Source organism: Streptomyces sp. NPDC020807 (assembly GCF_040641575.1).
Classification (GTDB): domain Bacteria; phylum Actinomycetota; class Actinomycetes; order Streptomycetales; family Streptomycetaceae; genus Streptomyces.
Map to the genome: position 1 here is coordinate 228213 of NZ_JBFADU010000001.1, position 57671 is coordinate 285883.

Annotated in this window: 52 protein-coding genes and 1 tRNA gene (1 of these 53 only partly in view); 31 read left to right on the forward strand and 22 right to left on the reverse strand. The window is 70.1% G+C overall.

Going from position 1 to position 57671, the window contains the following annotated elements:
* Together AB0G79_RS01110 and AB0G79_RS01115 are read right to left on the reverse strand one after the other, a co-directional pair.
* Positions 1–15, reverse strand: the start of a protein-coding gene (locus AB0G79_RS01110; RefSeq protein WP_360798204.1) for a DUF5326 family protein. Its footprint begins 204 nt before the window's first position; 15 of the gene's 219 nt are visible here — the first part of the coding sequence; it begins with the start codon at positions 13–15; its stop codon lies off the left edge, out of view.
* Between the two features lie 156 nt (positions 16–171).
* A complete protein-coding gene (locus tag AB0G79_RS01115) occupies positions 172–489 on the reverse strand; it encodes a cupin domain-containing protein (protein ID WP_360798206.1) in 318 nt (105 codons plus the stop codon).
* 51 nt (positions 490–540) lie between these two features.
* Here AB0G79_RS01115 and AB0G79_RS01120 point away from each other — a divergent pair, with 51 nt between their 5' ends.
* The 4 genes from AB0G79_RS01120 (at position 541) to AB0G79_RS01135 (ending at position 3121) form a co-directional block, all read left to right on the forward strand.
* The gene (locus AB0G79_RS01120; protein WP_360798208.1) at positions 541–918 is read left to right on the forward strand and encodes a phage holin family protein; all 378 of its coding nucleotides are present in this window, start codon (positions 541–543) and stop codon (positions 916–918) included.
* A 9-nt stretch (positions 919–927) separates the two neighbouring features.
* A complete protein-coding gene (locus tag AB0G79_RS01125; RefSeq protein WP_360798210.1) occupies positions 928–1419 on the forward strand; it encodes a low molecular weight protein-tyrosine-phosphatase in 492 nt (163 codons plus the stop codon).
* Positions 1416–2555, forward strand: a complete 1140-nt coding sequence (locus AB0G79_RS01130; protein ID WP_360798212.1) for a cystathionine gamma-lyase — start codon at positions 1416–1418, stop codon at positions 2553–2555. The genes AB0G79_RS01125 and AB0G79_RS01130 overlap by 4 nt, the downstream gene beginning before the upstream one ends.
* Before the next feature lie 86 nt (positions 2556–2641).
* A complete protein-coding gene (locus tag AB0G79_RS01135) occupies positions 2642–3121 on the forward strand; it encodes an NUDIX hydrolase (protein WP_360798214.1) in 480 nt (159 codons plus the stop codon).
* On the opposite strand, the gene AB0G79_RS01140 is transcribed toward AB0G79_RS01135, so the two are convergent.
* Entirely contained in the window at positions 3064–4299 is a 1236-nt protein-coding gene (locus AB0G79_RS01140) for a globin domain-containing protein (RefSeq protein WP_360798216.1), read from the reverse strand. The genes AB0G79_RS01135 and AB0G79_RS01140 overlap by 58 nt on opposite strands.
* Before the next feature lie 192 nt (positions 4300–4491).
* Between AB0G79_RS01140 and AB0G79_RS01145 the strand changes: the two genes are divergently transcribed.
* Complete coding sequence (locus AB0G79_RS01145) at positions 4492–5355, forward strand: GNAT family N-acetyltransferase (RefSeq protein ID WP_360798218.1); 864 nt, start codon at positions 4492–4494, stop codon at positions 5353–5355.
* A 16-nt stretch (positions 5356–5371) separates the two neighbouring features.
* The gene (locus AB0G79_RS01150) at positions 5372–5824 is read left to right on the forward strand and encodes a GNAT family N-acetyltransferase (RefSeq protein ID WP_360798219.1); all 453 of its coding nucleotides are present in this window, start codon (positions 5372–5374) and stop codon (positions 5822–5824) included.
* A 106-nt stretch (positions 5825–5930) separates the two neighbouring features.
* Here AB0G79_RS01150 and AB0G79_RS01155 read toward each other — a convergent pair whose 3' ends face one another.
* Both AB0G79_RS01155 and dnaB read right to left on the reverse strand, forming a co-directional pair.
* Positions 5931–7313, reverse strand: coding sequence for a serine hydrolase domain-containing protein (locus AB0G79_RS01155; RefSeq protein ID WP_360798221.1), 1383 nt, complete (start codon positions 7311–7313; stop codon positions 5931–5933).
* 103 nt (positions 7314–7416) lie between these two features.
* Positions 7417–8877: a replicative DNA helicase gene (gene dnaB, locus AB0G79_RS01160; RefSeq protein WP_360799136.1), complete on the reverse strand. Its 1461-nt coding sequence runs from the start codon at positions 8875–8877 to the stop codon at positions 7417–7419.
* 441 nt (positions 8878–9318) lie between these two features.
* Here dnaB and AB0G79_RS01165 point away from each other — a divergent pair, with 441 nt between their 5' ends.
* The gene (locus AB0G79_RS01165) at positions 9319–10656 is read left to right on the forward strand and encodes an MATE family efflux transporter (protein ID WP_360798223.1); all 1338 of its coding nucleotides are present in this window, start codon (positions 9319–9321) and stop codon (positions 10654–10656) included.
* A gap of 92 nt (positions 10657–10748) precedes the next feature.
* Here AB0G79_RS01165 and rplI read toward each other — a convergent pair whose 3' ends face one another.
* The 4 genes from rplI to rpsF all read right to left on the reverse strand — a co-directional run bounded on the left by rplI (position 10749) and on the right by rpsF (position 12459).
* Positions 10749–11195, reverse strand: coding sequence for a 50S ribosomal protein L9 (gene rplI, locus AB0G79_RS01170; RefSeq protein WP_360798225.1), 447 nt, complete (start codon positions 11193–11195; stop codon positions 10749–10751).
* An 18-nt stretch (positions 11196–11213) separates the two neighbouring features.
* Positions 11214–11450 (reverse strand): 30S ribosomal protein S18, encoded by a 237-nt coding sequence (gene rpsR / locus AB0G79_RS01175; RefSeq protein ID WP_005315025.1) that lies wholly within the window; start codon positions 11448–11450, stop codon positions 11214–11216.
* 58 nt (positions 11451–11508) lie between these two features.
* The gene (locus AB0G79_RS01180) at positions 11509–12096 is read right to left on the reverse strand and encodes a single-stranded DNA-binding protein (protein WP_360798227.1); all 588 of its coding nucleotides are present in this window, start codon (positions 12094–12096) and stop codon (positions 11509–11511) included.
* A 72-nt stretch (positions 12097–12168) separates the two neighbouring features.
* Complete coding sequence (gene rpsF, locus AB0G79_RS01185) at positions 12169–12459, reverse strand: 30S ribosomal protein S6 (protein WP_005482942.1); 291 nt, start codon at positions 12457–12459, stop codon at positions 12169–12171.
* Between the two features lie 242 nt (positions 12460–12701).
* Between rpsF and AB0G79_RS01190 the strand changes: the two genes are divergently transcribed.
* The 3 genes from AB0G79_RS01190 (at position 12702) to AB0G79_RS01200 (ending at position 15390) form a co-directional block, all read left to right on the forward strand.
* Positions 12702–13016 carry a hypothetical protein gene (locus tag AB0G79_RS01190; RefSeq protein WP_360798229.1) on the forward strand — a complete coding sequence of 105 codons (315 nt, stop codon included), beginning with the start codon at positions 12702–12704 and terminating at the stop codon, positions 13014–13016.
* Between the two features lie 138 nt (positions 13017–13154).
* Positions 13155–14273, forward strand: coding sequence for a peptidoglycan bridge formation glycyltransferase FemA/FemB family protein (locus AB0G79_RS01195; RefSeq protein WP_360798231.1), 1119 nt, complete (start codon positions 13155–13157; stop codon positions 14271–14273).
* A gap of 85 nt (positions 14274–14358) precedes the next feature.
* Complete coding sequence (locus tag AB0G79_RS01200; RefSeq protein ID WP_360798233.1) at positions 14359–15390, forward strand: alanine racemase; 1032 nt, start codon at positions 14359–14361, stop codon at positions 15388–15390.
* Between the two features lie 142 nt (positions 15391–15532).
* Here the strand turns inward: AB0G79_RS01200 and AB0G79_RS01205 are convergent, their stop codons facing one another.
* Both AB0G79_RS01205 and AB0G79_RS01210 read right to left on the reverse strand, forming a co-directional pair.
* Positions 15533–17086 carry a glycosyltransferase 87 family protein gene (locus AB0G79_RS01205; protein ID WP_360798235.1) on the reverse strand — a complete coding sequence of 518 codons (1554 nt, stop codon included), beginning with the start codon at positions 17084–17086 and terminating at the stop codon, positions 15533–15535.
* A gap of 108 nt (positions 17087–17194) precedes the next feature.
* Positions 17195–20011: a transglycosylase domain-containing protein gene (locus AB0G79_RS01210; protein ID WP_360798237.1), complete on the reverse strand. Its 2817-nt coding sequence runs from the start codon at positions 20009–20011 to the stop codon at positions 17195–17197.
* Positions 20012–20381: 370 nt separating this feature from the next.
* Here AB0G79_RS01210 and AB0G79_RS01215 point away from each other — a divergent pair, with 370 nt between their 5' ends.
* The 3 genes from AB0G79_RS01215 (at position 20382) to AB0G79_RS01225 (ending at position 23542) form a co-directional block, all read left to right on the forward strand.
* Positions 20382–21062 carry a helix-turn-helix transcriptional regulator gene (locus AB0G79_RS01215; RefSeq protein WP_360798239.1) on the forward strand — a complete coding sequence of 227 codons (681 nt, stop codon included), beginning with the start codon at positions 20382–20384 and terminating at the stop codon, positions 21060–21062.
* Between the two features lie 49 nt (positions 21063–21111).
* Positions 21112–22194 (forward strand): inositol-3-phosphate synthase, encoded by a 1083-nt coding sequence (locus AB0G79_RS01220; protein ID WP_352018097.1) that lies wholly within the window; start codon positions 21112–21114, stop codon positions 22192–22194.
* Positions 22195–22273: 79 nt separating this feature from the next.
* Positions 22274–23542, forward strand: coding sequence for an MFS transporter (locus AB0G79_RS01225; RefSeq protein WP_360798241.1), 1269 nt, complete (start codon positions 22274–22276; stop codon positions 23540–23542).
* 69 nt (positions 23543–23611) lie between these two features.
* Here AB0G79_RS01225 and AB0G79_RS01230 read toward each other — a convergent pair whose 3' ends face one another.
* Positions 23612–25078 (reverse strand): CCA tRNA nucleotidyltransferase, encoded by a 1467-nt coding sequence (locus tag AB0G79_RS01230; RefSeq protein WP_360798243.1) that lies wholly within the window; start codon positions 25076–25078, stop codon positions 23612–23614.
* A gap of 189 nt (positions 25079–25267) precedes the next feature.
* On the opposite strand from AB0G79_RS01230, the gene AB0G79_RS01235 reads away from it, so the two are divergent.
* The 7 genes from AB0G79_RS01235 to trxA all read left to right on the forward strand — a co-directional run bounded on the left by AB0G79_RS01235 (position 25268) and on the right by trxA (position 34870).
* Positions 25268–27622 (forward strand): DUF6049 family protein, encoded by a 2355-nt coding sequence (locus AB0G79_RS01235; RefSeq protein ID WP_360798245.1) that lies wholly within the window; start codon positions 25268–25270, stop codon positions 27620–27622.
* 45 nt (positions 27623–27667) lie between these two features.
* Positions 27668–29953 (forward strand): murein biosynthesis integral membrane protein MurJ, encoded by a 2286-nt coding sequence (gene murJ / locus AB0G79_RS01240; RefSeq protein ID WP_360798247.1) that lies wholly within the window; start codon positions 27668–27670, stop codon positions 29951–29953.
* A 117-nt stretch (positions 29954–30070) separates the two neighbouring features.
* Positions 30071–31768: a protein kinase family protein gene (locus tag AB0G79_RS01245; RefSeq protein ID WP_360798249.1), complete on the forward strand. Its 1698-nt coding sequence runs from the start codon at positions 30071–30073 to the stop codon at positions 31766–31768.
* Between the two features lie 25 nt (positions 31769–31793).
* Positions 31794–32498 carry an RNA polymerase sigma factor SigM gene (gene sigM / locus AB0G79_RS01250; protein ID WP_360798251.1) on the forward strand — a complete coding sequence of 235 codons (705 nt, stop codon included), beginning with the start codon at positions 31794–31796 and terminating at the stop codon, positions 32496–32498.
* Entirely contained in the window at positions 32495–33415 is a 921-nt protein-coding gene (locus AB0G79_RS01255) for a hypothetical protein (protein WP_360798253.1), read from the forward strand. Before sigM ends, AB0G79_RS01255 begins: the two co-directional genes overlap by 4 nt.
* A gap of 119 nt (positions 33416–33534) precedes the next feature.
* Positions 33535–34500, forward strand: a complete 966-nt coding sequence (gene trxB, locus AB0G79_RS01260) for a thioredoxin-disulfide reductase (protein ID WP_360798255.1) — start codon at positions 33535–33537, stop codon at positions 34498–34500.
* A gap of 46 nt (positions 34501–34546) precedes the next feature.
* Positions 34547–34870, forward strand: coding sequence for a thioredoxin (gene trxA, locus AB0G79_RS01265; protein WP_360798257.1), 324 nt, complete (start codon positions 34547–34549; stop codon positions 34868–34870).
* Positions 34871–34946: 76 nt separating this feature from the next.
* Here the strand turns inward: trxA and AB0G79_RS01270 are convergent, their stop codons facing one another.
* The 9 genes from AB0G79_RS01270 to rpmH form a co-directional block, all read right to left on the reverse strand.
* On the reverse strand, positions 34947–35564 hold the full coding sequence (locus AB0G79_RS01270) for a GNAT family N-acetyltransferase (protein WP_360798259.1): 618 nt from the start codon (positions 35562–35564) through the stop codon (positions 34947–34949).
* Positions 35565–35725: 161 nt separating this feature from the next.
* The gene (locus AB0G79_RS01275; RefSeq protein WP_360798261.1) at positions 35726–36754 is read right to left on the reverse strand and encodes a ParB/RepB/Spo0J family partition protein; all 1029 of its coding nucleotides are present in this window, start codon (positions 36752–36754) and stop codon (positions 35726–35728) included.
* Complete coding sequence (locus AB0G79_RS01280) at positions 36751–37842, reverse strand: AAA family ATPase (protein ID WP_360798263.1); 1092 nt, start codon at positions 37840–37842, stop codon at positions 36751–36753. The genes AB0G79_RS01275 and AB0G79_RS01280 overlap by 4 nt, the downstream gene beginning before the upstream one ends.
* A gap of 236 nt (positions 37843–38078) precedes the next feature.
* Positions 38079–38795 (reverse strand): 16S rRNA (guanine(527)-N(7))-methyltransferase RsmG, encoded by a 717-nt coding sequence (rsmG, locus tag AB0G79_RS01285; protein WP_360798265.1) that lies wholly within the window; start codon positions 38793–38795, stop codon positions 38079–38081.
* A 118-nt stretch (positions 38796–38913) separates the two neighbouring features.
* A complete protein-coding gene (locus AB0G79_RS01290) occupies positions 38914–39429 on the reverse strand; it encodes a R3H domain-containing nucleic acid-binding protein (RefSeq protein WP_360798267.1) in 516 nt (171 codons plus the stop codon).
* 13 nt (positions 39430–39442) lie between these two features.
* A complete protein-coding gene (gene yidC, locus AB0G79_RS01295; RefSeq protein WP_360798269.1) occupies positions 39443–40735 on the reverse strand; it encodes a membrane protein insertase YidC in 1293 nt (430 codons plus the stop codon).
* Positions 40736–40738: 3 nt separating this feature from the next.
* Positions 40739–41065, reverse strand: a complete 327-nt coding sequence (gene yidD / locus AB0G79_RS01300; protein ID WP_360798271.1) for a membrane protein insertion efficiency factor YidD — start codon at positions 41063–41065, stop codon at positions 40739–40741.
* Positions 41062–41433, reverse strand: a complete 372-nt coding sequence (gene rnpA, locus AB0G79_RS01305) for a ribonuclease P protein component (protein WP_360798273.1) — start codon at positions 41431–41433, stop codon at positions 41062–41064. The genes yidD and rnpA overlap by 4 nt, the downstream gene beginning before the upstream one ends.
* A gap of 21 nt (positions 41434–41454) precedes the next feature.
* Complete coding sequence (gene rpmH, locus AB0G79_RS01310) at positions 41455–41592, reverse strand: 50S ribosomal protein L34 (protein ID WP_006381191.1); 138 nt, start codon at positions 41590–41592, stop codon at positions 41455–41457.
* Between the two features lie 350 nt (positions 41593–41942).
* On the opposite strand from rpmH, the gene dnaA reads away from it, so the two are divergent.
* From dnaA to AB0G79_RS01365, 11 genes are all read left to right on the forward strand, one after another.
* Positions 41943–43721 carry a chromosomal replication initiator protein DnaA gene (gene dnaA / locus AB0G79_RS01315; protein WP_360798275.1) on the forward strand — a complete coding sequence of 593 codons (1779 nt, stop codon included), beginning with the start codon at positions 41943–41945 and terminating at the stop codon, positions 43719–43721.
* A gap of 852 nt (positions 43722–44573) precedes the next feature.
* The gene (gene dnaN, locus AB0G79_RS01320; protein WP_360798277.1) at positions 44574–45704 is read left to right on the forward strand and encodes a DNA polymerase III subunit beta; all 1131 of its coding nucleotides are present in this window, start codon (positions 44574–44576) and stop codon (positions 45702–45704) included.
* A 110-nt stretch (positions 45705–45814) separates the two neighbouring features.
* Positions 45815–46693, forward strand: coding sequence for a phosphogluconate dehydrogenase (NAD(+)-dependent, decarboxylating) (gene gnd, locus AB0G79_RS01325; RefSeq protein WP_360798279.1), 879 nt, complete (start codon positions 45815–45817; stop codon positions 46691–46693).
* Positions 46694–46752: 59 nt separating this feature from the next.
* A complete protein-coding gene (recF, locus tag AB0G79_RS01330; RefSeq protein ID WP_360798281.1) occupies positions 46753–47874 on the forward strand; it encodes a DNA replication/repair protein RecF in 1122 nt (373 codons plus the stop codon).
* A gap of 17 nt (positions 47875–47891) precedes the next feature.
* Entirely contained in the window at positions 47892–48446 is a 555-nt protein-coding gene (locus tag AB0G79_RS01335) for a DciA family protein (protein ID WP_360799139.1), read from the forward strand.
* A gap of 509 nt (positions 48447–48955) precedes the next feature.
* Positions 48956–50986, forward strand: coding sequence for a DNA topoisomerase (ATP-hydrolyzing) subunit B (gene gyrB, locus AB0G79_RS01340; RefSeq protein WP_360798283.1), 2031 nt, complete (start codon positions 48956–48958; stop codon positions 50984–50986).
* 41 nt (positions 50987–51027) lie between these two features.
* Positions 51028–53616: a DNA gyrase subunit A gene (gene gyrA / locus AB0G79_RS01345; RefSeq protein WP_360798285.1), complete on the forward strand. Its 2589-nt coding sequence runs from the start codon at positions 51028–51030 to the stop codon at positions 53614–53616.
* Between the two features lie 106 nt (positions 53617–53722).
* Positions 53723–54331 carry a DUF3566 domain-containing protein gene (locus AB0G79_RS01350; RefSeq protein WP_360798287.1) on the forward strand — a complete coding sequence of 203 codons (609 nt, stop codon included), beginning with the start codon at positions 53723–53725 and terminating at the stop codon, positions 54329–54331.
* A 110-nt stretch (positions 54332–54441) separates the two neighbouring features.
* Positions 54442–54515: transfer RNA gene (locus AB0G79_RS01355), tRNA-Ile, on the forward strand.
* Positions 54516–54670: 155 nt separating this feature from the next.
* Entirely contained in the window at positions 54671–54805 is a 135-nt protein-coding gene (locus AB0G79_RS01360) for a DLW-39 family protein (protein WP_003958712.1), read from the forward strand.
* A 149-nt stretch (positions 54806–54954) separates the two neighbouring features.
* Positions 54955–56262, forward strand: a complete 1308-nt coding sequence (locus AB0G79_RS01365) for a hypothetical protein (protein ID WP_360798289.1) — start codon at positions 54955–54957, stop codon at positions 56260–56262.
* A 118-nt stretch (positions 56263–56380) separates the two neighbouring features.
* Here AB0G79_RS01365 and AB0G79_RS01370 read toward each other — a convergent pair whose 3' ends face one another.
* A complete protein-coding gene (locus AB0G79_RS01370) occupies positions 56381–57655 on the reverse strand; it encodes a serine/threonine-protein kinase (RefSeq protein WP_360798291.1) in 1275 nt (424 codons plus the stop codon).
* Between the last annotated feature and the right edge of the window lie 16 nt (positions 57656–57671).

A 57671-nucleotide genomic window follows, 5' to 3' on the forward strand; every position in this document is an offset into this window, starting at 1 on the left:
CTCCTGTACGGCCATGGTCCCTACCTCGCTCTCGAAAGGTCCGTCCCGCGCACTCCGCGCCGGACACCCTCAAGGCTAGGTGCGGGAGACGGCCCGCAGGGGCGTCGCGTCCCCCGCTCTCCCCTGATCCGCCCCCTAGGGGACGGGGCCGCTCCGGGTCCTCCGCAGGGCTCAGCCCTCCGGCGGGGAGAAGACCACGAGGACCTTCAGGTCCTCGCTGATGTGGTGGAACCTGTGCGGCGCCCCGGCCGGCACGTACACCACGCTGCCGCGCGCCACCTGGGTCGTCTCCTCGCCGACGGTGATCGCCGCGCGCCCGCTCACCACGAAGTACACCTCGTCCTGGGCGTGCGGCTGCTGCGGGTCGAGGGCCCCGGCGTCCAACGCGTACAGGCCCACCGACATGTTCCGCTCCCGCAGGAACTGGAGATAGGCGCCCTGGTTCGCGGCGCGCTCCACCTCGAGTTCGTCCAGTCGGAATGCCTTCATCGCCCGTCAGCCCCTGCCCTTGGCCCGATCCTGTCTGCAACGATCAGACACATGAAGAATTTCGTAGTCAAGACGCTCGCGAACGCGGGCGCCCTGGGAGTCGCCATCTGGCTGCTCGAGGACATCACCCTCACTGGTGACAGCACCGGCAAGAAGATCTGGACCCTCATTCTCGTCGCCCTGCTTTTCGGCGTCGTGAACTTCCTGGTCAAGCCGATCGTCAAGCTGCTGACGCTGCCGCTTTTCATCCTGACGCTCGGCCTGATCACCCTCGTGGTCAACGCCCTGATGCTCCTTCTGACCTCGTGGTTGGCCGAGCAGTTCGACCTCAGCTTCCACGTGGAGGGCTTCTGGACGGCGGTCCTCGGCGGCCTGATCATCTCCGTCGTCTCCTGGGCGCTGAACGTCGTGCTCCCCGACGGCGACTGAGTGGGGACCGTGACCTACCGCGTCTGCTTCGTCTGCACGGGCAACATCTGCCGTTCGCCGATGGCCGAGCACGTCTTCCGCAGCCATGTGGAGGAGGCCGGCCTCGGCGGCGTCGTGGAGGTCGACAGCGCGGGGACCGGAGGCTGGCACGAGGGCGACGGCGCCGACCCGCGCACGGTCGCCGTCCTGGAGGAGAACGGCTACACCTCGGCCCACTCCGCCCGGCAGTTCCGAGCCTCCTGGTTCCCCGCCCTCGACCTGGTGATCGCCCTCGACGAGGGACACGTACGAGAGCTCCGTGCCCTCGCCCGTACGCCCGAGGAGGCGGCGAGGATACGGCTGCTGCGCTCCTACGACCCGGCCGCCGGGGACCTGCTCGACGTCCCCGACCCGTACTACGGGGGCCGCGAGGGCTTCGACGAGTGCCTGGAGATGGTCGAGGCGGCGAGCGAGGGACTCCTCGCCGCCGTCCGCAGGGAAGTGGAGGAGCGGACATCGTGATCGACAAGGAACTCGGCGACGGCACGCGCGCGGTACGGGCGGGGCTGCCCGAGCCCGTGAAGTACGAGCCCACCCTCCCGGGCCCGGTCTTCGCCGCCCACTTCCACCTGCCGGGCGAGCCGACCGGCGGCTACGCGTACGGGCGGGACGAGAACCCCACCTGGACCCATCTGGAACGCGCCATCGGCGAACTGGAGGCACCGGGGGAGGAGGGCGTCGAGACGCTGGTCTTCGCCTCGGGCATGGCCGCGATCTCCGCCGTCCTCCTCTCCCAGCTGCGGGCCGGCGACGCGGTGGTGATGCCGACCGACGGCTACCAGGCCCTGCCACTGCTCCACGAGCAACTGAGGGCGTACGGCGTCGAGGTCCGCACCGCGCCGACCGGCGGCGACGGCCAGCTCGCCGTCCTCGAAGGCGCCCGGCTGCTGTGGATCGAGAGCCCGTCCAACCCCGGCCTCGACGTCTGCGACATCCGCAGGCTGGTGCGGGAGGCCCACGCCGCCGGCGCGCTCGTCGCCGTCGACAACACCCTCTCCACCCCGCTCGGTCAGCGGCCCCTGGAGCTCGGCGCGGACTTCTCCGTCGCCAGCGACACCAAGGGCATGACCGGCCACGGCGACGTCCTGCTCGGGCACGTGACCTGCCGGGACCCCCGGCGGGCCGCGGAGGTGCGCCGCTGGCGCAAGATCGTCGGGGCGATTCCCGGCCCCATGGAAGCCTGGCTCGCCCACCGTTCCCTGGCCACCCTCCAGCTGCGGATCGACCGGCAGTGCTCCACCGCCCTCTCCCTCGCGCAGGCGCTCGCCGGGCGCGCGGACGTGGCCGGGCTGCGCTACCCCGGGCTTCCGGACGATCCCTCGCACGCGGTGGCCGCCCGGCAGATGCGGCGCTTCGGTCCGGTGGTCTCCTTCGAGCTGGCGGACCGGAAGCGGGCCGAACGGTTCCTGGAGGAGCTGCGGCTCGTGGACGACGCCACCAGCTTCGGCGGCGTGCGCTCCACGGCGGAACGGCGCGGACGCTGGGGCGGGGACGCGGTGGCGGAGGGCTTCATCCGCTTCTCGGTGGGTGCCGAGGATCCGGAGGACCTGATCGCCGACGTGCTGCGGGCCCTCGACGAGGCGGCGGCGTCCGGCTGAGTCGCCGGCGCCGACCGGGCTCCCCGCGGGCGACCGCCGGGGAGCCGGTGCGTTTCAGGACACCGCGTACGGGCCATTTTCTTCCCATGAACGAACGGCCCGTGATCAAACGCACCGCACGCGCCATCCTGCTCGACGGGGACGATCTCGTCCTCATCAAACGCACCAAGCCAGGGATGGACCCCTACTGGCTGACGCCCGGCGGCGGCGTCGAGCCCTCCGACACCACCGTCGTCGAGGCCCTCCACCGCGAGGTGCACGAAGAACTCGGCGCCAAGATCACCGACGTCGTGCCCTGCTTCGTCGACACCGTCGAGCACATCGTCGACGGCGGGGTCTCCGGAGTGAAGGTCCAGCACTTCTTCGTGTGCCGGCTCGACTCCATGGACCCCGCCCTGAGGCACGGCCCCGAGATGGACGAGCCGGTCGGCGAGTACGAGATCGTCCGGGTGCCGTTCAGCCGGGTCGGGATCGCCGCCGTCCATCTCGTCCCGCTCTCCCTGCGGCACTACCTGGACGGCAACATCGAGGGAGTCCGCGCCATGCACGCGCCCGACCTGGGCTGATCGGGCACGGCCGGGGTGAGGTCCGCCGGGGTGAACTCGGCCGGTGTGAGCTCGGCCAGGAAGTCGTGCCGGATGCGGTCCGAGGCGACACCCACCCCGCGCAGGGCGTCCACCCCGCGGCGGACCATGCCGAGCGGGCCCGAGAGGTAGGCGTCGCGCTCCTCCCAGGACCCGTATCGGCACACGGCGTCCGGGAGGCGCCCCTGTTCCTCCGTGACCGCGTGGACGGAGAGCCAGGGGAAGGTCTTCTGGAGCCGCAGCATCGTGTCGATGTCGTAGAGGTCGTGCCCGCTGCGCGCCCCGTAGAAGACGTCGACGGGGCGCCGGTCCCCGTGCTCGGCCACGTCTTCGACCAACGCCTTGATCGGCGCGATCCCGGTGCCACCGCCCAGGCAGAGCAGTCCGCTGTCGGTGGAGTGGTCGACCGTCATGGAGCCGGCCGGCGGGCCGAGCCGCAGGACGTCCCCGGGTCGCGCCCGGTGGACGAGCGCGTTGGACACCCATCCCGCCGGAACCGCCTTCACGTGGAGGGAGAGGAGCCCGTCGGGCCGCGGCGCCGAGGCGAAGGAGTAGTGCCGCCATATCCGCGGCCACCAGGGGGTCTCCAGGGTCGTGTACTGCCCTGCCAGGAACGGGTACGGCTGGTCGGGCCGGAGCGTGACCACGGCGACGTCCGGGGTGCGCAGGTCATGGCTGACCACCTCGGCCTCCCACCAGGCGGGGGCCGACTCCTCGTTCTCCGCCGCCGCGTCGATCATGATCTGCGAGATGGTCGTGTACGTACGGACCCAGGCCGCCTCGGTCTCCTCGCCCCAGCTCCTGGAGGCGTACCGGGTGAGCGCGCCGATGAGGGCCTCACCGACGGCCGGGTAGTGCGCGGCCGTGGTGCCGTACTTGCGGTGTCCCTTGCCGAGGTTGCCGAGGTACTCCGTGAGGACCGGGACGTCGTCCAGGTGCTCGGCGGCCGTCAGGAGCGCCTTGAGGAGCCGGTCCCGCTGGGTGTCCATCGCCGCGGGGAACATCTCGCGCAGCTGGGGGTTCCTGACGAAGAGCAGTGCGTAGAAGTACGAGGTCACCTGGTCGGCGACGGGGCCTATCTCCGTCAGGGTGCGGCGGACCAGGACCGCGTCGTCGGAGGCCGCCGCGGATATTCGGGCCTCCGTCCCATCCGTCGTCATGGTCGGAACATCCATCATCTTCTTCGCCTCACACTGGGCGGCTTCCGTGATCGCAGCATGGCGCTTGCGGGTACCACCATGGACGAAAAGTGATGTTCTCCGGCCGAAGAGCCAGCTTTCTGCTAGGGCGTGTCGTTTCACGTGAAACAAACCGGTGGACGGAGGATCTCTCCTTCGGAGAGCCTGAAAGGCATGCCGACCTCCCCCACGTCTGTCGCTCACCTCCCCATCCGGCGCCTCACCACGGACGACCTCCTCGCCTGCGCCGACCTCTCCGAGAACCGGGGGTGGCCGCGCGAGGAGCACAAGTGGGGCCATCTGCTGACCTCGGGAACCGGCTACGGCATCGAAGACCCCTCCGGCCCGGGTCTCGTCACCTGCTGCGTGGTCACGTCGTACGGCCCCGGGCTCGCCGCGATCGGCATGGTGCTGGTCGCCGAGCGGCACCAGCGCCAGGGCGTGGGCCGGAGGCTGATGCGGCACGTCCTCGAGGAGGCCGGCGACACCCCCCTCACGCTGTACGCCACTGCCAACGGTCAGCCCCTGTACGAGGAGCTGGGCTTCGTCGAGACGACCCGGTCCGACATGGTGCGCGGGCGGTTCTCGTTCCGCGCGCCCGCCCCGGCGGTTCCCGTCCGTCCCGCCACCGCGGACGACCTCCAGGCGGTCGTGCGTCTGGACCGGGAGATCTTCGGCCTCGACCGCACGCACCTCATCACACGCCTGCCCGCCTTCGCCGACCACTTGAGGGTCGCGGAGGAGGACGGCGTGATCACGGGCTTCGCCGCGGCCTGGCCCAACATGGACACCCACGTCGTCGGTCCGCTGATCGCCCAGGACACGGCCACGGCCCAGGCGCTGATCGCCTCCCTGGCCGCCGCGACCGAGCGTCCGCTGCGGACGGACATCGACGTACGACACACGGAGCTGCTGCGCTGGGTGAAGGAGAACGGCGTCGAATCGATCGCCACGAACGCGGTGATGGTCCGTTCCCTCCCCGACCTTCCCGGTGACTGGCGCAGGCGCTTCGCTCCCCTTACCGTCGCGGCCGGGTGACCGTACGCTGCCGGACATGAGTGATCTTGACATCCGCCCCGCCGCCGTCGAGGACCTCCCGGCGATCGTCGCGATGCTCGCGGACGACCCGCTGGGCGCCCAGCGGGAGTCCCCCGACGACCTCGCCCCGTACGTCACCGCCTTCGAACGGCTCGCGGGCGATCCCCATCAGCACGTCGTCGTGGCGGTCCGCGGGAAGAAGGTCGTCGGAACCCTCCAACTGACCGTGATCCCCGGTCTCTCCCGCCGCGGCACCACCCGCTCGATCATCGAGGGCGTCCGCATCCACGCCGACGAGCGCGGCAGCGGCCTCGGGACCCAGCTCATCGAGTGGGCGGTGGAGGAGTCCGGCCGCCAGGGCTGCCGGCTGGTCCAGCTGACCTCCGACGTGTCGCGCACCGACGCCCACCGCTTCTACGAGCGGCTCGGCTTCGAGGCCTCCCACGTGGGCTTCAAGAAGAACCTCTGAAGGGTGGCGGCTGGGCCGGACGGCGAGCGCGCCGGGACCGGCCCGGCGCGCGCTGTTTCACGTGAAACAGCCGGGACCGTCAGAGACCACGAAGCAGCCGGGACCGTCAGAGACCGCGCCAGCCGTCCTCGGAGACCCCGCCCGGCACCGCGTCCCCGGGCTCGTACGGCTCCCGGGTGAACACGAACGACCCCAGGTCGAGATGGCTCACGCTGCCGTCGGGCCGCCGCACCGCCCGGAGCGTCTCCCCCGCGTAGTAGCCGTTGAGCCCGACCCAGCCGCCCTCGGGCAGCACACGGAAGGAAGCCCGCCGCCCGGGCCCCCGCAGCGGCTCCATCACGAGGGAGCGCTCGGGGCCGAGGCGCAGCCCGTACGCGTACGTGCCCCAGTACCAGGGCCCGGTCAGGGCGAGGAGGTCGGCGTCGACCTCGTCCGCGGGAAGAGGCCGCCAGGGCTCGGGGAAGCGCGGCTCGGCCTCCGCCACGATCCGTACGAGATCGGCCGCCACGACCGCGGGCGCCGGGCCCGAGGTGGCGTTGGCGAGGGCGATCCCCGCGAGCCCGTCGTCCACGCTCACCCAGAGGCAGGCGACGAAGCCCGGCAGGGAGCCGGTGTGACCCACCAGGGTCCGCCCGTCCCGGCGCAGCAGCTGGAGGCCGAGGCCGTAGCTCCCCTCCCAGTCCCCCTCACCGGCGGGGGAGGCAGGGGCGCGCATCTCCGCCACGGAGGCCGCCGAGAGCACCCGGTCGTCGCCCGCCGCGAGGAACGCGGCGAACCGGGCGAGGTCCGCCGCCGTCGACCAGAGCTGTCCCGCCGGCGCCATCAGCCCCAGGTCCTCGGAGGGTTCGGCCATCATCACGTCGGCCCACGGGTGCACCGCGAAGCCGCCCGCGCGTGGCGCGACCGGGTCGAGCGTCGTACGGTCCATCCCCAGGGGATCCAGGATCTCGCGCCGCAGCGCCTCCTCCCAGCCGACCCCGCGCACGGCCTCGACCAGCGAACCGAGCAGGGTGTAGCCGGGGTTGGAGTAGTGGAAACGGCGTCCGGGCGTCTGGAGCGAGGGGCTCTCGCCCAGGACGTCGGACAGCTCCGGCCGCAACGCGGCGGAGGACCGTTCCCACCACTGCCCCGGGGTCTCGGCGGCGAGTCCCCCGCTGTGGGCGAGGAGCTGAGCGATCGTCACCTCACCGACCCCCGTGTCCTTGAGGTGGCGCTCCAGCGGATCGTCGAGATCGAGGAGCCCCTCGTCTCGCAGCCGCATCACCAGAACGGCGGTGAACACCTTGGTGATCGAGCCGATCCGGTACTGGGTGTCGGCGTCGGGCGCGTGCCCGTCCACACAACTCCGCGAACCGCTCCACACCAGCGCCCCGTCCCGGACCACCGCCCCCACGAACGAGGGCGCCCGCCCTTCGGCTTGGGCGACCGCGACGCGGTGCAGCAGGGCCCGCTCGGTACCGGGCAGGAGTGCTTCGAAGGATGTCGTCATGCACCCATCCAACCCGGTGTCCCCCCGGGATCTTCCCTGCGTGCCACCGCGCCCCGGCCCTTCCTCGCACGCCGGATCCCCTCTCACCGGAGGAGAGGAGGGCTCAGGTCTGGGCCATGTCCACGAAGCGGGAGTAGTGGCCCTGGAAGGCCACGGTGATGGTGGCGGTCGGGCCGTTACGGTGCTTGCCGACGATGATGTCCGCCTCGCCCGCGCGGGGGGACTCCTTCTCGTAGGCGTCCTCGCGGTGCAGCAGGATGACCATGTCGGCGTCCTGCTCGATGGAGCCGGACTCACGGAGGTCGGAGACCATCGGCTTCTTGTCGGTGCGCTGTTCGGGACCACGGTTCAGCTGCGACAGCGCGATGACCGGCAGCTCCAGTTCCTTGGCGAGGAGCTTGAGGTTTCGCGACATGTCGGAGACCTCCTGCTGGCGGCTCTCCTGCCGCTTCGAGCCACCGGACTGCATCAGCTGGAGGTAGTCGATGATCACGAGCTTGAGGCCGTTGCGCTGCTTGAGCCGGCGGCACTTCGCGCGGATCTCCATCATCGACAGGTTCGGGGAGTCGTCGATGTAGAGCGGCGCCTGGGAGACGTCGGGCATGCGGCGGGCCAGGCGCGTCCAGTCCTCGTCGGTCATCGTGCCGGAGCGCATGTGGTGCAGCGCGACGCGGGCCTCCGCCGAGAGCAGACGCATCGCGATCTCGTTGCGTCCCATTTCGAGGGAGAAGATGACGCTGGGCAGGTTGTTCTTGATGGACGCGGCCCGGGCGAAGTCCAGCGCGAGCGTGGACTTACCCATGGCGGGTCGGGCCGCGATGATGATCATCTGACCGGGGTGGAGTCCGTTGGTGAGCGAGTCGAGGTCGGAGAAGCCGGTCGGCACGCCCGTCATCTCACCGCTGCGGGAGCCGATCGCCTCGATCTCGTCGAGCGCGCCCTCCATGATGTCGCCGAGCGGCAGGTAGTCCTCGGTGGTGCGCTGCTCGGTGACCGCGTAGATCTCGGCCTGGGCCGAGTTCACGATCTCGTCGACGTCTCCGTCGGCCGCGTATCCCATCTGCGTGATCTTGGTGCCGGCCTCGACGAGACGGCGCAGGACGGCCCGCTCGTGGACGATCTCCGCGTAGTACGAGGCGTTGGCCGCGGTCGGGACCGACTGGACCAGCGTGTGGAGGTAGGGGGCGCCGCCGACCTTGGTGATCTCGCCGCGCTTGGTGAGCTCGGCGCCGACCGTGATGGGGTCGGCGGGCTCGCCCTTGGCGTAGAGGTCGAGGATCGCCGCGTAGACGGTCTCGTGGGCCGGCTTGTAGAAGTCGTGGCCCTTGATGATCTCCACGACGTCCGCGATGGCGTCCTTGGAGAGCAGCATGCCGCCGAGGACGGACTGCTCGGCGTCCAGGTCCTGCGGGGGGACGCGCTCGAAGCCGTTCAGCCCGCCGCCGTCCCAGGGGCTGTCGCCGCCGCGGTCGTCGTCGCGCCCTCGGCCCCGGCCGCGGCCCTCGCCTCGCGTACGGGTGGGCAGCCGGTCACTCGGTCCGCTGTCGGCCCAGGGGTCGTCCATGGGCTCGGGAACGCTCACCAAGCCACCTCCTCCCGTCCGCACCGCGGACCTCGCCATGCCACTCTTTCTTACGCCACGGTCTTCATCAACGAGTGGCTTTGCGACCGCTTCTGGCGAGTCGGGCTCCGACCACGGTAGGCCCGTCGGCAGCGTCAGCCAATCTGGTTATCCACAGGCCCTGTGGGTGAAGGGCCAGATGCTGTGGAGAACTCCCCGGAACCTGTGCACGGACCGGGGGACAGTCATGTGGACAAACTCATAGCACCCCCAGCAGCACCCACTTGACCTGCGCTTTTTCCATCCACGGGCTGTGGGGGAGAAAAAGTTCTCCCCCTGGACCAAGATCAGAACAAACGGCCCACACCCGAAGCCCCACTCCCGTGCTAAGTAATAGCCACAAGTGCATTGCATCACTTACCTGTGGAAGATTAGATTGAGCTCATGACCCAGGCCCCCGCGACGCCCAAGGCCGTCCGCCGACAGCACGACCGCGAGATCGTCTCGCTCGCCCTGCCGGCCTTCGGCGCACTCGTCGCCGAGCCCCTCTTCCTGATGGTCGACAGCGCCATCGTCGGCCACCTCGGCACCCCGCAACTCGCGGGTCTCGCCATCGCCGCCGCCCTGCTCTCCACCGCCGTCAGCGTCTTCGTCTTCCTCGCCTACGCCACCACGGCGGCCGTCGCACGGCGGGTCGGCGCGGGCGACCTCCCTGCCGCCATCCGACAGGGCATGGACGGCATCTGGCTGGCCCTCCTCCTCGGCGCCGCCGTCGTCGTGCTCACCCTGCCCACCGCCCCCTGGCTCGTCGACGTCTTCGGCGCCTCCGACACCGCCGCGCCGTACGCCGTCACCTACCTGCGGATCTCCAGCCTCGGCATACCCGCCATGCTGGTCGTCCTGGCCGCCACCGGCGTCCTGCGCGGCCTCCAGGACACCCGTACCCCGCTCTACGTCGCCATCGGCGGCTTCGCGGTCAACGGAGCCCTCAACCTCGGCCTCGTGTACGGAGCCGGGCTCGGGATCGCCGGCTCGGCCTGGGGCACGGTCATCGCCCAGTGCGGCATGGCCGCCGCCTACCTCGTCGTGGTCGTCCGGGGCGCCCGCCGGCACGGCGCCTCCCTGCGCCCCGACCCGGCCGGCATCCGTGCCTCCGCCCAGGCCGGCGTCCCCCTCCTGGTCCGTACGCTCTCGCTCCGCGCCGTCCTGATGATCGCGACCGCCGTCGCCGCCCGGATGGGAGACGCCGAGGTCGCCGCCCACCAGATCATCCTGTCCCTGTGGAGCCTCATGGCCTTCGCCCTCGACGCGATCGCCATCGCGGGCCAGGCCATCATCGGCCGCTACCTCGGCGCGAACGACGCCCAAGGTGCCCGCCAGGTCTGCCGCCGGATGGTCCAGTGGGGCGTCCTCTCCGGGGTCGTGCTCGGCGCACTCCTCGTCGTCGCCCGCCCGCTGTTCATCCCGCTCTTCACCAGCGACACGACCGTCCAGGACACCTTGCTCCCCGCGCTTCTCGTGGTCGCCCTCTCCCAGCCGATCTCGGGGGTCGTCTTCGTCCTCGACGGTGTCCTCATGGGCGCGGGCGACGGCCCCTACCTGGCCTGGGCCATGCTGCTGACCCTTGCCGTCTTCGCCCCGGTCGCCCTGCTCGTCCCGGTGTTCGGCGGCGGCCTGACGGCCCTGTGGTGGGCGATGACGCTCATGATGACGGTCCGCATGGCGACGCTCTGGCTGAGGGCCCGCTCGGGCCGCTGGATCGTCACCGGCGCCACCCGCTGACGCACCCCTGTTTCACGTGAAACAGCGGAAGGGCCGCACCCCGAGGGGTGCGGCCCTTCCTTACTGCTGAGCGCAGACTGCCAAGGGCAGCGTTACGCGGCGACGACCTCGACGCCGAGCTTCGCGGCAACCTCGGGGTGCAGACGCACGGACACCTGGTGCGAGCCCAGGGTCTTGATCGGCGAGCCGAGCTCGACGCGACGCTTGTCGACGTCGGGGCCACCCGCGGTCTTGATCGCCGAGGCGATGTCGCCCGGGGTCACGGAGCCGAAGAGACGGCCGGCGTCGCCGGAGCGAACGGCCAGGCGGACCTTCGTGCCCTCGAGCTGAGCCTTGATCTCGTTGGCCTGCTCGATGGTCGCGATCTCGTGGATCTTGCGGGCGCGGCGGATCTGCGCCACGTCCTTCTCGCCACCCTTGGTCCAGCGGATCGCGAAACCACGCGGGACCAGGTAGTTGCGAGCGTAGCCGTCCTTGACGTCGACGACGTCGCCGGCGGTGCCGAGGCCAGAGACCTCGTGGGTCAGGATGATCTTCATTTTTCGGTCACCCTTTCCTTATCGCGCGGTGGACGTGTAGGGCAGCAGCGCCATCTCACGGCTGTTCTTGACGGCCGTGGCGACGTCACGCTGGTGCTGCGTGCAGTTGCCGGTCACGCGGCGGGCACGGATCTTACCGCGGTCGGAAATGAACTTCCGCAGCATGTTCGTGTCCTTGTAGTCCACGTACGCGGTCTTGTCCTTGCAGAACGCGCAGACCTTCTTCTTAGGCTTGCGCACAGGCGGCTTCGCCATGGTGTTTCTCCTGTGTGATCAAGAAGTGGGAGTACGAGCTGCTTCGAGGGCGAAAGCCCTAGAAGGGAGGCTCGTCCGAGTAGCCGCCGCCGCCGGAGTTTCCACCCCAGCCGCCTCCGCCGCCCTGCTGCTGGCCGCCACCGGCCGGCGCGCTGGTCGCCCACGGGTCGTCGGCGGGAGCACCGCCGCCACCCTGCTGGCCACCGCCGGAGTTTCCACCCCAGCTGCCGCCGCCCTGCTGGCCGCCACCGCCGCCGCCGTAACCGCCCTGGCCACCGCGACCCGTGGTCTTGGTGACCTTGGCCGTGGCGTTCTTGAGGCTGGGGCCGACTTCCTCGACATCCAGCTCGTAGACCGTGCGCTTGACGCCCTCACGGTCCTCGTAGGACCGCTGCTTCAGGCGACCCTGCACGACGACGCGCATGCCTCGCTGAAGCGACTCGGCGACGTTCTCCGCCGCCTGACGCCAGACCGAGCACGTGAGGAAGAGGCTCTCGCCGTCCTTCCACTCGTTGGTCTGACGGTCGAAGGTGCGGGGAGTGGACGCGATACGGAACTTCGCGACCGCCGCACCGGACGGGGTGAAGCGCAGCTCGGGGTCGTCGACAAGATTGCCGACGACCGTGATGACGGTCTCGCCTGCCATGGGGTACCTCTCGGCGGGATTGCTTCTGGCTGCTTCTGGCTACTCGAACCCGATGACCTCTGAGCTAGAAGCTCAGTGGGTCTCGGGGCGGAGGACCTTGGTCCGGAGGACCGACTCGTTCAGGTTCATCTGGCGGTCGAGCTCCTTGACGACCGCAGGCTCGGCCTGCAGGTCGATGACCGAGTAGATGCCCTCGGGCTTCTTCTTGATCTCGTACGAGAGACGACGACGGCCCCAGGTGTCGACCTTCTCGACCTTTCCGTTGCCCTCACGGACGACGGAGAGGAAGTTCTCGATCAGGGGGGCGACAGCGCGCTCCTCCAGATCGGGGTCGAGGATGACCATCACCTCGTAGTGACGCATGTGGAACCCACCTCCTTTGGACTCAGCGGCCACGGTCGTTCCGTGGCAGGAGGGTCGTGATGCGTGAGCGTCGGCATCCGCAGCCCCCGAGGGGACCTGGGCAGACACCGGCGCAGCTGTACAGAGTACCCGTACATCGGCTTCCGGTTGAAATTCGGCGCCGAGGGGACGCAATCTGTACACATCGGATGTCGGCGGCGCTACGATGCGCCGCCGTCCGGCAGCACGCCAGGAGGTGCCCCATGGCACAGGCAATGCGACCCGACCCCGGCCATTCCCTCTTCGCGACCGACGGCAAGCCCCACCCGCTCCAGGACACCCTGGTCGGCGTGACGCTCGTCCTCGGCGTCCTCTCCTTCGTCACCGCGCAGTTCGACAGCCTCCACCTGCTGAGCTCCTGGTCGGGCCTGATCGGCATCCTGACCGGTGCCTACGGACAGTTCATCTCCGTCACGACACGCGAGCGCTTCGCCCTGATCGTCGGCCTCGGCCTGGCCGGCGTCGGCTTCTACCTCGGCATGGCTCACGGCGGCCTCTTCGGCGGCGTGATCAGCTGAGCGCGGCCCCCTCGACCGCGTTCAGCGGCACGTCGGGGCACACGCACCCATTCGGGGCGCTCCCCGGTCACAGTAGGCTTCGGCGCGAGAGCCGGAGCCCCTGACCGATGGGGACACACCTGCCGAGGAGCGCCCCGCATGAGCCTGACCCTGAGGACCATCAGCCGTGAGCAGCATCTGGCATTCATCCAGAGCCAGCCCGCCGCGAGTCACTGCCAGGTCCCGGCGTGGGCTGATGTGAAGACCGAGTGGCGCTCGGAGAACCTCGGCTGGTTCGACAAGACCGGCGAGCTCGTCGGCACGGGCCTCGTGCTCTACCGCCAGCTCCCGAAGATCAAGCGCTACCTGGCCTATCTGCCCGAGGGCCCGGTCATCAACTGGTACGCGCCCAACCTCGACGACTGGCTCCAGCCGATGCTGGCCCACCTCAAGCAGCAGGGCGCCTTCTCCGTGAAGATGGGCCCGCCGGTCGTCATCCGACGCTGGGACTCGGCGGCCATCAAGGCCGGCATCCAGGACCCGGACGTCAAGCGCCTCAAGGACGTCGAGGCCACCGTCATCGAGCCGCGCGCCTTCGAGGTCGCGGACCGGCTCCGCAAGATGGGCTGGCAGCAGGGCGAGGACGGCGGCGCCGGCTTCGGCGACGTCCAGCCGCGGTACGTCTTCCAGGTCCCGCTCGCCAACCGCTCGCTCGACGACGTCCTCAAGGGCTTCAACCAGCTGTGGCGCCGCAACATCAAGAAGGCCGAGAAGGCCGGCGTCGAGGTCGTCCAGGGCGGCTACGAGGACCTGGCCGAATGGCAGCGGCTGTACGAGATCACGGCCGTCCGCGACCACTTCCGGCCCCGCCCGCTCTCGTACTTCCAGCGCATGTGGACCGTCCTCAACAGCGAGGACCCCAACCGCATGCGGCTCTACTTCGCCCGCCACAACGGCGTGAACCTGTCCGCCGCGACCATGCTCGTCGTCGGTGGCCACGTCTGGTACTCGTACGGCGCCTCCGACAACATCGGCCGCGAGGTCCGTCCCTCGAACGCGATGCAGTGGCGGATGCTGCGCGACGCCTACGCGATGGGCGCGACCGTCTACGACCTGCGCGGCATCTCGGACTCGCTCGACGAGACCGACCACCTCTTCGGACTCATCCAGTTCAAGGTGGGCACGGGCGGCGAGGCCGTGGAGTACGTCGGCGAGTGGGACTTCCCGCTCAACAAGCTGCTCCACAAGGCGCTCGACATCTACATGTCGCGCCGCTGACGGTTCCGTAGGCTCCGTACTCTCGTACACGTACTCGCACGCATCTTTGATTCACCGCTGCCATCAGAAAGGTTCCGGGCCGGCCATGGCGCTCTCCCTCTACGTCGACACCGCTCGCTGGCGCGCGCACCAGAAGACCGTCATCGACCAGTTCCCCGGTCTGATCCCGGTCTGCAAGGGCAACGGTTACGGGTTCGGGCACGAGCGCCTCGCCGAGGAGGTCACCCGGTTCGGCGCCGACATGCTGGCCGTCGGCACGACCTACGAGGCCGCGAAGATCAAGGACTGGTTCAGCGGCGACCTGCTGGTCCTCACCCCGTTCCGGCGGGGCGAGGAGCCGGTCCCGCTGCCGGACCGGGTCATCCGCTCCGTCTCGTCGGTGGACGGCGTCCACGCCCTGGTGGGCGCCCGGGTCGTCATCGAGTGCATGAGCTCGATGAAGCGGCACGGCGTCCACGAGGACGAGCTGCAGCAGCTGCACGCCGCCATCGAGGACGTACGCCTCGAAGGCTTCGCCCTCCACCTCCCGCTCGACCGCCCGGACGGCACCGACGCCGTCGAGGAGGTCATCGCCTGGATGGACCGGCTGCGTGCCGCCCGGCTGCCGCTGCACACCATGTTCGTGAGCCACCTGCGTGCCGAGGAGCAGGCCCGGCTCCAGCAGCAGTTCCCGCAGACCCGTTTCCGCGCGCGCATCGGCACCCGGCTCTGGCTGGGCGACCACGAGGCCACCGAGTACCGGGGCTCCGTGCTGGACGTGACCCGGGTCGCCAAGGGCGACCGCTTCGGCTACCGCCAGCAGAAGGCCGCCTCGGACGGCTGGCTGGTCGTCGTCGCCGGCGGCACCTCGCACGGGGTGGGCCTGGAGGCCCCCAAGGCGATGCACGGCGTCATGCCGCGTGCCAAGGGCGTCGCCCGGGCCGGTCTGGCCACGGTCAACCGCAACCTGTCGCCCTTCGTCTGGGCCGGCAAGCAGCGCTGGTTCGCCGAGCCGCCGCACATGCAGGTGTCGATCCTCTTCGTGCCCTCCGACGCCCAGGAACCGCACGTCGGCGACGAGCTGGTGGCCCACCTGCGGCACACGACGACGCAGTTCGACCGGCTCGTCGAGCGCTGAGCCGAGCGCTGGGCCCGAGCTGGGCCGAGCGCCGAGCCGACAGCCCTCCGACGCAGAACGGCCCCGCCCCCGGTGACTACCGGGGGCGGGGCCGTTTCTCACGCTCACTCGCGGGAGTCGCGCTCACTCGCGGGAGTCACGCTCACTCGCGGGAGTCGCGCTCCTCGCGAGAGTCGCGCTCCTCGACGGGGCCGGAGGCGTCGGGAGCGTCCGGGAGCCCCCACTCCACCCGGGGCCCCTCCGCCGCCGGAGCGGCGTGCCGGGCCGGGTGCGCGGCCCTGCCCATGACGAAGACGTCCTCCGCCCCGTCCAGGACACCGCCCGAGGGGTCGTCCGAGCCGTCCTGCCTGACCGGGTCCTTCTCCGGCATGAGGATGTCGCGGACGACCATGACGCACAGGTACAGCGTGCCGAGCAGGTGCAGGACGATCGCGAACTGGTAGCCGTCGACCGGCAGGCCCTGCTTGTTGCCGCTGTTCATGAAGGCCAGGTACATCCAGATGCCCAGGAAGTACATGACCTCGCAGGCCTGCCAGATCAGGAAGTCGCGCCAGCGCGGCCGGGCGAGCGCCGCGAGCGGGACGAGCCACAGGACGTACTGCGGCGAGTACACCTTGTTGGTGAGGACGAACGCGGCGACGATCAGGAAGGCCAGCTGGGCGAAGCGGGGCCTGCGGGGCGCGTGGAAGGCGAGGAAGCCGAGGGCTCCGACCGCCGCCACCATGAGCAGCAGCGCGTACAGGTTGGCCTTCTCGGGCGGGATGGAGACGCCCGCCCGCTGGCTCACGAGCAGCCAGACCGAACCGAAGTCGACGTTCCGGTCACGGCTGAAGAGGTAGAACTGCTTCCAGCCCTCGGGGGCCAGGAGCATCACGGGCAGGTTCACGGCCAGCCACGCGCCCACCGCGCCGAGCACGGCCGTCCCGTACTCCCGCCACTTCCCGGCACGCCAGCAGAGCAGCAGCAGCGGGACGAGCAGCAGTATCGGGTAGAACTTCGCGGCGGTGGCGAGGCCGAGCAGGATGCCGAAGCCGAGCGGCCGGCCGCGCGACCAGAGCAGGACGGCGGCGCCGGTCAGCGCGACGGCCAGTATGTCCCAGTTGATCGTGGCGGTGAGCGCCACCGAGGGTGCGAGGGCGACCAGGAGGCCGTCCCACGGGCGTCGGCGGTGGGTTCGCGCCACGCAGACCGCGAGGACGGCCGCGCAGATCATCAGCAGACCGGCGTTGACCATCCAGAAGGCCTGCTCGCGCTGGTCCATGGTGCCGCCGCCGGGCGTCAGCCAGGAGGCGACCTGCATGAACAGACCGGTCAGGACCGGGTACTCCAGGAACGGTATGTCGCCGCCCAGCCGGTCGAAGTACGGCACCAGGCCGTCGGCGAAGCCCCGTCCGGAGAAGAGGTGGGGGATGTCCGAGTAGCAGGCGTGGGTGTACTGGGAGGTGGTGCCGCGGAACCAGGCCCAGTTGTAGCAGGGCAGTTTCTGCACCATGCCGAGCGCGAACATCCCGATGGCCACGAGGGCGACGACCCGCACGGGAGTGAACTGGCTGCGCCCGGTCAGCGCCCGGCGGCCGAAGGGACCGCCGATCAGCTCACTGCCGGAGGCGGCCACTTCGTCCCGGTGGGTGGGGACGACCACTGACGGGTTCCGCGGCCGGTCCTGCGGCGCGCGCGTCTTCTGGAGGCTCGGCATGGGGGACATCCTGCCGTACGTCTCCGGGAAAACGACGAGGGCCGTCGCGTGCGATCCGTACGGAGGGTACGGACCGGACACGACGGCCCCCGCGGGTGCGTCGGACGGTCAGTCGAAGAGGGCCTCGCCGGTGGCCGTCTGGCCACCGCCGCCGTCGCCGTTGCCCGGCTTGCCGGTCGTCGTCGGGGTGTCCGTCGGCGTGTCCGTCTCCGTCGGCGGCGGTTCGGCCGTCGTCGTCGTGGGCGGCGGGGTGGTCGTCGGCCGGCCGTTGCCGCCGTTGTCGCCGCCACCGGTGTCGTAGCAGTCCACGTCCCAGACGGAACAGGTCGTCTTGTCCGGCTTCGGCGTGCGCGTGGCCGGGGGAGTGGTCGTCGGCGGGGCCGTGGTCGTCGGCGCGGTCGTCGTCGGCGTCTCGGACGGCGTCGCGGACTCGGTCGGCGTCTCCGTCTCCGTCGGCGTCGGCTTCGGGCTGGTGGCACCGCCGCCGAAGACCGGCTCGGCGTTCTCCAGCTTCTCGGGCTCGGGGAACTCCACGTTCTCCATGCCCTCCACGGCGTCGGTCATGTAGTCGTTCCAGATCTCCGACGGGAACGACGAACCGTGGATGGTGTCGTGACCACCCGTGCCGTACATCTTCTCGAACTCGCGGTCCTTCTTGTTCTCGTCGTCGTCGTAGCGGTACATGTCGATGGCCGTCGAGATCTGCGCGGTGTACCCCACGAACCAGGCGGAACGGTTGCCGTCCGTCGTACCGGTCTTGCCTGCCACGTCGCGGCCCGGGATGGCGGCGTTCCGGCCGGTGCCCTCCGGGTTCTCCACCACGTCCCTGAGGACGTCGGTGACGTTGCTGGCGATGGCCGTGGTGAAGGCCGTCTTGCTGCTGGCCTTGTGCTCGTAGATGGTCCGGCCGTTCTCGACGACCTTGGTCACCGAGAACGGGTCGTTCTGCTCACCGTTGTTGGCGAAGGTCGCGTAGGCACCGGCCATCCGGATCGCGCTCGGGCTGGAGATACCGAGGGAGAAGGAGGGCACCTCGCCCTTGACGAGCGAGTCCGCGCGCAGACCGGCGTCGACGGCGACCTCGCGCACCTTGTCGATGCCGACGTCCATGCCGAGCTGCACGTACGGGGAGTTGGCCGACTTGATCATGGCGCGACGAAGGGTCATGGGGCCGTAGCTCGCGTCGCCGTCATTGGTCTGGAACCACTCCTCCCCCTTCTCGTTGTGCCAGATGTCGCCCTTGTAGTCCCGGATCTTCAGCTTGTTCTTGCCGGAGTACTTGCTCTTGTCGGGGTCGACGATCGTGCGGGAGGACTCGTCCTGGACCGGACCGAGCCCCTTGTCCCGGACGCCGTACTTCATCGAGGCGGCCAGCACGAAGGGCTTGAAGGTCGATCCGACCTGGGCACCGGTCTGGTCGGCGTTGTTGGTGAAGTGCTTGGTGGCGTCCTGGCCGCCGTAGATCGCGAGGATCTCACCGGTCTTGGTGTCCACGGAGGCGCCGCCGAACTGGACGTTGGTGTCCGTCTCGGGCCGCTCCTCCGGGTCGATGTTCTCGTCGTAGACCTTCTTGACCGACGCGGCGAGCGCGTTGACCTTCTTCTTGTCGAAGGTGGTGTGGATCTCGTAGCCGCCGAGCTCCAGCTCCTTGGCCGTGACACCGGCGGTGTTGCTGTTGATGAAGTTCGCCTTGGCGGTGCTGACGAGGTAGCCGATCTGGCCGGTCAGCTGCGCGTCCTGCTTGCGCTTCTGCACCTTGGGGAGGGTCGTGTACTTGGCCCGCTCCTCGGCCGTGATCTTCTGGTCCTTGACCATCTCGTCGAGGATCCAGCTCCACCGCTTGGTGAGGCGGGCGAGGTTCTTGTCGGGCGTGGCCTCGGGGTCGATCTCGGGGTAGCCGGCGGGGTCGTAGTACGTGGCGCCCTTCAGCACGGAGGCCAGCACCGCCGACTCGCTGGCGTTGAGCTTGCTCGCGTCCTTGTCGAAGTACGAGCGGGCAGCGGCTTGGATGCCGTAGGCACCCCGCCCGTAGTACGCGGTGTTCAGGTAGCTCGCCATGATCTGCGGCTTCTCCTGCTCGTTGCCGACCTTCATCGAGATGAAGAGCTCCTTCACCTTGCGGCTCAGGGTCTGCGACTGGTCGTTGAGCAGGCTGTTCTTCACGTACTGCTGGGTGATGGTCGAACCGCCCTGGGTCTCGCCGCCCTTGGCCATGTTCCACACGGCGCGGCCGATGCCCATCGGGTCGATGCCCGAGTCGTCCCAGAAGGTCTTGTTCTCGGCCGAGACCACGGCCTCCTGCATGACCTTCGGGATCTGCTCGATGCCGATGATCTGCCGGTTGGCGCCGCTGCCGGTCGCGACCATGCGCGAGCCGTCGCGCCAGTAGTAGATGTTGTTCTGCGAGACCGCGTCCGTGGCTTCCTTCGGGATGACCACCTGGGAGTACGCGAAGACCGCGCCGCCCATCAGGACGCCGAGGAACACCAGGAACGTGCCCGTCACGAGCCGCCACGACGGCACCCAGCGGCGCCAGCCGTACTTGTCGTGACGCGGGTAGTCGATGATCCGCTTCTTGCGGGGCGGCTGACCGCCGGGACCGCGTCCCGCACCGCCCCCGCGGCCCCCACCGCCGCCGCCGCGCCGTCCACCGTCACCGGGGCCGGCGGGACCGCCGGGGCCCGTCTCGGCACCTCGTCGTCTGCCGCCGCGCTGCGCGGCCCGACGGGCCTCGGCACGACCGCCGTACGGGCGCGACTCCTCCCCGTAGGCAGAAGGCGGTCCGTACGAGGCCTCGGGGCCCTGACCGGTTTCCTGAACCGGGGCCGGCCTGCGGCCCATCGGCTGCTGGGCAGCGCGTCGTGCCGCCGCACGGCCACCGTAAGGCGGCTCCTGCGGCGGCATCCTGCGACGGTGCTCGCTCATCGAACGACTACTCCTCGGGCAGGCGCGTACGCCTGGAAGCGGCAGTTGAGTTCCGGTCCCCCCGAAATGCGCACGGACGGAGCCCATCGAAGGCCCCTCCGCACCGCAGCCGGTCACCCGCAGCACTGACGCCCCGCGGCATCGCTTGGTTCCCGGTGGTCTGCATGCCGCACAGACTACGCACGGCCAAAACCTACGGAGAGCCGGAGTTCACCCCAAATCAGGCAAGTCGATCACTGTGAATTGACGATGTGATGCCGCTCACGGCGGTCCTCCTTGCCGCATAGGGGTGGTCGTTCTATCGTGCTGATGTATCGAGTCGATACATCAGCCCGGCATAAGAGCCCCATAAAGACGGAGGAGGCGGCGGATGAGCAGGCGCTCAGGGATTCTCGAGTTCGCCGTCCTCGGCCTGCTCCGCGAGGCTCCGATGCACGGGTACGAGCTGCGGAAGCGCCTGAACACCTCGCTGGGGGTCTTCCGTGCCTTCAGCTACGGGACGCTGTACCCCTGCCTCAAGACGCTGGTCGCCAACGGCTGGTTGATCGAGGAGCCGGGCAGCGCCCCCGAGGAGGCCGTGGCCGCTTCACTCGCAGGACGCCGGGCCAAGATCGTCTACCGGTTGACGCCGGAAGGTAAGGATCACTTCGAGGAGCTCCTCTCCCACACGGGCCCAGACGCCTGGGAGGACGAGCACTTCGCCGCCCGCTTCGCCTTCTTCGGCCAGACCGAGCGCGAGGTGCGGATGCGGGTCCTGGAGGGCCGCCGCAGTCGGCTGGAGGAGCGTCTGGAGAAGATGCGCGCCTCCCTGGCCCGGACCCGGGAACGACTCGACGACTACACGCTTGAGCTGCAGCGCCACGGCATGGAGTCCGTGGAGCGCGAGGTGCGCTGGCTGAACGAGCTCATCGAGAGCGAGCGGGCGGGACGGGATCAGCGATCCGGCCCCGACGCCCCGGCTCAGCACGACAACGATTCTGGAGAAACGGGCGGCCTGCCCCGGCACGGGGGCAGTACCCGGCCGGATCCGTCCGGAGACACCGCCAAGTGAAGCCCTGCGCACAGCAGGACTTCCAACCTCACAACAGGGAGCAACCGGAATGGGTTCGGTTCGCGTAGCCATCGTCGGCGTGGGCAACTGCGCCGCCTCGCTGGTGCAGGGCGTCGAGTACTACAAGGACGCCGACCCGGCGACCAAGGTGCCCGGCCTGATGCACGTCCAGTTCGGCGACTACCACGTCGGTGACGTCGAGTTCGTCGCCGCCTTCGACGTCGACGCGAAGAAGGTCGGCCTCGACCTCTCGGACGCCATCGGCGCCAGCGAGAACAACACCATCAAGATCTGCGACGTCCCGAACGCGGGCGTCACGGTCCAGCGCGGTCACACGCTCGACGGTCTCGGCAAGTACTACCGCCAGACCATCGAGGAGTCCGCCGAGGAGCCGGTGGACGTCGTCCAGGTCCTCAAGGACCGCCAGGTCGACGTTCTCGTCTGCTACCTGCCCGTCGGTTCCGAGGCGGCGGCGAAGTTCTACGCCCAGTGCGCCATCGACGCCAAGGTCGCGTTCGTCAACGCCCTCCCGGTCTTCATCGCCGGCACCAAGGAGTGGGCGGACAAGTTCACCGAGGCGGGCGTCCCGATCGTCGGCGACGACATCAAGTCGCAGGTCGGCGCGACCATCACGCACCGCGTGATGGCGAAGCTGTTCGAGGACCGCGGTGTCCGTCTTGAGCGCACCATGCAGCTCAACGTCGGCGGCAACATGGACTTCAAGAACATGCTCGAGCGCGAGCGCCTCGAGTCCAAGAAGATCTCGAAGACCCAGGCCGTCACCTCGCAGATCCCCGACCGCGAGCTGGGCGAGAAGAACGTCCACATCGGCCCGTCGGACTACGTGGCCTGGCTGGACGACCGCAAGTGGGCGTACGTCCGCCTCGAGGGCCGCGCCTTCGGCGACGTCCCGCTGAACCTCGAGTACAAGCTCGAGGTGTGGGACTCCCCGAACTCCGCGGGTGTCATCATCGACGCCCTGCGCGCCGCGAAGATCGCCAAGGACCGCGGCATCGGCGGCCCCATCCTCTCCGCGTCGAGCTACTTCATGAAGAGCCCGCCGGTCCAGTACTTCGACGACGAGGCCCTGGCCAACGTCGAGAAGTTCATCAAGGGCGAGGTCGAGCGCTAAGCACCCCGCGCTCCGCGCTTTTCGCAGAGGGTCCCCGAGCACTGCCCGGGGGCCCTCTCCGTATGTGAGTCTTGCTGCCATGTCCGTCGTGCGTGATCTGCGCGTACTCCTGCGCCTCGGAGACTTCCGCCGCCTGCTCGCCGTCCGGCTGCTCTCGCAGTGCGCCGACGGTGTCTACCAGGTGGCCCTGGCCACGTACGTCGTCTTCTCTCCCGAGAAGCAGACCTCGCCCACCGCCATCGCCTCCGCCATGGCCGTCCTGCTGCTCCCGTACTCGCTCGTCGGCCCCTTCGCCGGAGTCCTCCTCGACCGCTGGCAGCGACGCCAGGTCTTCCTGTACGGGAACCTCCTGCGCGCCCTCCTCGCCAGCGGGACCGCGCTGCTCGTCGTCGCTTCCGTCCCCGACTGGCTCTTCTACGCCTCGGCGCTCTCCGTCACGGCGGTCAACCGCTTCGTTCTCGCCGGACTCTCCGCCTCGCTGCCACGCGTCGTCGACGAGGACCGCCTCGTCGTCGCGAACTCGCTCTCCCCCACCGCCGGGACCCTCGCCGCGACCGTCGGAGGAGGCCTGGCCTTCGGCGTACGGCTGATCGCCGACGGCTCCGACGCGGCCGTGGTGGCCTTCGGCGCCGCCCTCTACCTGCTGGCCGCGCTCGCCTCCCTGCGCATCCCCCGCGCTCTCCTCGGCCCCGATCCGGCGCTCGCCCCGCAGCGCCTCTCCTCGGCCCTGGGCTCGACGGCCCGGGGTCTCGTCGAGGGCCTGCGGCACCTCGCCGAGCGACGGCCGGCCGCCAGGGCGCTCGGCGCCGTCACCCTGATGCGCTTCTGCTACGGCGCCCTGCTCGTCACCGTGCTCATGCTCTGCCGCTACACCTGGAGCTCGACGGAGTCCGAGGGGCTGGGCCTCCTGGGGATCGCCGTCGCCGCTTCGGGAGCGGGATTCTTCGCCGCCGCCGTGCTCTCGCCCTGGGCGGTGCAACGGTTCGGCCCCTTCGGCTGGATGACGCTCTGCGCCGGGCTCGCGGCCGTCCTGGAGCCGACGCTCGGCCTCTTCTTCGAGACCGCTCCGTTCTTCGTCGCCGCCTTCGTCCTCGGCCTCACCACCCAGGGGGCCAAGATCGCGACGGACACGGTGGTGCAGACGACCGTCGACGACGCCTACCGGGGACGGGTCTTCTCCCTCTACGACGTGCTGTTCAACGTCGCCTTCGTGGGAGCGGCGGGTGTCGCGGCGCTGATGCTGCCCCCGGACGGACGTTCCCCGCTGCTCGTCGTCCTGGTCGCCGTGGTCTACGCGGCCATCGCGCTGGCGCTGCACAGGGAGCGCGCCGCCACCACAGAGGGCTGACGTTTCACGTGAAACGTCAGCCCTCCACGGTCGAGAGGCGGTGTTTCACGTGAAACACCGCCTGTCGGCTCAGTCTCGTGCGGCCCACCACTCCTTGAGAGCGGCGACGGCCTGGTCGTGCTCCATCGGCCCGTTCTCCAGACGGAGCTCCAGCAGGAACTTGTACGCCTGGCCGATGGCCGGTCCGGGTCCGATGCCCAGGAGCTCCTGGATCTGGTTGCCGTCCAGGTCGGGGCGGATGGCGTCCAGCTCCTCCTGCTCCTGGAGCTGGGCGATCCGCACCTCCAGGCCGTCGTACGTGCGGGAGAGTGCCGCTGCCTTGCGCTTGTTGCGCGTGGTGCAGTCCGAACGGGTCAGCTTGTGCAGACGCGAGAGCAGGGGCCCCGCATCGCGGACGTAGCGGCGCACCGCCGAGTCGGTCCACTCGCCGTCCCCGTACCCGTGGAAGCGGAGGTGGAGCTCGACCAGCCGCGAGACTTCCTTGATCATCTCGTTGGAGTACTTGAGCGCCGTCATGCGCTTCTTGGTCATCTTCGCGCCCACCACCTCGTGGTGGTGGAAGGAGACCCGGCCGTCCTTCTCGAAGCGGCGGGTGCGCGGCTTGCCGATGTCGTGGAGCAGGGCCGCGAGACGCAGCACCAGGTCGGGGCCGTCCTCCTCCAGGTCGATCGCCTGGTCCAGCACGGTCAGCGAGTGCTCGTACACGTCCTTGTGGCGGTGGTGCTCGTCGCTCTCCAGACGCAGCGCGGGCAGCTCGGGCAGCACGTGGTCGGCGAGACCCGTGTCCACGAGCAGACCGAGGCCCTTGCGGGGGTGCGTCGAGACCAGGAGCTTGTTGAGCTCCTCCCTGACCCTCTCGGCGGAGACGATCTCGATCCGGCCGGACATCTCCTTCATCGCCGTGACGACCTCGGGGGCGACGTCGAAGTCCAGCTGGGCCGCGAAGCGCGCCGCGCGCATCATGCGCAGGGGGTCGTCCGAGAAGGACTCCTCCGGGGTGCCGGGCGTGCGGAGAACACGGGCGGCGAGGTCCTCGAGACCGCCGTACGGGTCGATGAACTCCTTCTCGGGAAGGGCCACGGCCATGGCGTTGACGGTGAAGTCACGCCGGACGAGATCCTCCTCGATCGAGTCGCCGTAGGAGACCTCGGGCTTGCGCGAGGTCCGGTCGTACGCCTCGGAGCGATAGGTGGTGACCTCGATCTCAAAGCGCTGCACCGTGTCGCCGACGCGGGCCTCCTTCTGGCACCCGACCGTCCCGAAGGCGATCCCGACCTCCCAGACGGCGTCCGCCCACGGACGGACGATCTTCAGGACGTCCTCGGGACGGGCGTCGGTGGTGAAGTCCAGGTCGTTGCCGAGCCGGCCGAGCAGGGCATCCCGTACCGACCCGCCGACCAGCGCGAGGCTGAACCCGGCCTCCTGGAATCGGCGGGCGAGGTCGTCGGCGGCAGGGGACACGCGCAGCAGCTCGCTGACCGCGCGGCGCTGCACCTGGCTCAGTGCGGTCGGGGTGTCTTCGTTGGCGTTCGGCACAACAGAAAAGGGTACGTGCCCCGGTCCACCCCGACGTCCCCGATTTTCCACGGACCGGGCGGCGAGCCCCATCGGCTGGAGCAGTCCCCGGCACTTGCCCCCAGCGTGCCTCGTTACCATGCCTGGACACAGCAACCGGGAACCATCGGCACCACTGGCACCACAGACAACGACGAGGACGGACAGCGCGTGGGCGAGGCGGCAGACATCCAGGGATCCGGTCCCTCATCCGCCCGCCGGTGGCTGCGGCGCACGATCACGATCGCCGTCGGAGCACCGCTCCTCGCCGGACTCCTCCAGGCCCCGGCCGCCTCGCCGGCGGAAGCCGCGGAGGACGCCACCGGCTCGAAGACCGTCGATGTGTCCCTCGACACCGTCACGCCGAGCGCCCCGGTGGAGGGCGACACCGTCACCGTCTCCGGGACGGTGACCAACCGCGGCAAGAAGACCGTGACCGACGCCACCGTGGACCTGCGCGTCGGCCCGCGGATGACGAGCCGCAGCGAGATCGACCAGACCACCGAGCGCACCGGCTACCGCCGCGACAGTGACCCGCCGACCCTCGACGGGGGCCCCTCGGTCAAGATCGCGAAGCTCGGCGCCGGCCTCAGCACGGAGTTCACGCTCTCCGTCCCGGTCTCCAAGCTCGGCCTCGACGAGTCCGGCGTCTACCAGCTGGGCGTCTCGCTCACCGGCCGCACCTCGGAGCAGTCCTACGACCGGGTCCTCGGCATCGAGCGGACCTTCCTGCCGTACCAGCCGGAGTCCGCCGACAAGAAGACCCAGCTCACCTACCTCTGGCCGCTGATCGCCTCGTCCCACGTCTCGGCCGAGACGGCGACGGACGACCAGCAGACCCCGGTCTTCGAGGACGACGACCTCGCCGCCGAGCTGCGCCCGGGCGGCCGCCTGGACCAGATGGTCTCGCTGGGCAAGGACCTCCCGGTCACCTGGGTCATCGACCCGGACCTGCTCGCCACCGTCGACGCCATGGCGAACGGCTACCGCGTCAAGGACGGCACCGCCGACGCCCCCGGAAAGAACCAGGCGGTGGCCGAACGGTGGCTGGACTCGCTTCAGGAGGCCACCCAGGGGCGGAAGATCGTCGCGCTGCCCTTCGCCGACCCCGACCTCGCCTCCCTCGCCCACCGCGGCAAGGACGTCCCCGGCTCGCTCGCCCACCTCCAGTCGGCGACAGCCCTCGCGGGCATGACCGTCGAGACGGTGCTGCACAGCCAGCCGTCCACGGACTTCGCCTGGCCCGCCGACGGCGCCGTCGACCCGTCCATCGTGGCCGTCGCGACCTCGGCCGGAGCCGACAAGGTGATCGCCCGCAGCGACAGCGTCCTCGACGACCTCCCCTACACGCCGACAGCGGCCCGCCCCCTCGGCAACGGCAGCACGACGGCCGTGGTGAGCGACGCGATTCTGTCCACCGCCTTCGAGGGCGACATGGTCCGCGCGGAGGGCTCCACGCTCGCGGTCCAGGAGTTCCTCGCCCAGTCGCTCGCGATCACCCTGGAACAGCCGGAGCAGCAGCGGAGCATCGTCGTCGCCCCGCAGCGGGTTCCGACCGCCGCCCAGGCACAGACCATGGCGACCGCCCTGAAGGCCCTCTCCGGCAAGCGGTGGACCCAGCCGGCCGATCTCGTCGCGGCGGCGGCGGCCAAGCCGGACCCGGACGCCTCCACCACCGTGCCGAGCGGCTCGCGCTACCCGAAGGAGCTCCGCGACCAGGAGCTCCCCGTACAGGCCTTCCGCGACATGAAGACCACTCGGGACGAACTCGACGACTTCAAGGTCATCCTCACCCTGCCGGAGCGGGTCGTGACCCCCTTCGGCAACGCGATCAGCCGTGAGATGTCTACCTCCTGGCGCGGCCGCACGCAGGCCGCCTCGGTCTACCGCCATGACGTCCTGCGCTACCTCCAGAACCTCACCGAGGGCGTCCAGCTGGTCGACAAGTCCGACCTGACCCTCTCCGGCCGCAGCGCGACGATCCCCGTGACCGTCCAGAACAAGCTGCTCCAGGGCGTGGACGGGCTGGTGCTCCGCCTCACCTCCAGCAACAAGAACCGTCTGGAGGTGGACAACGAGCGGTATGCCGAGCTTCCCGTGAAGATCAGTGCCGGTCACAGCCAGTCGGTGAAGTTCCCCGCCTCGGCCAACGTCAACGGCCAGGTCCTGATGACCGCCCAGCTCTACACCGAGGACGGCACGCCGTACGGGCAGCCGATGACCTTCAACGTGAAGGTCTCCGAGATCACCGCGACGGTGATGCTCGTCATCGCCGGCGGCGTGCTGCTCCTCGTCCTCGCCGGAGTCCGGATGTACACCCAGCGCAAGCGGGTGGCCGCCAGGAACGCCGAGGCCGAAGCGACCGAGGCCGACGTCGACGCCGACGCCGACAACGACGGCGACGGCGAGGGGCCCGGCACCGACGGCCCCGGGGCCGGTGAACCCGAGCAGCCGAGTGACCCGGCGCCGGACACCGGCCCGGAAAGCGGGGACCCGTCGGGCCCGGGTGAGAAAGTGGACCGTTGAGCGATGTCGTGGCCGGTCGGCCGGGGACGATGAGGTGGGGTAACCATGAACGCGCCGTACGACGGTGACCGCGGCCCGGGCACGGGCGGCGCCGCACCCTCCGGAGGAACACCCTCGGTGCCCGCCGGCTCCGGCTACCCGCCGGTGCCGCCGCCGGGTCCCCAGGACGCCGACGACCCGTACGCTCCGAACCCGTACGCCCAGGACGCCGCCGGGCCGAACCCGTACGCCCAGGACCCGGCCGCCCAGGACCCGGCCGCGCCGAACCCGTACGCCCAGGACCCCTACGTCCAGGACGCCTACGCGCACGACCCGTACCGCGCGCGGGACCTGTCCGCGCAGGACCCGGTGACCGAGGCGCTCTACGACCGCGCCGCGCACCCGCCGCCCCCGCCCGGCACCTACCAGGACCCGCAGGCGCTCTACCAGCAGCCCGCCCCGCCCCGGCACGCCCCGGACCCCCGGGTCTGGGCGCAGACCCCGGCCCCCGAGCCCGACGGCCCCTCCCGCCACCTGCCGTACGGCGACGACGCGCGCACGGTCCAGTTCACCGGCGTCGACGACCTGGTGACCCGAGCCGGCGAGGAGGAGCCCGAGCCGGACGCGTTCGCGCACCTCTACCGGGACCAGCAGGCGTCCGGCCAGGTGCCCCCTCCCGCCACGGAGCCGGATCCCATGCCCGCACCCGCCCCGAAGAAGACCGGCCGCGCCTCCGGCCTGCTCAAGTCGAGCGCCGTCATGGCCGCCGGCACCCTGGTCTCCCGGCTCACCGGCTTCGTCCGCAGCCTGGTCATCACCGGTGCGCTCGGCGCGGCCCTGCTCGGCGACACCTTCACCATCGCCTACACCCTGCCGACGATGATCTACATCCTCACCGTCGGCGGCGGCCTCAACTCGGTCTTCGTCCCCCAGCTCGTCCGCGCGATGAAGAACGACGAGGACGGCGGCGAGGCCTACGCCAACCGCCTGCTGACCCTCGTCATGGTGGCCCTCGGCCTCATCGTGGCCCTGGCCGTCTTCGCGGCACCGCTGCTGATCCGGCTGATGTCGAACACCATCGCCGACGACGCCGCCGCCAACAGCGTCGCCGTGACCTTCGCCCGCTACTGCCTTCCCACGATCTTCTTCATGGGTGTGCACGTGGTGATGGGCCAGATCCTCAACGCCCGCGGCAAGTTCGGCGCGATGATGTGGACGCCGGTCCTCAACAACATCGTCATGATCGTCACGTTCGGCCTGTTCATCTGGGTCTACGGCACCTCCGCCGAGTCCCACATGGGCGTGCAGACCATCCCTGACGAGGGCATCCGCCTGCTCGGCATCGGCACGCTGCTCGGCCTCGTGGTCCAGGCCCTGGCGATGATCCCGTACCTCCGCGAGACCGGCTTCCGGTTCCGTCCCCGCTTCGACTGGAAGGGCCACGGACTCGGCAAGACGGTCAAGCTGGCCAAGTGGACCGTGCTCTTCGTCCTCGCCAACCAGGCGGGCGTCCTGGTCGTCACCCAGCTCGCGACGGCCGCCGGTGAGGAGTCCGGCAAGAACGGCGCCGGCTTCCTCGCCTACTCCAACGCCCAGCTGATCTGGGGCATGCCGCAGGCCATCATCACCGTCTCCGTCATGGCCGCGCTGCTGCCCCGCATCTCCCGCGCCGCCCACGACAACGACCCCGGCGCCGTCCGCGACGACATCTCGCAGGGCCTGCGCAACTCGGCCGTCGCGATCGTCCCGGTCGCCTTCGCGTTCCTGGCGCTCGGCGTCCCGATGTGCACCCTGCTGTACGCGTCCAGCGGCGTCGAGGCCGCCCAGGGCATGGGCTTCATCCTCATGGCCTTCGGCCTCGGCCTGATCCCCTACTCCGTGCAGTACGTCGTCCTCCGCGGCTTCTACGCCTACGAGGACACCCGGACGCCCTTCTACAACACCGTCATCGTCGCCGCCGTGAACGCGGCCGCCTCGGCGCTCTGCTACTTCGTGCTGCCCGCCCAGTGGGCCGTGGTCGGCATGGCCGCGTCCTACGGTCTCGCCTACGCCGTCGGCGTCGGCATCGCCTGGCGCCGCCTCCGCAACCGCCTCGGCGGCGACCTCGACGGCACCCAGGTTCTGCGGACCTACGCCCGGCTCTGCATGGCCTCCGTGCCCGCCGCGATCGTCTCCGGCGCCGTCGGCTTCGCGATCCTCAAGCTTCTCGGCGAGGGCGCCCTCGGCTCGCTCGTCGCGCTGCTCGTCGGCGGAGCGGTCCTCCTCGGCGTCTTCTTCGTCGCCGCCAAGCGCATGCGGATCGCGGAGCTGAACACCCTGGTCGGGATGGTGCGCGGACGCCTGGGACGCTGAAACGTCAGCTCCGCGCAACCTTCTACGGGTACCGCGTGTCGTGCATAGCGTCGGACTGTGGGCACAATTGGCATGGCTGTTGGATCTGGGCGCAACGGATGGGGAGGCAGGACGACGGTGGCGGAACGTAGCACGACTGCCGTCGACGTGGCCGACAACAGCGGTGACGACCCGCTGACCGCCAAGGCGGACAAGGCCACGACCGACGGGGTGGCGGAAACGCAGAAGGCGGCGACGACGCCCGCCGATGCCACCGATGACAAGGGAGTCGCGCCCAAGGGCGGCGACCAGCCCTCCATCAAGGCACCCGAACTGCACAGCGGCCACAAGCTGGCCAGACGCTACCGCCTGGAGGAGTGCGTCACCCGTCTGGACGGCTTCAGCAGTTGGCGAGCCGTCGACGAGAAGCTCCGGCGTGCCGTCGGCGTGCACCTGCTGCCCGCCGACCACCCCCGCGCCCGGTCCGTCCTGGCCGCCGCCCGTTCCTCGGCGCTGCTCGGCGACCCCCGGTTCGTCCAAGTCCTCGACGCCGTCGAGGAGAACGACCTCGTCTACGTCGTGCACGAGTGGCTGCCCGACTCCACCGAGCTGACCGCGCTCCTCGCCACCGGCCCCCTGGAGGCGCACGACGCCTACCAGCTCGTCAGCCAGGTCTCCCAGGCCATGGCCGCCGCCCACCGCGAGGGCCTCGCGCACCTCCGGCTCACCCCGAGCGCCGTCCTGCGCAGCTCCACCGGCCAGTACCGCATCCGCGGCCTCGCCGTGAACGCCGCCCTGCGCGGCATCACGGCCGACCGCCCGCAGCGCACCGACACCGAGGCGATCGGCGCCCTGCTGTACGCGGCGCTCACCCAGCGCTGGCCCTACGAGACCGACGCCTACGGCCTCACCGGCCTCCCCAAGGGCCTGGGACTCGTCCCGCCGGACCAGGTCCGCGCGGGCGTCCACCGCGGGCTCTCCGAGATCGCCATGCGCGCGCTCGCCAACGACGGGGCCACCGCCTCGCGCCAGGACCGGCCCTGCACCACCCCGGACGAACTCGCCAAGGCCGTGGCCGCGATGCCCCGCGTCAAGCCGCCGGAGCCGACGTTCCCGACCCCGCCGGAGTACCAGCGCACGACCTACCAACAGGGCACGTACGGCCGTCCTCAGCCGCGTCCCGTGGTCACCCAGCCCCTGCCCGCCCCGCCGGCCCCGCTGGAGAGCCGCACGGGCAAGGCCCTGAAGTGGGCCGTGGGCGCCCTCCTCATCGCCGCCCTCGGCCTCGGCAGCTGGCAGATCGCGGACCGGCTCCTCGGTCAGAAGGGCACCTCGCAGGAGCCGATCACCACCCCGACGGCCGACGAGAAGCCGAAGCCGCTCCAGCCGATCGCGATCGCGGGCGCCCACGACTTCGACCCGCCCCCGGGGGGCAACAGCAAGGAGAACCCGGACGACGTCCCGAAGGCGTACGACGGCAACCCGAGCACGTACTGGCCGACCATGGACTACATCGGCTACTCGAAGTTCGGGAACATGAAGGACGGCGTGGGCATCGTCCTCGACCTGGGCTCGGAGCAGGAGGTCGGCTCGGTCGACGTCTCCTTCCTCGGCCACACGTCCGTGGAACTGCGCACCGCCGCCGCAGGCGCCTCCTCGGCCCCGTCCTCACTCGACGGCTTCACCGCCCAGACGTCGGGCTCGGGAACCGAAGTGGCGCTCAAGCCCCCCAAACCGGTGACAACCCGCTACGTTCTGGTCTGGCTGACGGACCTGCCCGCCAGCGAGACCGGCAACTACCGCGGCAAGGTCAGCGAGATCAAGGTCATGGGCTGACGACCGTACGGGAGGGGGCTCACCGTTGAACGATCCGCGAGGCGAGGCCGCGAGCGACCAGGAACTCCTGGCCCGCCACGTCGACGGGGACCCGGACGCCTTCGGTGAGCTCGTCCGGCGGCACCGGGACCGGCTGTGGGCGGTGGCCCTGCGCACCCTGGGTGACCGCGAGGAGGCCGCTGACGCCCTCCAGGACGCTCTGCTGTCGGCCTTCCGGGGCGCCCACACCTTCCGCGGCCAGTCGGCCGTCACGACCTGGCTGCACCGCATCACGGTGAACGCCTGCCTCGACCGCGTCCGCAAGACCGCCAGCCGCCGTACCTCGCCGGTCGACGACACCGACCGGTTCGAGCAGCTCCTCGAACCGCACGAGTCGGCCGAGGCACCCGCCGAGCGTCAGGACCTCCACCGGCAGCTCCTCGCCGCGCTCGCCACCCTCGCACCCGACCAGCGGACCGCACTGATCCTCGTCGACATGCAGGGATACCCGGTCGCCGAGGCGGCACGTATCCTCGGCGTCCCCACCGGCACCGTGAAAAGCCGCTGCGCGCGGGGCCGGGCCCGTCTGCTGCCGATGGTCACTCATCTGCGCGCCGACACCGTGGGTAACGAGGCCCCCGAAGGGGGAAGGAACCGGACGCCGGGGACATCCGTCCCAAGGGTGCCGGGGCCGACGGAAACCGGACCGACAGATCCAGCTGCTGTGAAGGGCGGAGGTGGGCGCGCGTGACTTCCACGACCGGCAAGACCGACACGACACAGCACCCGGACGTCTCGGAGATCTCCGACCTGACGGAGGGGCTCCTCTCACCGACCCGCTCCGCCGCCGTACGGCTCCACCTCGACGGGTGTCCCCTCTGCGCCGACGTACGGGCCTCCCTGGAGGAGATCCGGGGCCTCCTGGGCACCCTGCCCGGCCCACCCCGCCTGCCCGCCGACATCGCCGGTCGGATCGACGCCGCCCTCGCCGCCGAAGCGCTCCTCCAGGCCACCGCCCCGGAGAAGGGCGCCCCCGTTTCACGTGAAACAAGGAACGCCGACGACGAAGCCCCCCGGCCGCCCGTCGTGGGGCGCCCCGCCGGCCGTCCCGCCGCCGCCACCGGCCCCGGCCGCCCCGGGAAGCCCCGCCGGCGCCGCATCGCCGTGCTCTCCACGCTCGCCGCCGCCTTCGGCGCCCTCGCCCTCGGGACGGGCCTCTACCTCGGCCAGAGCGGCGTCCCCTCCGCCTTCAACTCCGACGCCGGCAAGATGGCGGACCAGGGCGTCGCCAAAGCCGCGAGCTCCTTCTCCGGCGCCCCGATCGAGGACCGCGTCCACGCACTCCTCGCCGTCGGCGCCACCCCGCAGAAGGCCGCCCCCGAATCCCTGGCCGCCGCCGAGTCCGACACGGCCGCCCCCCGACGCAACGCGGAGCCCACCGCCCTCCCCGACTGCGTCCTGGCCGGCACCGGCCGGTCGGACGCCGTCCTCGGACACGAGCGCGGGCAGTACGAGGGGACGGCCGCGTATCTGCTCCTCTTCGCGGAACCCGGTGACAGCGGTCACGTCCAGGCTCTCGTCCTGGACGCCTCCTGCGCCGACCAGCCCGAAGGCAGCGGGGCTCGGCCCGCGGATCTTCTGCTCAGCCAGACGTACCCCCGCTCCTGACGAGGCGCGCGGCACTCTCGGGAATGCATGCCCCTTAGGATCCGTTGGGTGGGGTGAGAGCGACCGAGACAAACGCCCCCGTAGGCAGTGGCAAGTCTGCAGAGACGAGGAAGAAACCCGTGAGCGACGTCCGTAACGTGATCATCATCGGCTCCGGGCCCGCGGGTTACACCGCCGCGCTCTACACGGCGCGCGCGTCGCTGAACCCCCTGGTCTTCGAGGGCGCGGTCACCGCCGGTGGCGCGCTGATGAACACGACCGAGGTGGAGAACTTCCCCGGCTTCCGTGACGGCATCATGGGCCCGGACCTCATGGACAACATGCGGGCCCAGGCCGAGCGCTTCGGCGCCGAGCTCGTCCCCGACGACGTCGTCGCCGTGGACCTGACCGGCGACATCAAGACCGTCACCGACACCGCCGGGACCGTGCACCGCGCCAAGGCCGTCATCGTCACGACCGGCTCCCAGCACCGCAAGCTCGGCCTCCCCAACGAGGACGTGCTCTCCGGCCGCGGTGTCTCCTGGTGCGCCACCTGCGACGGGTTCTTCTTCAAGGACCAGGACATCGCCGTCGTCGGCGGAGGCGACACCGCGATCGAGGAGGCGACCTTCCTCTCGCGCTTCGCCAAGTCCGTCACCATCGTCCACCGCCGTGACACCCTGCGTGCCTCCAAGGCCATGCAGGAGCGTGCCTTCGCCGACCCGAAGATCTCCTTCGCCTGGGACAGCGAGGTCACCGCGATCCACGGCGACCAGAAGCTGAGCGGCCTGACCCTGCGCGACACCAAGACCGGTGAGACGCGCGAGCTGGCCGTGACCGGCCTCTTCATCGCCGTCGGCCACGACCCGCGCACCGAGCTCTTCAAGGGCCAGCTGGAGCTGGACGAGGAGGGTTACCTCAAGGTGGCCGCCCCCTCGACCCGTACCAACCTCACCGGTGTCTTCGGCGCGGGCGACGTCGTCGACCACACCTACCGCCAGGCCATCACGGCCGCCGGCACCGGCTGCTCCGCCGCACTCGACGCCGAGCGCTTCCTGGCCGCCCTCGCCGACAGCGAGAAGCTGGCCGAGACCCCCGCGGTCTGACCCGAACTTTCCCTGCCTTACACCCCGCGAGAACAAGGAGGCCGCCGTGGCCCTGAAGAACGTGACCGACGCTTCCTTCGATGAGGACGTCCTCAAGAGCGACAAGCCCGTCCTGGTGGACTTCTGGGCTGCCTGGTGCGGCCCGTGCCGTCAGATCGCTCCGTCGCTCGAGGCCATCGCCGCCGAGCACGGCGAGATCGAGGTCGTGAAGCTGAACATCGACGAGAACCCGGCCACGGCCGCGAAGTACGGCGTCATGTCCATCCCGACGCTCAACGTCTACCAGGGCGGCGAGGTCGTGAAGACCATCGTCGGCGCCAAGCCGAAGGCCGCCATCCTGCGCGACCTGGAGCCCTTCGTCGCCGGCTGACACGCTTCCCGTTTCACGTGAAACACGAGAACGGCCCGTCCCTGCGAAGGGGCGGGCCGTTCTCGTGTCCGCAAACTCAGAGTGGCCGGAGGGCGGGCTCCTTCTGGACGGCGCCGAGCAGCCGGTCGAGGGCCATCTCCACGTCCTCCTTCCAGGAGAGCGTGGTCCGGAGCTCCAGCCGCATCCGGGGGTAGGCGTGGTGCGGACGGACGGTCTTGAAGCCCACGGCCAGGAGGTGGTCGGCCGGCAGCACACAGGCCGGTTCCTTCCAGCGGGCGTCACCGAACGCCTCGATCGCCTTGAAGCCCCGCCGCATCACATCCTTGGCCACCGTCTGGACGGCCACCCGCCCCAGCCCCTGCCCCTGGTAGCCCGGCATGATCCAGGCGGTCATCAGCTGCACGGCGTCCGCTGCCACCGGACTCGTCGGGAAGGCCGTCGAACGCGGCACGTACGCCGGAGGCGCGTACAGGACATAGCCGACGGGGACCTCGTCCACGTAGATGACCCGGCCGCACGAACCCCACTCCAGCAGGACGGCGGAGATCCAGGACTCCTTCTCCAGCTCCGGACGGCCCGCCTTCACGGCGGCCTCACCGCTCACCGGATCGAGCTCCCAGAAGACACAGGAGCGACAGCGCCGGGGAAGTTCCTCAAGGTTGTCCAGCGTGAGCGGTACGAGCCGACGCCCCACGGCCTCTCCTCGCTTCCCTCGCCACCGAGAACGGACACACCTTCCAGAATCGTAACCACCGGGCGATCAGGGGGACACCGGTCCCAGCCAAAGGGCGGGCCGTCCTCCGGTGGAGATCCGGAGGGCGGCCCGCCCTGTGTGGCACGGGTGACGACGGAGCGTCAGCTCTGTTCGGCCTTGTTCTGGTCCATGACCCGTCCCTCACCGGGAGCCAGGGTCGAGAGGATGCGGTCCAGGTCGTCCATCGAGGCGAACTCGACGACGATCTTGCCCTTCTTCTGCCCCAGGTCGACCTTCACCCGGGTCTCGAAGCGGTCCGAGAGACGGGTCGCGAGCTCCGAGAGAGCGGGCGAGACGCGTCCCCCGGCACGGGGCCCCTTCGGCTTGACCGCGGTGGGCTCCTCGGAACCCATGAGGCTCACGATCTCCTCGACCGTACGCACCGAGAGTCCCTCGGCGACGATCCGGTACGCCAGCTGGTCCTGGGCCTCCGGGTCCTCGACGCCGAGCAGGGCACGCGCGTGGCCGGCGGAGAGGACCCCGGCGGCGACCCTCCGCTGCACCGGCAGGGAGAGACGCAGCAGACGCAGCGTGTTGGTGATCTGCGGGCGGGACCGTCCGATCCGCTCCGCGAGCTGGTCGTGCGTGCAGCCGAAGTCCTTGAGCAGCTGCTCGTAGGCGTGAGCCTCTTCGATCGCGTTCAGCTGGGCCCGGTGGAGGTTCTCCAGGAGGGCGTCGAGGAGCATCTTCTCGTCGTCGGTGTCCCGGACGATGGCCGGAATCCGTTCGAGACCCGCCTTCGTGGAGGCGCGCAGCCGGCGCTCACCCATGACGAGCTCGTACCGGTCGGCGTCCGTCTTGCGCACGACGATGGGCTGGAGCAGGCCGACCTCCTTGATGGAGACGACAAGCTCCTCAAGGGCGTCCTCGTCGAAGACCTCACGCGGCTGGTGCCGGTTGGGAACGATCGAGTCGAGCGCCAGCTCTGTGAAGTAGGCACCGGCCGGGGGCTCCGGCTGCGGCGCCGGCGCCGGCTCGTTCCACGCGGCGGTGGACTCCGGAGCCTGCGGGCTCTTCGGGAGCGTCGCCAGCTTCGCCGCGGCCACACCGCGCTCCACCGGCCGTTCCTGTGGGGCGGAAGGAATCAGTGAACCGAGCCCACGTCCCAACCCCCTGCGTCGCTCACTCACTGGATCCCCTCCGACATGCTGCGCTGGTTGTTCTGGTACCCCCCAGGGGCGTGCCCCGCGTGGGTGTGCTGCGGGTCGTAGTGCACGGCGGCACCCCGCAGAGCGATCTCACGGGCCGCTTCGAGGTACGACAGGGCACCGCTGGAGCCCGGGTCGTACGTGAGCACCGTCTGCCCGTAGCTCGGTGCCTCGGAGATGCGGACGGACCGCGGAATGCTGGTCCGGAGCACCTCCTCGGCGAAGTGTGTGCGCACCTCTTCCGCGACCTGCGAGGCGAGCCTCGTCCGGCCGTCGTACATGGTGAGCAGGATGGTCGAGACGTGAAGTCCCGGGTTCAGGTGCCCCCGGACCAGTTCGACGTTCCGCAGGAGCTGGCCGAGGCCCTCCAGCGCGTAGTACTCGCACTGGATCGGGATCAGCACCTCGGCGCCCGCGACCATGGCGTTGACCGTGAGAAGGCCGAGCGACGGCGGGCAGTCGATCAGGATGTAGTCGAGCGGCTGCTCGTAGGCCTGGATGGCCCGCTGGAGCCTGCTCTCGCGCGCCACCAGCGACACCAGCTCGATCTCCGCACCGGCGAGATCGATGGTGGCGGGGGCGCAGAAGAGGCCCTCGACGTCCTTGACCGGCTGCACCACTTCGGAGAGCGGCCTACTGTCCACGAGGACGTCGTAGATCGAGGGGACCTCGGCGTGGTGGTCGATGCCGAGCGCCGTGGAGGCATTGCCCTGCGGGTCCAGGTCGATGACCAGGACCCGGGCACCGTGCAGCGCCAGGGAGGCGGCGAGATTGACGGTCGTGGTCGTCTTGCCCACGCCGCCCTTCTGGTTGGCGACCACCATCACCCGGGTCTGGGCCGGGCGGGGCAGACCCTCGCCGGCACGGCCCAGGGCCTCTACCGCCAGCTGGGCGGCTCGGCCGATGGGGGTGTCGTCCATCGGGGGCAGCGTTTCACGTGAAACATCCTCCCCCGCCGATTCGGTGCGGGGACCGGGGACCGGATCGGTCATCGGTCCCGCGATGTTGGCGTCGGACCGCATGGATTCACTCTCCTCGGCTTCAGGCTCGCGACGAGCAGAGCCTGTCATGCTTTCGGGGTCGCGAACCAGCGAGGTCAGTGCTTCTGTGGATGATTCCACTTCTGTGGACAAGTCCGTCACCCTCGCGAGTGGCTTCACGCGAGGCTGACGGTCCCGGGGTGCGGCAGCCGCCCGGCCGCGGCTGATGATCCCCTGGAGCAGGGAGCGACGTTTCACGTGAAACACCATGCCCCTGCCGCCCGGTCACAGCCGTTCGACACTCCGATAACGGACGTATGCGGCGCTCAGCGGCGCCGACGGGTCTTGCTCGTCCGCGCGGCCTTGGCCCGCTTCGCCGCGAAGCGCACGCCACCCGGGCTCTCGCCGACCTCCACCCGGACGACCGTGGACAGGGGGTCGACGATCCCTTCGCCCACCTGCAACACCGAGGTCTCCACCACACCGAGCTTGGAGAGCGCGGCGCGGGCGCCGTTGATCTCCTCCTCGGCGGTGTCGCCCTTGAGCGCCAGCATCTCGCCGTAGGGCCGCAGCAGCGGAACGCCCCAGCCAGCGAGCCGGTCCAGGGGAGCCACCGCGCGGGCGGTCACCACGTGAACGGGCGTGATCTTGCCGAGCATCTCCTCCGCCCGGCCACGGACGACGGTCACGTGGTCGAGGCCCAGGAGCTCGACGACCTCCTGGAGGAAGTTCGTGCGGCGCAGCAGCGGCTCAAGAAGGGTGATCTTGAGGTCCGGCCGGACCAACGCCAGCGGGATGCCGGGGAGCCCGGCGCCCGAGCCGACATCGCAGACCGTGACGCCCTCGGGGACGACCTCCGAGAGGACCGCGCAGTTCAGCAGGTGCCGCTCCCACAGTCGCGGGACCTCGCGCGGGCCGATCAAGCCGCGCTTCACACCCGCGTCCGCGAGGAGCTCCGCGTACCGCACGGCCTCCGGGAAGTACTCACCGAAGACTGTCCGCGCCTGCTCCGGCGCCTCGGGGAGCTCCGCTGCCTCCGTCACGGGAACCGTCCTTCCGTACCGCAGGCATTCCCTGCGAGCGCACTGTGATGGCTGAACTATCAGGCTGACAAAGATCGGCCCCGCCTGCGAACAGACGGGGCCGACACTGCGAAGGGGGTCAGGCCGGGAGCACGACGACGAAGCGCTGCGGCTCCTCGCCCTCGGACTCGCTGCGCAGACCGGCGGCGGCAATCGCGTCGTGCACGACCTTGCGCTCGAACGGGGTCATCGGGTCCAGCTTCACCGGCTCACCGGAGGCCTTGACCTCGGCCGCGGCCTTGGCGCCCAGCTCGGCGAGCTCGGTGCGCTTCTGGGCGCGGAAGCCGGCGATGTCGAGCATGAGGCGGCTGCGGTCACCGGTCTCGCGGTGCACGGCCAGGCGCGTCAGCTCCTGGAGAGCCTCCAGGACCTCGCCGTCGCGGCCCACGAGCTTCTGGAGGTCGCGGCTGCTGGAGTCGCTGACGATCGAGACCGCGGCGCGGTCCGCCTCGACGTCCATGTCGATGTCGCCGTCGAGGTCGGCGATGTCGAGCAGACCCTCGAGGTAGTCGGCCGCGATCTCACCCTCCTGCTCCAGGCGGGTGAGGGTGTCGCCACCCTCGGCGGCGGCGGAGGTGGTGGTGCCTTCCGACACGGATGGTCTCCTCTTACTTCTTGGACGACGGGTGCTTGGGGCGCTGCGGGCCCTTGCGCTGGCGGTTGCCGCCGGTGGCGCGGCTGCGGCCGGACCCCTGGCCCTGCGTGCCGCCCTTGGCGGGGGTGTCCTGCTTCTTCTCCAGCGAGGTCTTCGGCTCGGAGTCCGAGACGGTCTCCTCGGTGGCCTCCGCCGACTCGTCGGCCTCGGTGCCCTTGGTCTGCTGGGCCCCGGACTGGCGCTGCGACTTGGTCTGGCGCTTGGGCTGCTGCCGCTTGGCGGCCGCACCGGCGGCCTCGGCCTCGGCCGCGATCGTGTCGCTCTTGATCACGGTGCCGTCGGCCTGGGCGGCGAAGCCGGCCTTGTTCAGGCCCGTGAAGAAGCGGCGCTCCTGCTCGTTGCGGTCGGAGCCCTTGGCGACGATGACCTTGACGATGTTCTTGCGGCGACGGCCGCGGACCTCGCTGTGCGCGGTGATGTTCTTCAGCAGGCGCTGGAGGTACGCGTCCTGGGCCTTGCTGCCCGGCGTCGGGTTCTGGTTGATCACGTACATCTGCTGGCCCATGGTCCACACGTTGGTGGTCAGCCAGTAGACGAGGACACCGACGGGGAAGTTGATACCCATGACGGCGAAGATCACCGGGAAGATGTACATGAGCATCTTCTGCTGCTGCATGTACGGGGTCTTCACCGAGAGGTCGACGTTCTTCGTCATCAGCTGGCGCTGGGTGAAGAACTGCGAGGCCGACATCAGGATGATCATGATCGCGGTGACGATGCGGACCGCGGTGATGTCGGCGTCGAGCGCGGCGACCTCGGCGGCGCTGTCGGTGAACTTCGAGGCGAGCGGAGCGCCGAAGATGTGGGCCTTCCGGGCGCTGGCGAGCAGAGACTCGTCGATGACGCCGATGGTCTGGCCCGAGGCGATGCTGGAGAGCACGTGGTACAGCGCGAAGAAGAACGGCGACTGCGCCAGGATGGGAAGGCACGAGGAGAGCGGGTTGGTACCCGTCTCCTTGTACAGCTTCATCATCTCTTCGGACTGACGCTGCTTGTCGCTCTTGTAGCGCTCCTGGATCGCCTTCATCTTCGGCTGGAGCGCCTGCATGTTCCGCGTCGACTTGATCTGCTTGACGAACAGCGGGATCAGGCAGATACGGATCAGCACCACGAGGGACACGATGGAGAGGCCCCAGGCCCAGCCGGTGTCAGGGCCGAAGATCTTCCCGTACACCGTGTGGAACTGGACGATCACCCATGAGACAGGTGTGGTGATGAAGCTGAACAGACTGGCAATCGTGTCCACTAATCAGGCTCCTTGAGCATTGGGCGAGGTCTCTGCGGCCGGGCTCGTCTCGGCGGTGGACCCGCCCGTGTCGCCGCGCAGCGCGTTCCTCAGCATTTCGTGCCAGCGGGGGCGCTTGCGCGCGGGGACATGGTCCACACCGCCCGGCGACCACGGATTGCACCGCAGGATGCGCCAGCCGGTCAGGGCCGTGCCCTTGATCGCGCCATGTCGGTCGATGGCCGTGAATCCGTAGTGGGAACACGACGGGTAGTACCGGCAGACGGGGCCCAGAAGGGGGCTGATCGTCCACTGGTACAGCTTGATGAGAGCCAGCAGCGGGTACTTCATCGCGCGCCCCCTCCCAGCAGCCGCTGGAGAGCGGCGTCCAGGTCTCGGGCCAGCTGTGCGTGGTCGGCGTCACCGGCTCCGGGCAACGCCCGTACGACCACCAGGCTACCGGGAGGCAGCTCGGCGAGTCGGTCTCGGAGAAGGTGGCGCAGGCGACGCTTCACCTGGTTGCGCACAACCGCACCGCCCACGGCCTTGCTCACGACGAAACCCGCACGCGCAGGGGAAACGCTCTCCCCGGACGCGTGCGGGTCCGTTGCACCGCTGCGTAGGTGGACGACGAGGAGCGGGCGACCGGCCCGGCGACCTCGGCGTACCGCGGTGGCGAAGTCCTCGCGCCGCCTCAGCCGATTCTCGGTAGGCAGCACGTCATGACCTGATTAAGTGGATCAGGCGGACAGGCTCGCGCGACCCTTGCCACGGCGGTTCGCCAGGATGGCGCGGCCGGCACGGGTACGCATGCGCAGGCGGAAGCCGTGGGTCTTCGCGCGACGACGGTTGTTCGGCTGGAAGGTGCGCTTGCTCACTCGGGGGCTCCAGAAATGATTCGGGTGGTGGCGGGACATCGCCTGGCTGTCACCGTGCGCCCACGAGTAGCTCGTAACGCCCGATTGCACCGCTTCTCGACCACAAATCTGTGATCTTCGCCCATCGGAGGCAGGCGGCAGCAGCCATCGACAACTCGACCTGGTCACGGTACGCGCGGCTACGCCATCCGGTCAAACCGACCTGTCGCCATGGTCCATTATGCACAGGCTGTGGACAACAACTTGAACCGCGTCAGCCGCCCCGACTACCGTGGGGAGACTCCACAGTCTTTTCCCTTCTGTCCTCTCCTGTCCTTCCTCACCTGATCCTCTGCGAGAAAGCGTGCTCCGTGGCTGACGTACCTGCCGATCTTGCCGCAGTGTGGCCACGCGTCCTCGAGCAGCTCCTCGGCGAGGGCCAGCAAGGGATCGAGGCCAAGGACAAGCAGTGGATCGAGCGCTGCCAGCCGCTGGCCCTGGTCGCCGACACCGCTCTGCTCGCCGTGCCCAACGAGTGGGGGAAGCGCGTCCTCGAAGGCCGCCTGGCCCCGTTGATCAGCGAGACCCTCAGCCGCGAGTGCGGGCGTCCGATCCGGATCGCCATCACCGTCGACGACTCCGTCGGCGAGCCGACCCCGCCGGCGCCCCCCGCGCAGCAGCCGCGCTACGACGAGCGCCCGCAGCCCGACGCGTACGAGAAGTACGAAGGGTACGGACACCGTCAGCTCCCCGAGGACACGCTGCCGACCGTGCGGCCGGCCTACCCGGAGTACCAGCAGCCGCAGCGGCCCGACCCGGGCTCCTGGCCGCGCACCCAGGAGGACCTGTCCTGGCAGCAGCCGCGGCTCGGCGGTTACCAGGAGCGCGCTCCGTACACCGGCCCCGAGCAGTCCCGGCAGACCCGGTACGACGAGCCCGCCCGCGGGTACGAGCAGCCGCAGCGCCCCGAGCGCGCGGAGCTTCCCGAACCGCAGGGCCCCGGTGCCCGTCCCGGTCCCCGGCCGGGCGGCGGTCCGGTCCCCGGCGGCGGTCACCTGCAGGGCGGTCCCGGTGCGGGCTCCTCCGGCCAGGGCGGTTCCGGGGCGCCGAACGAGCAGCACGCGCGCCTGAACCCCAAGTACCTCTTCGACACCTTCGTCATCGGTTCCTCGAACCGGTTCGCGCACGCCGCCGCCGTCGCGGTGGCCGAGGCGCCGGCGAAGGCGTACAACCCGCTCTTCGTCTACGGGGAGTCGGGTCTCGGCAAGACCCACCTGCTGCACGCGATCGGGCACTACGCGCGGAGCCTCTACCCGGGCACGCGCGTGCGGTACGTGAGCTCGGAGGAGTTCACGAACGAGTTCATCAACTCGATCCGCGACGGCAAGGGCGACGCGTTCCGCAAGCGGTACCGGGACGTGGACATCCTGCTCGTCGACGACATCCAGTTCCTCGCGAGCAAGGAGTCGACGCAGGAGGAGTTCTTCCACACGTTCAACACGCTCCACAACGCGAACAAGCAGATCGTGCTCTCCTCGGACCGGCCGCCCAAGCAGCTGGTGACCCTGGAGGACCGGCTCCGCAACCGCTTCGAGTGGGGCCTCACCACCGACGTGCAGCCGCCGGAGCTGGAGACGCGCATCGCGATCCTCCGCAAGAAGGCGGTGCAGGAGCAGCTGAACGCCCCGCCGGAGGTGCTGGAGTTCATCGCCTCCCGGATCTCGCGGAACATCCGTGAGCTGGAGGGCGCGCTGATCCGGGTGACGGCCTTCGCGAGCCTCAACAGGCAGCCGGTGGACCTGGGGCTGACCGAGATCGTCCTCAAGGACCTGATCCCGGGTGGCGAGGACAGCTCGCCGGAGATCACCGCCCCGGCCATCATGGCGGCCACGGCCGACTACTTCGGGCTGACGGTGGAGGACCTCTGCGGATCCTCGCGCAGCCGCGTCCTGGTGACGGCCCGGCAGATCGCGATGTACCTGTGCCGTGAGCTGACGGACCTGTCGCTGCCGAAGATCGGCGCGCAGTTCGGCGGGCGCGACCACACGACGGTGATGCACGCGGACCGGAAGATCCGCGCCCTGATGGCGGAGCGACGCTCCATCTACAACCAGGTCACCGAGCTCACCAACCGCATCAAGAACGGCTGACACAAGGCCGATCAGGGCCTCCAGAGCCTCCGAAGGGCGCCTCGGGACACCTCCCGGGGCGCCCTTCGGCGTCCGCGGACGCCTTCTTCGTCGTACACAGCCCCACCGTGCACAGCTGTGTACGAGCGCGGGCTGTTCGATTACTCCGTTCCGGTGGCAGGTTCTCCACAGATTGGGGGATGATCTCCCGTCCACAGGGTGGGGACTACGGAGTTATCCGGAATGTGTCCACAGGCCAGCCTGGTGACAGTTCATCACCCCAGGTCAGACCCCTGTGGAATTGTTGGCAAACGATCTCCACAGCCTGTGGATGAATCCTTCGTCCACAGGGGGCCTCGACGGTTGTCCACTGGCTGCCCACAGGCAGGGGTCGGTTGCCCACAGCTTCTCCACACCGCTGTCCACTGTTCGGCAACGAAACACCCCCGCTCACCGGCCGGAGTGAAAGCCGTCACACCAAGGGAGACGTTTGGGCTGTGGGGAACCTGGGGAAAGCTGGGGACAGTGCTGGGGAGAACTCCCCGTGGCCTGTGTATCGGGTGTGCAGAACTTTCGGGTGTCCACAGAACACCCCGGTTGTCCACTGGTTCCACCCACAGGGTCGGTGGACAAAAAACCGCGCCTGACCTGCGAAAACGACGTTATCCACGGTTTCCACAGGCCCTACTACTACTCCCACATAGAGTTAGCCCGGAATTCGCTTCGAAGTGGGACGTGTGGACAACTCGCCTCCGGAGCTCCGACGCGCCCTCGTCGCGATTTGACCCAGGAGCAGCGACGAGTGTCGGCGGCGTACGTCAGACTGGTTCCCGCAGTCGACGAAGAGCCAGCAACAAGCAGGAGGCGGTTCCGGTGAAGATCCGGGTGGAGCGCGACGTACTCGCCGAGGCGGTGGCCTGGGTGGCCCGCAGCCTCCCGGCCCGTCCGCCGGCCCCCGTCCTCGCGGGCCTTCTGCTGAAGGCCGAGGACGGCGCGCTGAGCTTCTCGAGCTTCGACTACGAGGTCTCGGCCCGCGTCTCCGTCGAGGCGGAGGTCGAGGAGGACGGCACCGTCCTCGTCTCGGGCCGTCTGCTCGCCGACATCTGCCGCGCCCTCCCCAACCGTCCGGTGGAGATCTCCACAGACGGTGTACGGGCCACCGTGGTCTGCGGCTCCTCCCGCTTCACCCTCCACACCCTGCCTGTGGAGGAGTACCCGGCGCTGCCGGAGATGCCCACCGCGACCGGCACGGTCCCCGGCGAGGTCTTCGCCTCCGCCGCCGCCCAGGTGGCCATCGCCGCCGGCCGTGACGACACGCTGCCCGTCCTCACCGGTGTGCGCATCGAGATCGAGGGCGACACGGTCACCCTGGCCTCCACCGACCGCTACCGCTTCGCGGTCCGCGAGTTCCTGTGGAAGCCGGAGTCCCCCGAGGCGTCCGCCGTGGCCCTGGTGCCCGCCAAGACGCTCCTGGACACCGCCAAGGCCCTCACGAGCGGCGACACGGTCACCCTGGCGCTCTCGGGCTCCGGCAAGGGCGAGGGCCTCATCGGCTTCGAGGGCGCGGGCCGCCGCACCACCACCCGCCTCCTGGAAGGCGACCTGCCGAAGTACCGGACGCTCTTCCCGACCGAGTTCAACTCGGTCGCCGTGATCGAGACCGCGCCGTTCGTCGAGGCCGTCAAGCGCGTGGCCCTGGTCGCCGAGCGCAACACGCCGGTCCGCCTGAGCTTCGAGCAGGGCGTGCTGATCCTGGAGGCCGGCTCCAGCGACGACGCACAGGCTGTGGAAAGGGTCGACGCGCAGCTCGACGGCGACGACATCTCGATCGCCTTCAACCCGACCTTCCTCCTGGACGGCCTGAGCGCGATCGACTCCCCGGTCGCCCAGCTCTCCTTCACCACGTCCACGAAGCCCGCGCTCCTGAGCGGCAAGCCCGCGCTCGACGCGGAGGCGGACGAGGCGTACAAGTACCTGATCATGCCGGTGCGTCTGTCGGGCTGACGAGCGGAAACGGGGTCATCGCCTGAGCGGCTGACCCCACAGGTGTGCGGCGGGGGCCGGGCGTAGGCTCGGTCCCGGGTACACCGCACACGACGCTTAAGGAATCTCTGATGGAGCTCGGTCTCGTCGGTCTCGGCAAGATGGGCGGCAACATGCGCGAGCGCATTCGCCGCGCAGGCCACACCGTCATCGGATACGACCGCAACCCGGACCTCGCCGATGTCCACAGCCTGGAAGAGCTTGTGGGCAAGCTCAAGGGCCCGCGCGTCGTCTGGGTGATGGTCCCGGCCGGTGCCGCGACCCAGTCCACGATCGACGAGCTGGCCGACCTGCTCTCCCCCGGCGACATCGTCGTGGACGGCGGGAACTCCCGCTGGACCGACGACGAGAAGCACGCCGAGGAGCTCGCCGCCAAGGGCATCGGGTTCGTCGACTGCGGCGTCTCCGGCGGCGTCTGGGGCCTGGAGAACGGCTACGCGCTGATGTACGGCGGCTCCGCCGAGGACGTCGCGAAGGTCCAGCCGATCTTCGACGCCCTCAAGCCCGAGGGCGAGTTCGGCTCGGTCCACGCCGGCAAGGTCGGCGCCGGCCACTTCGCGAAGATGGTCCACAACGGCATCGAGTACGCCATGATGCAGGCCTACGCCGAGGGCTGGGAGCTCCTGGAGAAGGTCGACTCCGTCACGGACGTGCGCGAGGTCTTCCGCTCCTGGCAGGAGGGCACGGTCATCCGTTCCTGGCTGCTCGACCTCGCGGTGAACGCCCTCGACGAGGACGAGCACCTGGACGGTCTCCGCGGCTACGCGTCGGACTCCGGCGAGGGCCGGTGGACGGTCGAGGCCGCCATCGACAACGCCGTCCCGCTGCCGGCGATCACCGCGTCGCTGTTCGCGCGGTTCGCCTCCCGCCAGGACGACTCCCCGCAGATGAAGATGATCGCCGCGCTGCGCAACCAGTTCGGTGGCCACGCGGTCGAGACGAAGAAGTAATCCACAGGCTGTGCACCCCGCGGTGCACAGCCGCCGGGGGAAGAAGGTCGGCGCCCACCATGCACGTCACGCATCTCTCGCTGGCCGACTTCCGCTCGTACGCCCGGGTCGAGGTTCCGCTCGACCCGGGCGTCACCGCTTTCGTGGGGGCCAACGGCCAGGGGAAGACCAACCTCGTCGAGGCGGTCGGCTACCTCGCGACCCTCGGCAGCCACCGCGTCGCCTCCGACGCGCCGCTCGTACGGATGGGGGCCGAGCGCGCGATCATCCGCGCCGCCGTCACCCAGGGCGAGCGCTCCCAGCTCGTCGAGCTCGAACTCAACCCGGGCCGTGCCAACCGTGCCCGCATCAACAGGTCCTCGCAGGTCAGACCGCGTGACGTGCTGGGGATCGTCCGGACCGTGCTCTTCGCGCCCGAGGACCTCGCCCTCGTGAAGGGCGACCCCGGCGAGCGCCGGCGCTTCCTCGACGAACTCGTCACGGCGCGCACGCCGCGCATGGCGGGCGTGCGCTCCGACTACGAGCGCGTCCTCAAACAGCGCAACACGCTCCTGAAGTCCGCCGCCATGGCGCGGCGGCACGGCGGGCGCGGCATGGACCTGTCCACCCTCGACGTGTGGGACCAGCACCTCGCGCGCGCCGGAGCCGAGCTGCTCGCGCAGCGGCTCGACCTCGTCCACACCCTCCAGCCGCTGGCCGACAAGGCGTACGAACAGCTCGCGCCCGGCGGCGGGCCGCTGCTCCTGGAGTACAAGCCCTCCGCTCCGGGCGCCGGGCAGAGCCGCGAGGAGCTGTACGAGCAGCTGCTCGCCGCGCTCGGCGAGGTCCGCAAGCAGGAGGTCGAGCGGGGCGTCACGCTCGTCGGGCCGCACCGCGACGACCTGCTGCTGCGCCTCGGCGACCTGCCGGCGAAGGGGTACGCGAGCCACGGGGAGTCCTGGTCGTACGCGCTCGCGCTGCGCCTGGCCTCGTACGACCTGCTCCGCTCCGAGGGCAACGAACCCGTGCTCGTCCTCGACGACGTCTTCGCCGAGCTCGACGCGCGGCGCCGGGAGCGGCTCGCGGAGCTGGTCGCGGGCGGCGAGCAGGTGCTCGTCACCGCGGCCGTGGACGACGACGTGCCGGGGGTGCTCGTGGGGGCGCGGTACGCGGTGTCCGGAGGGACGGTGGAGCGGGTATGAGCGCCGGTGCCGGTGGCGTGAACGGGGAAAACTCCCCACAGCCTGTGGACAAGCCCGCCGTGCCCGAGGCCTCGGGTGTGGACCTCGCCCGGGTCGCGCTGCGCGCGGCCAAGGAACAGGCGCGGGCGAAGGGCGCGGCGGCGCAGCAGAAGAAGCAGGCACGGCGCGGGGGCGGCCTGCGCTCCGGCGCGCGCGCCGACGGGCGCGACCCCATGGCGCTCGGCGCGGCGATCAACCGGCTGATCACCGAGCGCGGCTGGGAGACGCCGGCGGCGGTCGGCGGGGTCATGGGCCGGTGGCCCCAGATCGTGGGCGAGGACCTGGCGAAGCACTGCGTGCCGGTGCGGTTCGACGAGGAGCCGGACGCGCGGGTGCTGACCGTGCAGTGCGACTCCACGGCGTGGGCGACGCAGCTGCGGCTGCTCGCACCGCGCCTGGTCGCCCGGCTGAACGAGGACCTCGGGCACGGGACGGTGCGGTTGATCAAGGTGCTGGGGCCGCAGGGGCCCCGGCGGGGGTACGGGCCGTTGCGGGCTCCGGGGTCCGTGGGGCCCGGGGACACGTACGGCTAGGGCGCGGGCGGCTGGGCGCCGGCGGTGCGGGTGCGGGGCTGGTGTCCATGGACGCCGGCCCCCTGTGCGTTTCCGGCCGTACGGGCCGGGTCCTACGGGGGCGGGTCCAGGCAGAGGGCGCGCTGCGCTGGTGTGCGTCGTGCCCACCCGCCCCGCTCTTCGAGCAGGGGGGACCCCCGGCCCCGGCGGAACGCATGCCCACAACGCGGTGCGGAACGCACGCCCACAACGCGGTGCGGGACGTGGGCTCGCAACGCTGCCAGTGTCCGGTGGCGGGTTTCGGTGGCGGACGGTACGGGGGCGAAGCGCTGGGTGGCCGTCAGGGGGCTCTGGGGGGCCTGTCTGGATATGGGGAGTCGTCTTGGTCCCGGCGAGGGCGGCACATGCGGACTCAGGGACCGCCAAACCCCCATGACTGTCGGCGCTACCGGTAGACTGGGAGACAATCCCGCCACCCTGCGGAACATGTCGAACGACGCAGCCGCTCCCGTATGCCCGGAGAACGGCCTGTGCTGTGCCAGAAAGGGCGCTTCGTGGCCGATTCCGGCAACCCCAACGAGAACAACCAGTACACCGCCAGCAACATCCAGGTCCTCGAAGGCCTGGATGCCGTGCGCAAGCGCCCTGGCATGTACATCGGCTCGACCGGTGAGCGCGGTCTGCACCACATGGTGCAGGAGGTCGTCGACAACTCGGTCGACGAAGCCCTGGCCGGCCACGCCGACACCATCGACGTGACGATCCTCGCCGACGGCGGCGTCCGCGTCGTCGACAACGGCCGCGGCATCCCGGTCGGCATCGTCCCGTCCGAGGGCAAGCCGGCCGTCGAGGTCGTCCTGACCGTGCTGCACGCGGGCGGCAAGTTCGGCGGCGGCGGCTACGCGGTCTCCGGCGGCCTCCACGGCGTCGGCGTCTCGGTCGTGAACGCCCTGTCCACGCGCGTGTCCGTCGAGGTCAAGACCGACGGACACCGCTGGACGCAGGACTACAAGATGGGCGTCCCCACCGCCCCCCTCGCGAAGCACGAGGAGACCACGGAGACCGGCACCACGGTCACCTTCTGGTCCGACCCGGACATCTTCGAGACGACCGAGTACTCCTTCGAGACGCTCTCGCGCCGCTTCCAGGAGATGGCCTTCCTCAACAAGGGCCTGACCATCCAGCTCACCGACGAGCGGGAGTCCGCGAAGGCCACCGTCGGCGCCGACGACCCGGACGCCGAGGCCTCCGCCGAGCCGGCCGCGCGCACGGTCAAGTACCACTACGAGGGCGGCATCGTCGACTTCGTGAAGTACCTGAACTCGCGCAAGGGCGAGCTCATCCACCCCACCGTCATCGACGTCGAGGCCGAGGACAAGGAGCGCATGCTCTCGGTCGAGATCGCGATGCAGTGGAACTCCTCGTACAGCGAGGGCGTGTACTCGTTCGCGAACACGATCCACACGCACGAGGGCGGTACGCACGAGGAGGGCTTCCGCGCCGCGCTGACGACGCTCGTCAACAAGTACGCGCGCGACAAGAAGCTGCTCCGCGAGAAGGACGACAACCTCACCGGCGACGACATCCGCGAGGGTCTGACCGCGATCATCTCGGTCAAGCTCGGCGAGCCGCAGTTCGAGGGCCAGACCAAGACGAAGCTCGGCAACACCGAGGCGAAGACCTTCGTCCAGAAGGTCGTCTTCGAGCACCTGACGGACTGGTTCGACCGCAACCCCAACGAGGCCGCGGACATCATCCGCAAGGGCATCACCGCCGCCACCGCGCGCGTGGCCGCCCGCAAGGCCCGCGACCTCACCCGCCGCAAGGGCCTCCTGGAGTCGGCCTCCCTGCCGGGCAAGCTCTCCGACTGCCAGTCGAACGACCCCACCAAGTGCGAGATCTTCATCGTCGAGGGTGACTCCGCCGGCGGCTCGGCCAAGTCCGGCCGAAACCCGATGTACCAGGCCATCCTGCCGATCCGCGGCAAGATCCTGAACGTCGAGAAGGCCCGTATCGACAAGATCCTCCAGAACACCGAGGTCCAGGCGCTGATCTCCGCCTTCGGCACCGGTGTCCACGAGGACTTCGACATCGAGAAGCTCCGCTATCACAAGATCATCCTGATGGCGGACGCCGACGTCGACGGTCAGCACATCAACACCCTGCTCCTGACCTTCCTCTTCCGCTTCATGCGGCCGCTGGTCGAGGCCGGGCACGTCTACCTGTCCCGCCCCCCGCTCTACAAGATCAAGTGGGGCCGGGACGACTTCGAGTACGCGTACTCGGACCGCGAGCGGGACGCGCTCGTCGAGCTGGGCAAGCAGAACGGCAAGCGGATCAGGGAAGACTCGATCCAGCGCTTCAAGGGCCTCGGCGAGATGAACGCCGAGGAGCTGCGCGTCACCACCATGGACGTCGAGCACCGCGTCCTCGGCCAGGTCACCCTGGACGACGCGGCGCAGGCCGACGACCTGTTCTCGGTGCTGATGGGCGAGGACGTCGAGGCACGCCGCTCGTTCATCCAGCGCAACGCCAAGGACGTTCGCTTCCTCGACATCTGAGTCGGTCTCAGCTGACCGTACGAAAGGACTGACGACCAGCAATGGCCGACGAAAACACCCCTGGCACCACCGAAGAGCAGGAGCCGGTGCTCCGGATCGAGCCCGTCGGGCTCGAGACCGAGATGCAGCGCTCGTACCTCGACTACGCGATGTCCGTCATCGTGTCCCGCGCGCTCCCCGACGTCCGTGACGGCCTCAAGCCCGTCCACCGGCGCGTGCTGTACGCGATGTACGACGGCGGCTACCGGCCCGAGAAGGGCTTCTACAAGTGCGCCCGCGTCGTCGGTGACGTCATGGGTACGTACCACCCGCACGGCGACACCTCGATCTACGACGCGCTCGTCCGCCTCGCCCAGCCCTGGTCGATGCGCCTCCCGCTCGTCGACTCCAACGGCAACTTCGGCTCCCCGGGCAACGACCCGGCCGCCGCCATGCGCTACACCGAGTGCAAGATGGCGCCGCTGTCGATGGAGATGGTCCGGGACATCGACGAGGAGACCGTCGACTTCCAGGACAACTACGACGGCCGCAACCAGGAGCCGACGGTCCTCCCGGCCCGGTTCCCGAACCTGCTCGTCAACGGCTCCGCCGGCATCGCCGTCGGCATGGCCACCAACATCCCGCCGCACAACCTCCGCGAGGTCGCGGACGGCGCGCAGTGGTACCTCGCCCACCCCGAGGCCTCCCACGAGGAGCTCCTCGACGCGCTCATCGAGCGCATCAAGGGCCCCGACTTCCCGACCGGCGCGCTCGTCGTCGGCCGCAAGGGCATCGAGGAGGCGTACCGCACCGGCCGCGGCTCCATCACGATGCGCGCGGTCGTCGAGGTCGAGGAGATCCAGAACCGCCAGTGCCTGGTGGTCACGGAGCTCCCGTACCAGACCAACCCGGACAACCTGGCGCAGAAGATCGCCGACCTCGTCAAGGACGGCAAGATCGGCGGCATCGCCGACGTCCGCGACGAGACCTCGTCCCGCACCGGCCAGCGCCTCGTCATCGTGCTCAAGCGCGACGCCGTCGCCAAGGTCGTCCTGAACAACCTCTACAAGCACACCGACCTGCAGTCGAACTTCGGCGCGAACATGCTCGCGCTCGTCGACGGTGTGCCGCGCACGCTCTCCCTCGACGCGTTCATCCGCCACTGGGTGACGCACCAGATCGAGGTCATCGTCCGCCGGACGAAGTTCCGGCTGCGCAAGGCCGAGGAGCGCGCCCACATCCTGCGCGGCCTCCTCAAGGCCCTCGACGCCATCGACGAGGTCATCGCCCTCATCCGGCGCAGCGACACCGTCGAGGTCGCCCGCGCGGGCCTCATGGACCTGCTGACGATCGACGAGATCCAGGCCAACGCGATCCTGGAGATGCAGCTCCGCCGCCTGGCCGCCCTGGAACGCCAGAAGATCGTCGCCGAGCACGACGAGCTCCAGGCGAAGATCAACGAGTACAACGCGATCCTGGCCTCGCCGGAGAAGCAGCGGACCATCGTCAGCGAGGAGCTGGCCGCGCTCGTCGAGAAGTTCGGCGACGACCGCCGCTCCAAGCTGGTGCCCTTCGACGGTGACATGTCCATCGAGGACCTCATCGCCGAGGAGGACATCGTCGTCACCATCACGCGTGGCGGCTACGTGAAGCGCACCAAGACCGAGGACTACCGGTCGCAGAAGCGCGGCGGCAAGGGCGTGCGCGGGACGAAGCTGAAGCAGGACGACATCGTCGACCACTTCTTCGTCTCCACCACCCACCACTGGCTGCTCTTCTTCACCAACAAGGGCCGGGTCTACCGCGCCAAGGCGTACGAGCTGCCCGACGCCGGCCGCGACGCCCGCGGCCAGCACGTCGCGAACCTCCTCGCCTTCCAGCCGGACGAGCAGATCGCCCAGATCCTCGCGATCCGCGACTACGACGCCGCGCCCTACCTGGTGCTCGCCACCAAGGCCGGCCTCGTGAAGAAGACCGCGCTGAAGGACTACGACTCGCCCCGCTCCGGCGGCGTCATCGCCATCAACCTGCGCGAGCGGGAGGACGGCAGTGACGACGAGCTGATCGGCGCCGAGCTGGTCTCCGCCGAGGACGACCTGCTCCTGGTCTCCAGGAAGGCGCAGTCCATCCGCTTCACCGCCACGGACGACGCGCTGCGCCCGATGGGCCGCGCGACCTCGGGCGTCAAGGGCATGAGTTTCCGCGAGGACGACGAACTGCTCTCGATGAATGTCGTCCGGCCGGGTACGTTCGTCTTCACCGCGACCGACGGCGGGTACGCGAAGCGCACCCCCGTCGACGAGTACCGCGTCCAGGGCCGTGGCGGCCTCGGTATCAAGGCCGCCAAGATCGTCGAGGACCGCGGCTCGCTCGTGGGCGCGCTGGTGGTCGAGGAGACCGACGAGATCCTCGCCATCACGCTGTCCGGCGGTGTGATTCGCACGCGAGTCAACGAAGTCAGGGAGACCGGCCGTGACACCATGGGCGTCCAGCTGATCAACCTGGGCAAGCGCGATGCCGTCGTCGGCATCGCACGGAACGCCGAGGGCGCCAGCGAAGACGAGGACGTCGACGCGGTCGAGGACGACACCGAGGCGGTCGAGGCAGTGGCCGAGGGCACCGAGCCCCCGGCCGGGGAGCACGAGGAGTAAGAGCGTGAGTGGAGCCACGGGCGCCGGATCGGCGGCTGCCGGAGCTTCTGCCGGTGCTGGAGCGAACGGCGCCCGTGGCCCCGCCACGGACTCCCAGGGGGTTGCGGTGACGGACAGTCGGGGGCAGCAGTCCTCGTACGAGACATACAGCGGGCCTCTGCCCGGCGAGCGTGCCAACACGCAGCAGCCGAGCGGCCCGTACCACCCGCCGCAGGCGTACGGCGCTCCGGCGTCGGGCGGTCAGGCGGGTGGCCAGGCCGGCGGCCTGGCAGGCGGCACGCTGGGCGGCCAGACGGGCACGGGGGCCGTGCGCAGGCCGCGTACGGGCGCGCGCACGACGCCGCGCACCCGCAAGGCGCGCCTGCGGGTGGCCAAGGCCGATCCGTGGTCGGTGATGAAGGTGAGCTTCCTGCTCTCCATCGCGCTGGGCATCTGCACGGTCGTGGCCGCGGCGGTGCTGTGGATGGTCATGGACTCCATGGGCGTCTTCTCCACGGTCGGCGGCACGATCAGCGAGGCCACGGGCTCCAACGAGTCCAACGGCTTCGATCTGCAGTCCTTCCTGTCGCTGCCGCGGGTCCTGACGTTCACCTCGGTGATCGCGGTGATCGACGTGGTCCTGATGACCGCTCTGGCGACGCTCGGCGCGTTCATCTACAACCTCTCCGCCGGGTTCGTCGGCGGCGTGGAGCTGACGCTGGCCGAGGACGAGTAGTCCTCGCGCGGCCCGCGTGGGGGCCACTCCAGGAACCGATTTTGGGACTGGCCCCCACGTGCGCTAATGTTCAGGAGTCAGCGCGCGGGACACACACCGCAAAGCGCGGCGGGGCTATAGCTCAGTTGGTTAGAGCGCATCCCTGATAAGGATGAGGCCACAGGTTCAAATCCTGTTAGCCCCACAGTTCAGATCGACCCGGATGATTCCTTCATCCGGGTCGATTTGTTTGTACGGGGTTTAAGCGCCGGTAGGTCACCGATCGGTATCGGTCGATGTGTAGAGTGGGCGGCAGAACGCCAGAAGTCCCCCTACGTCAATGAAAGACGAGGTCTCGCGGTGAAGAAGCTTCTCCTGGTCGCACTGGCCGCCATCGGCGGGCTCCTCGTGTACCGCCAGATCCAGGCGGACCGCGCCGAGCAGGACCTGTGGACGGAGGCGACCGACTCCGTGCCCGCAGGTTCGGGTGTCTGAGACGAAGACCGTCTGACGCCGACTGTCTGACGAAGACCGTCTGACGAAGACCGTCTGTGGGTGAAGCCCCGGCCGCGCGCGAGCGGGCCGGGGCTTCGCTTTGCCTGAGCAAAACGATCAGTTGCTTACGTGAAGTCGAGGGGTGGCGCGTGAGGAAGCGGACCGGGACCGGACGGAGAGCGGCGGTACTGGCCGCCGCGGTGCTGACGGTGGGGGCGGTGGCGGCGACGGGCGGGCCGGCGCAGGCCCGGGCGGCCGGTGGCGCCCCCCTTCCCCCGTACGCCTTCGACGCCACGGCCCAGCGGGTGAAGGGCGCCGCCTCCAGCGCGAACGCCACGCGGCTGAAGCCCGGGGAGGTCTACCGCGACTCGCTCGGGAAGGACGGCAAGGTCTACTACCGCGTCGACCTCGACGACCGGCTCGACGCCTACGTCTCCGTCGTCGCCGTACCGAAGCCCGGCGGCCTCGTCGCGTACGGCGACGGGGTCAAGGTGACCCTCCAGGACGGCAGCGGCACCGACTGCGGCTCCCAGCAGACGCTGTTCTCCTCCTCCGAGTACCCGCGCCCCCTCGCCGCGTACGCCCGCCGGACCATCGACCCCGACGCGACGAGCTGCCAGGGCGCCGGCGCCTTCTACGTCCTCGTCGAGCGCACCTCCAAGCCCACGTCCAGCCCGGACGACTGGGAGCTGGAGATCCGGCACCTGACCGAGCCCCGCCCGAAGAAGGCCGGACCGACCGAACTCCCCGAGGCCTGGCCCTCCGCCACGCCCGCGCCGCCCACCGGCGGTCCGCGGCCGCGCCAGGGCGGGGACGGCTTCGCCGACGCCGCCTCGCTGCGCGAGGGCGAGTGGCGCGCCGACATCAGGCCCGGCCAGACCCTCTACTTCCGGGTGCCCGTCGACTGGGGCCAGCAGCTCTTCGCGACGGCGGAGCTCGGCAGCAGCGCGACCGGCGACGAGTACGTCGGCAGCGCCCTCGCGGTCTCCCTGGTGAACCCGGCGTTCGGCCACGTCGACGAGTACTCCGGCAGCTACGACGGCAAGCCCTCGACGCTCGCCCTCGACCCGCTGCGGCCCGTCGCCCACGAGAACCGCACCTCGTACAACGACGCCACCAACGGCATGCGCTTCGCGGGCTGGTACTACCTGACGGCCACGCTCAGCCCGGAGATCGCCGAGGAGTACGGGGACGCGCCCGTGCCCCTCACGCTCCGCGTCGGCATCACGGGCACGGCGAAGCCCGGTCCCGGGTACGACGGGGACCCCGGCCCGTTCGCGGTGACCGCGGGGGACAAGGCCGCGGCGGAGAGCGGCGCGAGCGGGGCCGAGGGCATGGCGGCCGAGGAGCGGAGCGGGACCATGCGGGTCGTCGCAGCGGCCGGGATCGGGACCGGGAGCGTGCTCCTGCTCGGCCTGGGCGCGTGGACGGCCCTCGCGCGGCGCCGGACGGCGTAGCAGCCGGGAAGGGCGCGGAAAGGGCGCGGAAGGGCGGGGAGAGCCCGTAGGGGCTCTCCGGCGTGCTGTTCCCGCCCCGGGAGAGCCCTTGTCGCCCCTGTCGCCCCTGTCGGGCCCGTCAGGTCTGGGAGAGGGCCCAGAAGCCGACCGCCAGGCAGACCAGCGCCAGCAGGAACACCGGGACGGCGACCTTCGGGGGCGGTCCCGGACGGCGTACGGGGGCGGGCGGGGCGGTCGGTGCCGGGACCGGTGCCGGTGCCGACAGCGGGGTGGCCATGGGCGCCGCCGACGGTGCCGCCATCGGCGACGGCATCGGCGGGGTCGGGTAGGGCGTGGGCCGGTCGTACGCGGCGCCCGCCGTGGGGGCCTGGGCGAAGGCCGTCGGCGTGGGCGTCGGCGCGGGCGCGGTCGGCGGCGCGGTCGGCGGAGGCAGGTGGAAGCTGCCCGTCTCGGACGCCGCGGGGGACGGGGACGGGGACGGCGGTACGGGGGTGGGCGCGGCGTCCGCCGGGGCGAGCGGGCCCTGTGGGCCGAACCCCGTCGGAAGAGAGCCGATCTGGTCGACGATGTCGACCGGCGGCTCGTCCGGTCGTGCTCCCGGCACCAGCTCGGCCGCCGCGTGCAGCGCCTTGCGCGCCCCCGTGGCCGTACGGAAACGGGCCTGCGGGTCCGGCTGCAGGAGACCGGCCAGGACCTGCCACAGGGGCTCGGGGACGCTCTCCGGGGCGCTCGGGGTGCCGTGCGCACGGAAGTGGTCGACGAGCGCCCGGGAGTCGGGGCTGCGTCCGTGGAGCAGGTACAGGCCGACCAGGCCGACGGCGAAGAGGTCGGCGGTGAAGTCGGGTTCGGCGCCCATGAGCTGCTCGGGGGCGAAGTAGCCGGGAGTTCCGACCACGTAGTCGGTTTCGGTGAGGCGGGGCTCGCCCTTGCGCATGGAGATGCCGAAGTCGGACAGGCGCAGGTGCGGCCGTCCGGTGCCGGTGACGTCGAGCAGGATGTTCGCCGGCTTGATGTCCCGGTGCACGACCCCCTCGGCGTGGACCGTGGCGAGGCCGGACAGCAGCTGGTCGAGCAGGGTGCAGACGAGGTGCGGGGGCAGCGGGCCGTGGTCCCTGACGACGTGCGCCAGCGAGCCGCCGGCGACGAGGTCCATGGTGAAGAGGACCTTGTCGTCGTCGGCGGCCCAGCTGGCCGGGGCGAGGACGTGCGGATGGTCGATCCGCAGCGCCTGCTCGCGGACGAAGCGGAGCAGCGTGTGCGCGTCGCTCTGCTGGAGCACCTTGGCCGCCACGTACCGGCGGCGGCGGTGGTCCCAGGCGCGCCACACCGCGCCCGCCCCGCCCCGTCCGATCGGGTCGATCAGCTCGTACCGGCCGGCGAAGACCTCACCCATCGTGCTGCGCCCGCTC

Coding starts and splice junctions, on each gene's coding strand:
- AB0G79_RS01210 (WP_360798237.1), bottom strand. CDS start 20,011: ATGAGCGAGCACCGTCGCAGGATGCCGCCGCAGGAGCCGCCTTACGGT.
- AB0G79_RS01215 (WP_360798239.1), top strand. CDS start 20,382: ATGAGCAGGCGCTCAGGGATTCTCGAGTTCGCCGTCCTCGGCCTGCTC.
- AB0G79_RS01135 (WP_360798214.1), top strand. CDS start 2,642: ATGAACGAACGGCCCGTGATCAAACGCACCGCACGCGCCATCCTGCTC.
- AB0G79_RS01225 (WP_360798241.1), top strand. CDS start 22,274: ATGTCCGTCGTGCGTGATCTGCGCGTACTCCTGCGCCTCGGAGACTTC.
- AB0G79_RS01220 (WP_352018097.1), top strand. CDS start 21,112: ATGGGTTCGGTTCGCGTAGCCATCGTCGGCGTGGGCAACTGCGCCGCC.
- AB0G79_RS01280 (WP_360798263.1), bottom strand. CDS start 37,842: ATGACAGGCTCTGCTCGTCGCGAGCCTGAAGCCGAGGAGAGTGAATCC.
- AB0G79_RS01205 (WP_360798235.1), bottom strand. CDS start 17,086: ATGCCGAGCCTCCAGAAGACGCGCGCGCCGCAGGACCGGCCGCGGAAC.
- AB0G79_RS01155 (WP_360798221.1), bottom strand. CDS start 7,313: ATGACGACATCCTTCGAAGCACTCCTGCCCGGTACCGAGCGGGCCCTG.
- rpsF (WP_005482942.1), bottom strand. CDS start 12,459: ATGCGTCACTACGAGGTGATGGTCATCCTCGACCCCGATCTGGAGGAG.
- AB0G79_RS01115 (WP_360798206.1), bottom strand. CDS start 489: ATGAAGGCATTCCGACTGGACGAACTCGAGGTGGAGCGCGCCGCGAAC.
- AB0G79_RS01150 (WP_360798219.1), top strand. CDS start 5,372: ATGAGTGATCTTGACATCCGCCCCGCCGCCGTCGAGGACCTCCCGGCG.
- gnd (WP_360798279.1), top strand. CDS start 45,815: ATGGAGCTCGGTCTCGTCGGTCTCGGCAAGATGGGCGGCAACATGCGC.
- AB0G79_RS01195 (WP_360798231.1), top strand. CDS start 13,155: ATGAGCCTGACCCTGAGGACCATCAGCCGTGAGCAGCATCTGGCATTC.
- murJ (WP_360798247.1), top strand. CDS start 27,668: ATGAACGCGCCGTACGACGGTGACCGCGGCCCGGGCACGGGCGGCGCC.
- AB0G79_RS01145 (WP_360798218.1), top strand. CDS start 4,492: ATGCCGACCTCCCCCACGTCTGTCGCTCACCTCCCCATCCGGCGCCTC.
- recF (WP_360798281.1), top strand. CDS start 46,753: ATGCACGTCACGCATCTCTCGCTGGCCGACTTCCGCTCGTACGCCCGG.
- rplI (WP_360798225.1), bottom strand. CDS start 11,195: ATGAAGATCATCCTGACCCACGAGGTCTCTGGCCTCGGCACCGCCGGC.
- AB0G79_RS01190 (WP_360798229.1), top strand. CDS start 12,702: ATGGCACAGGCAATGCGACCCGACCCCGGCCATTCCCTCTTCGCGACC.
- AB0G79_RS01140 (WP_360798216.1), bottom strand. CDS start 4,299: ATGACGACGGATGGGACGGAGGCCCGAATATCCGCGGCGGCCTCCGAC.
- yidD (WP_360798271.1), bottom strand. CDS start 41,065: ATGAAGTACCCGCTGCTGGCTCTCATCAAGCTGTACCAGTGGACGATC.
- dnaB (WP_360799136.1), bottom strand. CDS start 8,877: ATGGACGACCCCTGGGCCGACAGCGGACCGAGTGACCGGCTGCCCACC.
- gyrA (WP_360798285.1), top strand. CDS start 51,028: ATGGCCGACGAAAACACCCCTGGCACCACCGAAGAGCAGGAGCCGGTG.
- AB0G79_RS01165 (WP_360798223.1), top strand. CDS start 9,319: ATGACCCAGGCCCCCGCGACGCCCAAGGCCGTCCGCCGACAGCACGAC.
- AB0G79_RS01200 (WP_360798233.1), top strand. CDS start 14,359: ATGGCGCTCTCCCTCTACGTCGACACCGCTCGCTGGCGCGCGCACCAG.
- AB0G79_RS01120 (WP_360798208.1), top strand. CDS start 541: ATGAAGAATTTCGTAGTCAAGACGCTCGCGAACGCGGGCGCCCTGGGA.
- AB0G79_RS01180 (WP_360798227.1), bottom strand. CDS start 12,096: ATGGCAGGCGAGACCGTCATCACGGTCGTCGGCAATCTTGTCGACGAC.
- rpsR (WP_005315025.1), bottom strand. CDS start 11,450: ATGGCGAAGCCGCCTGTGCGCAAGCCTAAGAAGAAGGTCTGCGCGTTC.
- AB0G79_RS01370 (WP_360798291.1), bottom strand. CDS start 57,655: ATGGGTGAGGTCTTCGCCGGCCGGTACGAGCTGATCGACCCGATCGGA.